Genomic DNA, 52387 nt, shown 5'->3' with positions numbered 1-52387 from the left:
AGGAGTCTGGACTTGACTTATTAACTAAAAACTTTTCTTATTGTAAATTTAGTTAACTTTAAGTTAATTTATGGTATTATAACTTAATAAATTGCATTAGGAGGTTATTATGGCACGTTCAAAACTTTATTTTTATTTATCATGCATTTTAATTATAATTAGCTTTTATTTTAATACTAGAAACCCTCTATTAAATATGCACTTTAATTCAATGATTAAACTCATTTTTGTTTGTAGTATTATCAATGCTATTATTTTAATACTTGCTATTATCTTTTCTGATAAATCTATTAAAAATTTACATGAAGATTCAGATTGGATTCGTCCAGTTAGCAAAGTTTTACCTTATATAATATTAATTGTGATAGCAATTCATATCTTAGCTTCTCTCTCAACATTTGGTATTATTTTCTAAATCCTACTACAAAAGTTATACTACTTTTGTAGTTTATTTTTTTGAAAGGAAGATATCATAGTGCAATATTTGTATATTTTTGTTGGCGGTGCCATTGGCGCATTCATTCGCTATTTATTATCTGTTTTTAATAGTACTGAAGGATTTCCAACTGGCACATTTTTCGCGAATATCATAGGTGCATTTTTAATGGGCTTATTAGGGTCTTTAGCGATACAGTATTTTAGAAACAATCCACTACTCAAAAAAGGTATAACTACTGGATTACTTGGTGCACTGACTACTTTTTCAACGTTTCAATTCGAACTTGTTGGATTATTACAACAACAAGCATATGTCATGTTAGTAACCTATGCTTTACTCAGCTATATCATAGGTATATTGGTTTGTTATATTGGAGTTAGAATGGGGGCGCGTTTATCATGACTCAGTTTTTTTTAGTTATGTTAGGTGGCGGAATAGGCGCAGTTATTCGTGCATTTGTTACTAATTTCTTTAACAATAGAATTAATAGTACTTACCCGATTGCAACACTTGTCGTAAATATTTTAGGTAGTTTTTTGATTGGTCTATGCATGGGACTGACTTTAAACGTTACTTGGATTAACACATTTTTAATTGTTGGAATTCTTGGTGGACTAACTACTTTTTCAACTTTATCATCTGAATTAGTTCAAATGTTAACACCAAACAAACAGATATTTCATTTTATTATTTATTCAATTTTACAATATGTAGTAGCGTTCATTTCATGTTTATTAGGATATTTTATGATTTAACTTACATAAAAAGAAAAGACCGTAAATATAGTTTTAATCTACTATATTTACGGTCTTATTCAAAATATAATTACTCTATTAGTGTCCACTATACTCTGATGGATTAGGACCAATTCTTTTATCTTCGTTTAAACTGTCTAACCGTTCAATGTGTTCTTTAGTTAATTCAAAATCAAATACATTAAAATTTTCTTCAATTCTAGATGGTGTGACAGATTTAGGTATCACTACAACTCCATGTTCAATATTCCATCTGATTATAACTTGTGCTGGTGTTTTATTTATTTCTGATGCTACTGACTTAACTGTAGCATCTTCCAAAATTTGTGCATTCATTAATGGTGACCAGGATTCTACGTGTATATTTTGAACTTCAAGATATCTTCTCAATTCTGACTGTGTGAGATAAGGATGAAATTCAACTTGGTTAATTACAGGTTTAATTGAAACTTGAGCAAGTAATGCTTCTAAATGTTCTGCATTAAAGTTACTAACCCCAATATTCTTAACTTTATCATTTTTATACAAATCTTCCATACCTTGCCAAGTATCTATCATCAATGCTTCATCTAAGCCTGGCCAATGCATTAAATATAAATCTAAATAGTCTAATCCTAGCTTACTTAAACTAGTCTCATAAGCTTCCGCTACATTGCTGCGACCATAATCATCAAGCCATAATTTGGATGTAACAAAAAGATCACTTCTATCTAATCCTGTGGATGATAATCCTTCTGCAATGCCTTGTCCAACCATTTCCTCATTATCATATATCATTGCAGTATCAATATGTCTATACCCATTTTCAATTGCATGTTTTACTGCATCCTTACATTGATCGTTATTTTCAACTCGGAAAGTACCTAAGCCTATGATTGGCATTTCATTACCATTATAAAATGTTACAAATTCCAAATTTAAACTCCCCTTTACTATTAAACTATCTATAATAATAATCAAATTTATCAAACAATTAAATTAAAATGCCTAAATTTTAAATAATTTGTCTAAATAAATTACTTATATACTTAGATATAGACTTTTAACAAATAGCTATAGTCATAACCTTCTAAAAAAATTCGATTCTTTTCCTAAACCAAAAACACATTTGTTAAGTTATTTTAATCCTATTGTTTAATGACCTATACATATATTGGTATTATATAGAATTAGAATAACATTAATAAATAGCAATTTAGATACATATATTTTGATAGGCAAATCAAACCAGATAATTTATATTAAAGTTTGCTCGTAGAAAGTAAGTTCACACTTATAAAATACAAGTAAAAAAGCCCATAAATAAATTTTCGAAAAAATTCATTTATGAGCTATTATAACAAGATTTATATTCTTGATACATAATTAGTTAAATGTTTCAATTTCATCCATCACACGTTGTAAATCTTCAACATTGTACTGGATACGACCATGAAAAACAAACTTATTAAAGTATTCATCAAGTTGTTCTGGTCCAACTAGCACTTTAGAATTAGTACTTTGTGCATAATTTGAAATTGTCACAGCACCTTCATCTTTAGGATTAAAATAAAGAATTGATGTAGGTGTGAATTTCAAGTTTAATTCTGTTTGTAATTCACCAGCTAGTTTTTCAATTTCATTTAAATAATTCGTATAATTTACAAATGATAAAGAATCTTTGTCATCATTTTGGTCCATAACTAAGGTTTGTGCCGTTTGTTTGTCAAGGTTTAACGTTTCAAACACTTGCTCCATCATCGGTTGTTCTTTGAATTGGTTAGCATTAATGCCATTAAATACATGACCTTTTAACAACTGTGAATCTATGAGATAGAGTCCAGTACGTGTGAGTACTAAATGACTTATACGGCGTATATCACTAAAGTTATTTTTCGGTAAGAAAATATTTGCCATGATATGCATATCTTCTGGACGAATACGTTTTTCATTAACTAAGCGTTCACGAATACCAATTAATCTCATATCCGTTACATACTCACTTTTATTTTTAGAGAAAAGTTTTAGTGCATCTATTTCTTGCTCTTTTGCATTTACTGTAGCTTCATAGTCCTCTTTTTGTTTAGTAACTTGTTTTTTATTTTCAATTCTTTCTTTTTCTAACTCTTCATCATGTTCATCGCTAAGTTTTTGTTCTCTTGTTTTGTATTGCTCCTCAATAGTCTGCTGTGCTTTTTTCTTACTTTTCAAAGCAACTAAAAATAAGATCAAACAAATAACTGCTACGACAATTGCCACGATTAGTCCAATTTCCATCGGGCCAAATGAATTCATAACAACAACGCTCCTTTATGTGTTCAGTAACTTAATTATAATAGATATGAGTTCATCATTCGATAGTAAAGTTTAAAAAATTAATTACGTCACGCTTATATTTCTACGCTATCTTTTAATAAATTTACTTTATCTAATTTTTCCCAAGGTAACAGTATATCTGTTCTTCCAAAGTGACCATACGCTGCCGTTTGTTTATATATTGGATGTTTTAAATCTAACATTTTAATAATGCCTGCTGGTCTTAAATCAAAGTGAGTTCTAACTGCTTCTACTAGTTCTGTTTCACTTACTTTTCCTGTTCCAAAAGTATCTATTGCAATCGATACTGGTTCAGCCACTCCAATGGCATATGCGAGTTGAACTTCACATTTATCCGCTAAATCAGCTGCTACAATATTTTTGGCTACATAACGCGCAGCATAAGTAGCTGAACGATCTACTTTTGTAGGATCTTTACCGCTAAAGCAACCTCCTCCATGACGTGCATAACCACCGTATGTATCTACGATAATTTTACGACCCGTTAAACCAACATCACCCTGAGGCCCGCCAATTACAAATCGTCCAGTTGGATTAATATAAAATCTTGTATTATCGTCAATTAATCCTTCCGGTACTGTTGGGTATATGACATGTTCTTTGATGTCAGCTTGAATTTGTTCTAAAGTAATGTCTTCCGCATGTTGAGCTGAAACGACAATTGTATCTATACGATGTGGTTTATCTTGTTCATCATATTCCACCGTTACTTGAACTTTTCCATCTGGTCGCAAGTATTTTAAAATACTATCTTTTCGCACATCTGATAATCGTTTAGCTAATTGATGAGATAAAAATATTGGTAACGGCATATAAGTATCCGTTTCGTTTGTCGCATAACCAAACATTAAACCTTGGTCACCTGCACCAGTTGCTTCAATTTCTTCTTCTGATAAATTATCACGATATTCTAATGCATTATCGACGCCTTGTGCAATATCAGGCGATTGCTCGTCAATAGCTGTTAATATTGCCATCGTTTGACTATCGTAACCATATTTAGCACGTGTATAGCCGATGTTTTTAATTGTTTCTCTTACAACTTTAGGGATATCTACATATGTAGCTGTAGAAATTTCTCCTGAAATTAATGCCATACCCGTAGTCACGGTAGTTTCACAAGCAACCCGCGCATGAGGATCATCTTTCAATATTTCGTCTAAAATTGCATCAGACACTTGGTCAGCGATTTTATCTGGGTGCCCTTCTGTAACCGATTCTGAAGTAAATAATCTTCTATTATAAGTCATAAATTAACTTGCTCCTTTGTCTTTGATTACGAAAATTCTCTTTTATTGAGCTCATTAAAAAAAGCCTTCTTCACTATATGAATAGAGAGAAGGCCCTTATACGTCCATTCGCTCTTATCGTTCAGACGCTATTTGTCCGCAAACGGTTTGGCACCTTTCTTCGTTGTAAGAAGAGGTTGCTGGGCTTCATTGGGTCCATGTCCCTCCGCCACTCAGGATAAGAGAATCCGTTAATCACTATAGTACCGAAACTAAGTACTAATGTCAATTTGATATTTATTTAAATTACTTTAAAAATGGTGTGGACTAATCAATCATATGTGTTATACTCTGTAATTGTAAAGGCTTACATTAATTTAATAGCGTTGGAGGGATATAGTATGGCGGTAGATACATACACTTACACAAAAAAAGTTCAAAACATTTTGGACAAGAAGTCTTCATTATTTCAACAATCTACAACACAGTTGTATAAGAAAATTCTTAATAATAATGAAGGAGAACTAACCGAACTAGGTGCAATTAACGCTAAAACGGGTAAATACACTGGTCGTTCACCGAAAGATAAGTTTATTGTTAATGAACCATCATACAGAGATGATATTGATTGGGGAAATATCAATCAACCTATTGAAGAAGACACATTTTTAAAATTATATGATAAAGTATTAAATTATTTAAATGAAAAAGATGAATTATATGTATTTAAAGGCTATGCAGGTAGCGATAAAGATTCACAACTCAAACTAACGGTTGTCAACGAATTGGCTTGGCATAATCTCTTCGCACAAAATATGTTTATTCGTCCTGAAACAAAAGAAGAAGCAGAAGAAATTAAATCTGACTTTACGATTGTATCAGCACCCTATTTTAAAGCTGATCCAAATATAGATGGTACAAATTCAGAAACATTTATTATTACTTCATTTAAACATAAGGTCATTTTAATCGGCGGTACTGAATACGCTGGTGAGATGAAAAAAGGTATTTTCTCCGTAATGAACTACTTACTGCCTAAAGATAATATAATGAGTATGCACTGCTCCGCAAACGTTGGTGAAAAAGGTGATGTAGCTCTATTCTTTGGACTTTCTGGTACAGGAAAAACAACACTTTCAGCAGATTCAACTCGAAAATTAATCGGTGATGATGAACACGGTTGGAATGAAAATGGTATCTTTAATATCGAAGGTGGATGTTACGCAAAAGCAATCAACCTTTCTTACAAAAAGGAACCTCAAATATATGAAGCAATTAAATACGGTACAATTTTAGAAAATGTTGTTGTAGATGAAGAAGGCGATGTCGACTTTGATGACAACTATTACACTGAAAATACAAGAGCCGCTTATCCAATCAACCATATAGAAAATATCGTTACACCTTCCAAAGCAGCACATCCAAATACGATTATTTTCCTTACTGCTGATGCTTTTGGCGTTTTACCTCCTATCTCAAAACTTAGCAAAGATCAAGCGATGTATCACTTTTTAAGTGGATTCACAGCTAAACTTGCAGGAACAGAAAGAGGTATCACTGAACCAGAACCATCTTTCTCAACATGTTTCGGCTCACCTTTCTTACCTTTACATGCTAAAGTTTATGCAGATTTACTAGGCGACTTAATTGATAAACATGATGTGGATGTTTATTTAGTGAATACCGGTTGGACTGGTGGTAAATATGGTACAGGACGCCGTATTAGTTTAAGTTATACGAGACAAATGGTTAATCAAGCAATCACTGGACAACTAAGAGATACAGAATATATTCAAGATGATATGTTTGGACTAAATATACCAGTGGAAGTTGAAGACGTACCTCAAACACTACTAAATCCAATAAATGCTTGGAGTAAGCCAGAGGCATATAGAGAACAAGCTCAAGATTTAATCGACAGATTTAAACATAATTTCGAAAAATTTGGTGATGAAGTTTCAGATTTAGCACAAAATGGTGGCTTTAAATAAATACTTAATAAAGCACATGGACTACATTATAATTGTGGCCCATGTGCTTTATTAGTAATTTTTTTCTACTTTATCCATCCATTGTTTAACTGTATATAACGCTGTTTTCATTGCAAATGGCCTTGGTACATGATCTTCATCCATTTGATAAAATGTTTGATAAGTCGAGCCAATATGTTTCAATTGTGTTTCCAAATAATAGGCTTGGTGAATCCCAACTTGTTTATCTTTACCACCATGTACAATAAGTATAGGTGGACTGTCGGCGTGTATATTAGCAATCGCATCCCTTTGCTTATATGCTGTTGCTTGTTTCTTTGGATGTCCGATCATCCTTCTCAACATACCTCTTAAATCTATTCTTTCTTCATACATGAGGTGAATATCAGACACACCACCCCAAATAATAAAACTTGTAACTGGTAAATCTTGAAATGTAAGCAGCCCTTGTAATCCACCTCTGGAAAATCCTATCATATGAATATATGCATCAGGGTACATTGCATTTAATATTCGAACAGCCACGGTTACATCATTTAAATCCCTACCATAAAATTCATCTTTACCTTCACTACCATTGTTACCTCTATAATAAGGTCCAAATACAAGTGTTTGAGCATCTGAAAATTGCATTAAACGTCCTGCTCTTACTTTACCAACTTGTCCTTTACCACCTCTCAAATATATAACTATTCTTTTTACACTTTTATGTGGTTGCATTAATAAACCTCTAACATTAATCTCATCCACTTCATAAGTGACTTCATCAAAAATATGGTCAGGTACTTCTATCGGCATTCTTTTTCTGTGAATAAAATCCAAGCTCGATCACTCTCTCTAAACATTTTAAAATTGCAGCATCTTTCAATAAATAACTTTTATATGCTTCTGAAATATCTGAGATACTATTGAAAATTAATGGCCCATCAGTTTCTAAATAATCATTTTTCGTTTGTAATCGATCTACTTTAACCATGAAAACATCTTTTGTAAAAGGTGTGCCATTTTGACGATTAACACAATATTGAGCAATATAATGTCTATCTTTAAAATTAATAAGCGCTCCTGTTTCTTCAAACAATTCCCTATCACACGCTTGTACACTTGATTCCCCTGCTTCTCTTTTGCCACCAGGAAATTCTATACCTCTTATTTTATGTTTGGTAAAAAGCAATTGTCCTTGATATATTGGAATAACTAAGACATGGTCTGCATCTGGTATATCATTTTCATCTTTAAACGATAAAAAAACATCATCATTTTCTTTATCTTTAAACTTCACTAACATCAATCTCCCTTTATATATGTTAAACTATCAATGCGATGTAAATTGTTGGAGGCAAAATTTTATGAAAAAAATCTTTCTAGGACTTATCTATATATATCAACATTTCATTTCTCCTATGACACCAGCCACATGTCGCTTTTACCCAACTTGTTCTGAATATACTAGAGAAGCAATAGAAGTTTTTGGCCCCTTTAAAGGTACTTGGTTAGGTGTTAAACGTATTTCAAAATGTCATCCACTCCACAAAGGTGGATTTGATCCAGTACCTTTAAAAAAAGATAAAAAGCATAAACATTAATCAATCTGCATTAAATTATCTTTGTTTACTAAAGGAGGTTCAAAATAAATTGAACCTCTTTTTAATATGCCTGAATGTGCTACAATATCATTTTCAAAATAATAACCTTGTGGTGTAATATCACTTGGATAAGTTGTATATCTTGCTAATAAAGCTGTAAAATAACGACTTAATCCATATTCATACATACCGCCAATGACAAATTTCACATGTTTTTGTTCCAATATTTCAATGATTTCCATCACTTTATCAATACCACCGAGCCTGAATGGTTTTAATACCACAACATCGATTTTATAATTTTCAATATAATATAAAATTGTTTTCAAAGATACTGCTTTCTCATCAATAGCTATAGGTGGTAATTCCGTATCTTTAAATTGATTTACTTTTTCTATATCTTTAAAAGGCTCTTCTAAATAAAGAATTTCACTGCTTGAAAGTAACATGATTTTCTCAACTTCGTTATCTCTAACAGATTCATTGGCATCAATGACAATTTGAGGTTTAAATAGCAATCTCTGCAATCGCTTAACATCTTCTAAAATCGTTTCCGACCATTTTATTTTTATGCGTTGTGGTTGTGTGACTTTTAAGTCATTAATTTGTTTATCCGTTAGGCCGCTAACCGTGGCACCATATGGCACATTAAATGTCTCTAATTGGAAAAAAATTTGATAACAGGCCATCACAATCATACTTCGTGTAGCTGGATATTTTTCCAAACATTGAAGCGCGTTTTGAACTTCCGAAAAGCATTCAAACTCAATGTTTTTAAAAGATTCAAACCACTTTATTGTTTGGTCATAAACTACTTCTATCGTTTCATCATCATACCAGTCTGTTTCAAAAGCGTTACACTCTCCAAAATAATGTATCTGCTTATCCGTAATAAATTCAATAATAAGTGCTTTACGCTTGTCCAATTTTACCTTAGGAGTAATAATTGAATGTTTAAAATCATTATTACAAATATAAAGTTTCATTTCGCTCAATTTCATAAATTTTCACGCCTAATTTTTTAAATGTTTTCTTTGTAGTTTACCAGTTGATGTATAAGGTAATTCTGTTACTTGTTTAAAATATTTTGGGATTTTATATTTCGCTATATGTGATTTAAAATGTTCGATTAATGTTTCATTGGATAATTTTGTTTTTGAAACATAATATAAATAAGGTACTTCCCCCCACGTGCTGTCATGCTCTCCGATACACATTGCATCAGTAATTGATTCGTGTAGTTTTGCTACAGATTCTAATTGATATGGATATATATTTTCGCCACCGCTAATGATCAAATCTTTACGTCTGTCATAAATCATTACATATCCATCGTCATCTATTTCAGCAATATCTCCCGTTTTAAAATAACCATTTTCAAACGTATCTATTAAATCTTCAGGATATAGGTATCCATTCATAACATTGTCACCTTTGATAAGTAGTTCTCCATGTCCTTGGTTATTCGGTTCTTTTATTTTCACAAAAACATTTTCACTTGGTTTTCCGACGGTATCATAACGCTCAGCTAACATACTTGGCGATGCTGTTAAAAATTGGGAACATGTTTCAGTCATTCCGAATGAATTGTAAATCGGCAATCCTAATTTCAAAGCATTTTCAATCAATGTACTAGAAAGCTTAGCCCCGCCTAACAATATCTTTTGAATATTATACGGTTGAGTCAACCCTTCATCCATTAACCATTTTAAAGTTTGAGGAACCAATGATACATGCGTTGGTAATTCTTTTTCTATTATTTCAAGCATCCTATGTGAATTAAACTTCGCTGCAATACGTACTGTAAAACCTTGAATCAGCGCTCTTATTATGACACTTAATCCAGAAATATGATAAATAGGCAATACAGATAACCATTTTGTGTCTTGATTAAACCCTAGACTTTGTTTACAACCCAGTGCACTTGCATAATGGTTGCCAAATGTTTGAGGAACAGCTTTTTGTGGTCCTGTTGTTCCAGAAGTAAACATAATAGAAGCAATTTGATCCATATTGAATATAGCTTCATAAGTATTATTAGAAACTTCACGTTTCAATACATCAAAATCAATTATGACTATATCTTGTAACGTTAAATTGGTAGTAGTAATTACTGTATCAGTTTCAATAGAATGTAACTGGTTTTGTATTTCTTCTTTGGTTAAACGCGTGTTTAACATCACGATTTCAACACCTGCTAGCCACAACGCATTAATCAAAGTAATAGATTCAATATGATTTTCTATATATATTCCTATACGCTTTTTCTTCAACTGTTTTATTTGATAAGCTAAACGGCTTGCTTCGTAATACATTGAAGCAAACGTGATTTTATTAAGACCATCATCAATAAATACTTTATTTCCATTTTGTTTTGCTTGCGTTTTCAACCAAAATTCCAATCTGTCATTCCTCCATCTCAAAGACTATTATAACGTTTTTACTTTGATTTAACAGTGTTGGTGCATTTTATTAGTTACTATTACCATAAATTCATATTTATACTATTTGTTTACATTTCTTTTGTAAAATAGTCAAAATCTAAGTTGTATGCGATGAATTTTGGTGATATGATAATAAAAATGACTTCGTTTCAACTAATTATAAACACATAAAAAAACATGATCTGTAGAAGGACTCTTCATTATCATAATAGATTATTAAGGCATCAGAGGTTCGAATCCCTCACTCTCCGTTTACTTACACCATATTAGATAAGAAGAAAGATAAACGTTTATATATATATATATGATGAAGGAGATCACAATAAAATGAAATTTATTAAATACGAAATTGAGCAAGGCTTGTACTACGACCTCATAACGATATATGCAAAAACTAACAAAAATACTCCGTTCCATTTCACTTTTTCAGAAAGCCATACTCTAAAAGAAATAAGAGATAAATTAGAAGATATTGCAATTAAAATTGACAAACAATAATATTTGTTTGACGCAATCATCAAATAACGAAAAATCGTTACACTTATAATAAATAGAACGATGTCCTAAGATGGCTCATAATCCCTTAATCACAAAATCAAATATTAGAAATTAAGAGCAGTTTGTTCCCTACAATGGATGTTTATTCTCACCTTTTATAAGAAACAGCTCAAGTAGAAAAAGAAAAAGCAGTTAAAGCGCTTGAAAGCATGACGCAGTAAGCCGGGAACGTAATTCTTATTTTCGGGGACGTTATGCTTTAATATTAAGTACTTCGGGGACGTTTAGAGGACGTAAAAACTTAATCACGATATATATCGAAGAATAACGATATATAACAAAACCCCGTTATATCAGCATTTTGGTAAACGAGATATAACGAGGAATATCGAATTAACGGAGAGTGAGGGATTCGAACCCTCGAGACGCTTGTGGCGCCTACACACTTTCCAGGCGTGCTCCTTCGGCCAACTCGGACAACTCTCCAATATAGAATTAAAAAAACAGAAGCGATATTTCACTTCTGTTTGTATGACCCCGACGGGACTCGAACCCGTGTTACCGCCGTGAAAGGGCGGTGTCTTAACCGCTTGACCACGGGGCCATGGCTCCACAGGTAGGACTCGAACCTACGACCGATCGGTTAACAGCCGATAGCTCTACCACTGAGCTACTGTGGATTAATTTGAATGGAGCGGGTGATGGGAATCGAACCCACAACATCAGCTTGGAAGGCTGAGGTTTTGCCATTAAACTACACCCGCTTGATAACGATTATGGGGCGGTTGATGGGAATCGAACCCACGAATGTCGGAACCACAATCCGATGCGTTAACCACTTCGCCACAACCGCCAAAAATAAAATGGTTCAGGACAGAGTCGAACTGCCGACACATGGAGCTTCAATCCATTGCTCTACCAACTGAGCTACTGAACCTTAATGGTAAATCAATAATGGCGGTCTCGACGGGAATCGAACCCGCGATCTCCTGCGTGACAGGCAGGCGTGTTAACCGCTACACTACGAGACCAAACTATGTAATTGCGGGAGGCGGATTCGAACCACCGACCTTCGGGTTATGAGCCCGACGAGCTACCGAACTGCTCCATCCCGCGTTAATATTATTAATGACGCCTACCTATTAAATATACCATAATGTCATTACAAAATCAACATTATTTTAAAATTAATTTACAAATAATTAATTTATAATTAAAAATTAAATGTCATAATGAGTGGTTAAGCTCCCCTCATTTCTGAATACTTATTTAGTATATTAACTTTTGTAGCTTTCGTCAATGCTTTCATTAAAGTATTTTGTGTAAAAAAGGAATATAACTATAATATTATAATTTTAGTTAAGAAATGACACATATTTGTTTATTTTTATAGCTTGCTTATATTTATTTACTTAAAATATAAGCAAGCTATAAAGACTATTCATTTTATAATTGAAATATAAAACTTATTTCCCCGTATTGTGCTGTATAATTATAGACCGTCGTAGGTTTATTCAATCTATTTACTCATGATACCCATCATTTTACTTTGTAAATTTGTAAATGTCGTGAAACCATCATCTTCCATGAAGTGTCCTCCAAAATCAGTAATTTTACATTTGCCATTCAATTCATCCATTAAACGCTTTGTTTCTTTGTAAGAAACATGTTTATCGTCTTTTGCACACAAACCATAAAATTTATTCACTTTTTCTTTAACTTTATCATAGTTAATGATTTTATCATCTAATTTCAACGACTCATCAATCTCTTGTGCATCCTCTTTGAAACCTGAGATACTGAATAAACCTTCAATATTGTTTATGTTTTTATTTTGAATAAATTCAAGTGAAGCAATTGTACCAAAACCATGAGTTACAAAATAGGTATCCTGTTTACGTATATGGATCTGTTCATTCATAACATTGAGCCATTTACGTATATCACTATTTTGTTCTTTCGGAATGTTAAAAAGTGTAACTACGTAACCTTCTAATGTAAGATTATTTGCTAACCATTCATACCAATGATTCGTTGAATCACCTAATTTTGAATGTACTATTACTATATCTGTCATAAATCAATCCCCCATTTACAAATATTACTTTTAAAGTATCTCATATATATCACCAGTATTGTAAGTTTCAACTTAGTAAAAAAAGCCAATTCTACAATAATTAAAAATTAACAAAGTAGAAAATGACTTTTTTATTATTTATTTAGATTTCATCTAAAATCTCTTCAACCGCTTCTTTTCCTTGCTTTATGCAATCAGGTAACCCAACAGCCTCAAATGACGCACCAGTAATACGTAGTCTAGGATAATTATGTCTTATATGCGATTGTATCAATTTAATTTGTTCAATATGTCCTACTTGATATTGAGGCATACTTTTAGGTAAACGATTTACAATACTAAAATCAGGCGAACCTTTAAAGGTCATCATTTTACTCAAATCATTTTTCACGATTTTCACGAGTTCTTCATCTGTATGATCGTCAACTACCGTATCACCTGGTTTACCAACATAAGCTCTAATTAACACTTTACCTTTAGGTGTTGTAAATGGCCATTTCTTACTTGTCCAAGTACAAGCCGTGATATTCGTATCGCTTGTACGAGCAATAACGAATCCTGTGCCATCATAATTGTTGATGATATTTGCCTCGTCAAATGCAAGTACGACTGTTGCTACTGTTGTAGAATCCATGTTTTTAAAATAATCAAAAGCAGGATCATTACCAAACCATTGTAAGAAATTTTGATGTGGCGTTGTAACTAAGACACTATCATAGATGCGCTTCTCATTGACTGTTTTAATTTCATATTTTTTCTGTGACGCTGTAATATCTTTAACAGCTGTTTGATATTTAATATTAACACCTTTTGCTACCAAATCGTCTCTTAAACATTCTATAAACGAACTCAATCCATGTCTAAACTGTTTAAATTGTCCCTTAGGTGCACCTGGATAAAGTTCACGTTGTTTTATTCTTTGCGCCTTCTCATATCGCATTCCTTTAATAAGGCTACCAAATTGTTCTTCTCTTTCTTTAAACTCAGGGAAAGTACTCATTAAACTAAGCTCGTCAATATTTGTGCCATAAATACCACCCATTAATGGTTCTATTAGATTTTCTAGCACTTCGTCACCTAACCGCGTTCTAAAAAATTCACCAACCGACATATCGTTATCCATATCTATAGTTTTTTTAAACAAATCCATTCCAGCTCTTAACTTACCCAATGGAGAAATTAATTTTGTTTTGAGAAATGGTTTGATGTCGGTCGGTATTCCTAAAATAGAACCGCCTGGAATCGGATAGAGTTTATTTTTAGCATATATATACGATTGCCCAGTTTTATTAGTAATGAGTTGATCTTCAAGTCCTATATCTTTGGCTATATCTGTCATAATTTGTTTTCGTCCTAAATAAGATTCTGGACCTAATTCAATGGTATAGCCCTCATTACGATATGTTTGTATTTTCCCGCCTACTCTATTAGAAGATTCATAAATTGTGACATCGATGTCAGGTCTTTTTGATTTGATAAAATATGCACTGGATAAGCCTGTGATGCCTGCCCCAATAATTGCGATACTCTTAGTCAATGTGATTCACGCTTCCTTTAATAAACATTTTTAATTTCATCTACGATTGCACCAATAAATAGTGAATCTGTATTAGGCATTGCTGGACGGAAGTAATTAACGCCTAACTCATCACAAATTATTTTGCATTCATAATCATTATCATATAATACTTCCAAATGTTCACATACAAAGCCTACAGGCGTATAAATAAAGTTTTTATAATTATATTTTTCGAATAAGTTTCTAGTTAAATCTTGAACGTCAGGGCCTAACCAAGGTGTCCCAGTATTACCTTCTGATTGCCACCCTTCAGCAACGTGAGTAATGTTTGATTTAGCTTTTAATAATTCAGCAGTATCATGCAATTCATTCGGATATGGGTCATTATTTTTTTCTATAAGTCCTTTAGGTAAACTGTGTGCTGATACTACTAAGACTGTTTCATCATGTTCTTCTTTTGGTATTTGCTCTAAAGTTTCATTTACCTTTTCAGTCCAGTATTGGATGAATTTTGGTTGTTGGTAATAATGTTCAACATGGTTTAACGTAATACCATATTTATCCGCTTCTTCTTGTGCACGCTTATTATAGGAACCCACTGAAAAGCTTGAATAATGTGGTGCTAGTACCACAGTAACAGCTTCATCTATACCTTCTTTATTCATTGCCTTTACAGCATCTTCAATAAACGGATGGATGTGTTTCAAACCAATGTACAACTTGAACTCAACATCAGTATATTGATTATTCAACTCTGAACATAATGCCTCAGCTTGTCGATTCGTAGTTCCCGCAAGTGGTGATAAACCGCCAATAAATTTATATCTATCTTTTAAGTCTTGCAATTCTGCTTCTGTAGGTTTTTTCCCATGTCTAATATCTGTGTAATAAGCTTCTATGTCACTTTCTTTATAAGGTGTACCATAAGCCATTACTAGTAAGCCTACTGTTTTTGCCATTTTAAAATCATCCTTTTATTTAAATTTTTAAGATGTAGATGACATAATTAAATGTAAATCTTGTTCACCTTTTGTATGTCTAACTATCTTTGAGTATATTCGTGAACAAACGTAGTAATTCTTTTTAAAGTTTCGGGTTTAACTTGTGGAAAAACACCATGTCCTAAATTAAATATATGTTTACCATGTGCTAAGCCCTCATCTAAAATCGGTTTTAATCGCGCTTCTATAACTTCCCAAGGTGCTAATAGTAAAGATGGATCTAAATTCCCTTGTAATGTTTTAGTAATATTTAAATCATTAGCTTCTTTAATAGACAGTCTCCAATCTAGACCTAATACATCTATTGGTAAATCATTCCATTCATGTACTAAATGACTTGCACCCACACCAAATAAAATCACGGGTACATCGTATTTCGCCTTAATTCCATTAATTAACTTTTTCATTGCTGGTTTTATATAATATCTGTAATCTTGAACGTTTAATGCACCAACCCAAGAATCAAATACTTGTATGATTTCTGCACCAGCTTCTATTTGAGCTGTCGTATAAGTAATAGACATATCGACTAAATGATCCATAAGCGCAAACCAAGTTGCTTCGTCACTATACATCATTGCCTTTGTAAAATTATAATTCTTAGAAGGCCCACCTTCAATCATATAGCTTGCTAAGGTAAAAGGAGCGCCAGTAAAACCAATCAATGGCACCTTCAATTTTTCTTCAGTTAATAATTTAATCGTGTCTAATACATATGGAACATCTCGTTTCGGATCAATATTCCCTAATTTTTCAACATCTTGTATATTTTTAATCGTATTATGAATTACTGGTCCTATCCCGGACTTAATTTCTACGTCCACCCCTATCGGTTGCAATGGGGTCATGATATCTTTATATAAAACCGCAGCGTCCGTATTATAATTATCTACTGGTAAATGTGTTACGTATGCACATAATTCTGGCTGGTGTGTTATTTCAAATAAAGAGTATTGCTCTTTCAGTTTTCTATATTCAGGCTGTGATCTACCAGCTTGACGCATAAACCACACAGGTGTGTGCTTAACTTCTTTGCCCTTAATCATATCTAGGATTGTATTATTTTTATTATGCACCTTGTAATCCTCCTACATTATAATCATTCTTATTAATATTACCATATCCACTAATTTCCCGTATTCAATCAATAGAAATGTCATAAAAAAGACAAAGTGTGTCACTTTGTTATTCTTAATTATTTGACTATTGTTTTCTAACAGAAATCAATTATAATACTGTTAAAGTCTATTTTACATTTATTTGAAATATTAGAAGTATATATAGTAAATTATAATAGTTATGCAATGTTTCTTAAACAATTCAAGGGGGAAAACTTATGAAAATTTACGCATCTTACGGTACATTTGGTTATTTAAATCAAATTAGACTGAATAATCCAACACATCATCTACTACAATTTTCAGCTTCCGATTCTTCAGTTATTATAGAAGAAACAGAAGGTGAAACGGTTTTAAAACACCCGCTGGCTTATGACATCATTAAGTCTGAAGGGAATTTAGATGAAAATTACTTCTATTCTGTTATTTTTATACCAACATCAGAGGATCATGCATATCAATTAGAAAAGAAATTAGAAAATGTCACAACTGATTTCAAACAATTTGCAGGTTATAGAAGTTATCGCTTTTTAAAACCAAATCAAGGGTTAACATATAAAATTTATTTTGGCTTTAATAGTCGTACAGATTACGAAGATTTCAAAGCGTCTGCCGTTTTCCAAGAAAACTTTGATAAACTAGCACTAAGTCAATTCTTTGGTTCTAGTGGTCAACATTCAAGTTACTTCGAAAGATATTTATTCCCAATTGACGATTACTAATTAAAAATCGCTACTCAAATTTAGCTCTAAGCTAAAACCTGAGTAGCGATTTTTTAATCTGTTAGCAAACTTTCTTGATATTTCAATTTTTTAGTTATATTTCTAATCGTCAACCATCCTACAAGAAAGTAAATGAGACCAAACAAACTATATTGTGGAAAAACAATAGCAAAAGTAACGATAAAAATCACGCCTATAATACACATTAATCTATTTAAAAATTGTTCATATCCTTTAATGACCTTACTATCAGATACAGGCCAAACTTGAGGCCATAGACCATATGCTTGTTGTGTATAAAATTGAGCCATTTGTAACAATATAATATACATAAATAGACTACCAATTAATAAAACTACGATGACTTGATGTAACCATATCATCATAACTAAAGCTATAATAATCAAGCGTAATATAATATTAAATGCGTCTTTACCTCTAGCAAAACTTCTAATAAATAAATAAAGATACATATAGTTTTCATTAAATTTTTTAGGTTTCGGTTTCCACAATAACGGATCTAAATAACTTCTCCTTACTGCTTTCTCTTCTAATTGTTTTACATCCGTAAACATATTTACAAATTTATAATAATTCATATGATGTTGTTGTTCTGTATTAATCATATGCTCCCATGGGAACAAATAGTCTTTGTTTAAATATTTTATCAACAGAGTCAGAGCAACAAGTATAATAACTGAAAAAATACTTGAGATATTTTTAGGATCTAAGGCTACATAATAACCAGATGTAAATATCACAAACAAAATGCTAAATAAAGACCAACGTTCAAGACGAAATTTATACCACTGCCATTTTAATAATAAACCTAAGAGCGGAAATATAATTGCTAGTCCAGCAAAGATAATATAAAATCCAAAAGTTTTGTTATTAATCACATAAAATAATGGAAAAAATATAATAATCAATAATATTTGTATAGGTAACCTTGTTACATAACTATAAATCAAACTTTTTTTCATATATTCAAACATATGATTTTCAAATGGCAATAGAAATAATTTATCTGCATCTTTTAATAAAGTCCTAATTGGAAACATGGATGTGATGGCTGTGATCATACTAGCAATTAAGGCATAATTAAAATGTTTAGGTATTGTTTTCAACCAATCACCATAACCTAAAATAAATGCCCCTAATAAAATTACAAGAAACACAGAAAAGTGACCATTAAATATAAATTTATTATAATAACTTTTCTCTTTTTTGATTGCTTGTTTCCTTAGGTTAAATAATTGTTTAGCTTCTTGTTTCATGAATTTTGGCCACCTTGAGTAACGTGTATATATATTTCATCTAAGGTTTTACCACTTAAACCTGTTTGTTCCCTCAATTCATCTATATTGCCAAATGCTACAATTCGCCCTTTGTCCATTATTAAAAATCTGTCACAGTATTTTTCGGCCGTTGCCAAAATATGTGTACTCATCAATACAGTTCTGTTCTCTTCTTTTTTCTCGACCATTAAATCAAGCATAGATTGTATACCTAAAGGATCTAATCCTAAAAATGGCTCGTCAATGATATATAGTTCTGGATCCACAATAAATGCACAAATAATCATTACTTTTTGTTTCATACCTTTAGAAAAATGACTCGGAAATATATCTAACTCATTTTCTAACCTAAATGTTTTTAATAATGGATTTGCCCTTTTCATCGCTTCCATTTTATCTATATTATACGCCATTGCTGTCATATTAATATGTTCTTGCAACGTTAATTCATCATATATGACTGGTGCTTCCGGAATATATGACAACTTACGTCTATAAGCTTCTACATCTTGTTTGATATCAATATCTGAAATTGTTAACTGCCCTTCCATCGGCGTTAATAAGCCTAACATATGTTTAATAGTGGTACTCTTCCCAGCACCATTCAAACCTATCAGTCCAACAATTTCTCCTTTTTTTAATTCAAAATTTATATCTTTTATCACAGGTCTTTTGCCATAACCGCCTGTTAAATGCTCTACTTTTACTGTCATAAGGCACCTCCACAAATAGTATTGTATCAAAAATCAAACATTGTTCATAAAGTTACTTCAAAAAATGACGGAATTTAATCAGTAATGCTATAATAGTTACTAAACATCTGACAAGGAGTGAAAATTTATGTCTGAAACAATCTTTAGTAAAATAATTAATGGTGAAATTCCTAGTTATAAGGTATATGAAGATGAATATGTTTATGCATTTTTAGACATCTCTCAAGTGACCAAAGGTCATACTTTATTAGTTCCTAAAAAAGTTTCTGCAAATATCTTTGAAACGGATAGTGAAACAATGAAACATATAGGCGTTGCTTTACCTAAAGTAGCAAACGCAATCAAAAAAGCATTTAACCCTGATGGTCTAAATATTATACAAAATAATGGTGAATTTGCCGATCAATCTGTCTTCCATTTACATTTTCATCTGTTACCAAGATATGAAAATGAAGTAGATGGTTTTGGTTATAAATGGGAAACACATGAAGAAAGCATAGGCGATGAACAAAAGAAAAAAATTGCACAAGAAATTGCAGCACAATTTAATTAATTATGCTTACCTGATATGATATAGGGTATATTAAAAATATTAATGACTCAGAAATTTTAGAAATGAGGAGAATTTTTATGAAAACAGCTCAATTATTACTAGGTCTTGGTGCTGGTGTTGCAACTGGAATTGGTGTTGCATTAATGAATCGTGATAAGAAAAATTCAAACCAATTTGAGACAGAAGCGCGCAGACCTACGGGTGCTGAATCTGAATTTGATAAAGAAATCAACACTATAAAGCAAAACGTCAATGATATTGTAAATTACATTTCACAAATCAAATCAGAAAGTACTGAAATTGGCAGTACTATTGGTGATGAAGTGAAAACGATGATTGGTGATTTTAAATCTGATATCGATCCTAATATTGAAAATTTGCAATCCCATATTGAAAATTTACAAAATCGTGGCGAAGAAATTTCAAAAGCATTTGAAAAAGACAAATAATTAACTCAATTAACTAAGAGTTATAACTCACTTGAAAACCTGAGTTATAACTCTTTTCTTTATTACAATAAAAACATCTATGTCTTTAAAATGATGCTGAATTAAAAAATATATAGTACACTCATCTTTCTTTGATTAAAAACTATAATATCCTTACATTATAGTGTTTTGAGAACTTTTCAAACTCTAAAATTAACTTAAAGTTAAACTTGACGACTGTAAGAATACGTTAGATAATACGAAAGTATATTCAATAAATTTTAAAAAGGAGTATGATTGCGTAATGTATTTATGTACACGTCAAATAGATATTAACGCTCGTTTTGGCATACCTAGAATTGCTTTCCTTAGTTTTGTTACTACAATTATCACATTTTTAATTGCATACGAACTTTTATACTTCTTTTCAAATACCAAATTAACAGACGACCACTTTTTAATATTTTTAATTTTAGTAGTGCTTTTGTACCCTTTACATAAATTAATCCACTTATTGTTTTTCTATCCCTATCGTAAGTCATTTAAAAAATATAAATTAGTAAAACATAAGTCTGTGCCTTTTTATAATGTGTATGTAAATACACCTGTTAATAAATATTATTTTTGTTTTGATTTAATCACACCAGCTTTATTTATAACGATTGTTTGCACATTTATAAGTACTATCATTCCTCAATATGGTCATTATTTAATGTTTTTAATTGCTTTGAATTTAGGTTATTCGGTTATGGATTTTCTTTATTTAAAGATCATATTATTTTCAAATGAAGGTACTTATGTTGAAGAACATCAAACTGGTATTAATATTTTAAACAAAGTATCACCTTATACGAATCATGAACTTGATTAAGCAAACAGCAATGTTTGCTTTTTTTATTCGCTCTTTTTTATATAAAATGGTTACAACTATAGTCGTATATATTAGGTTTCTAATTGGTGAAAACGACTTTATATGTTATATTTACGTTGTTATTCTTACAAAAGGAGTTCCCAATCATGAAAACATTTAAAAAAGTTATAATTCCTGTTACTGCTAGTGCATTATTATTAGGTGCTTGTGGTAATAGCGCTACAGATTCTAAAGAAGATACAATTATTTCATCAAAAGCTGGCGATGTTAAAGTTGAAGATGTAATGGATAAAATGGGTGATGAGCAAGTTGCAAACACATCTTTTTCTATATTATTAAATAAATTGTTAGCAGATAAGTATAAAGATAAAATAGACACGAAAGATATTGATAAAGAAGTTGAAAAAGAACAAAAACAATACGGTGGCAAAGATCAATTTGAAAGTATGTTAAAACAACAAAAAATGTCACTTAGTGACTATAAAGAGCAAAAAAAATTACAATCATATCAAAAGGCACTACTGAACGATAAAGTGAATATTTCTGATAAAGAAATTAAAGAATCTACTAAAAAAGGTTCGCATATTTTAATTAAAGTTAAAGAGAATAAAGATGACAAAGAAGGTTTATCAGATAAAGATGCAAAAGCAAAAGCAGAAAAAATCCAAAAACAAGTATCAGAAAATCCTGACAAATTTGGAGAAATTGCCAAAAAAGAATCAATGGATAAATCTTCGGCTAAAAAAGATGGTAGCTTAGGATATGTTATCAAAGGACAAATGGAAAAAGATTTTGAAAAGGCGCTCTTCAAACTTAAAGAAGGCGACGTTTCAAAAGTAGTTAAAACAGATTATGGTTACCATATTATTAAAGCAGATAAAGAAAATGACTTTGATAAAGAAAAAGGTAAGCTAAAATCGCAATTAATCCAACAAAAAGTACAAAAAAGTCCTAAATTACTAACAGACGCTTATAAAGAACTGTTAGATGAATACAAAGTAGATTATAAAGATAGAGATATTAAAAAAGCTATTGAAGATTCCATTCTAGACCCAGATAAAATTAAACAGCAACAACAACAGCAACAACAGCAAGCGATGCAACAAGGTGGAGCTGGTATGACCTCTGGACAATAGAATCATAATTCACAAGTAAACAAGGCAAATGCTAATTTCTAGGGCATTTGCCTTGTTTTTTTATTAATGAAACTAACTTATATTTACTTATTAATTATGCTTGTACACATATTTTTCGAGACGATTGTATTTTATCTCTTGCGCTGATATATAACACAGGATAAACACATATTCAATCTACTTATATCAAATCATACGATGCTCATGAATAGAAAACGATTATCTCACCCCCTACTTCTTACCTTCTAATACGACATATTAATTGTAAATAATCACGGTCAGAAACGAATGATTTTACATATAAAAAAGACTAATCCACGCTAATGAACTGCTCCCTTCAAAGTAGACACTTAAAAATGTAAACTTTGAAGGGAGCATATCAAAATTTGGATTAGTCCTTTACTTTCAAAATGTTTCAATTTTATTTTTTTAAGCGTATATTTTCCGTATCGCTTAATCTAAAGATGTTGGATTGTAAAATTGTCTACCCTCAAGCCCAAAAATACGTTCAGTAAATTGACCTTTTGGCGTTTTCTTATATGCTTTTTCAAACATATTCATTTTTGCATCAATGTTATCGATGAAAAACAAAATTTCTGCCTCTTTCATATGTGGTAGTTTCGGAGAGCCAAATTCCATTTTTCCATGATGTGCTAAAATCATGTGACGCAGTAATAATACCTCTTCACCTTCTATATTTAATTCTCGTGCAGCATCTGCTACTTCATCACTGGCAATAGAGATGTGGCCCAGCAAATTACCTTCAACCGTATATGTTGTTGCAACAGGACCACTTAATTCTTTAACTTTACCTAGGTCATGTAAAATAATAGAACTATATAATAAACTGCGGTTTAAAAGTGGATATATATCACAAATAGATTTTGCGACACGTAACATTGTTAATACATGATAACTTAACCCACTTGAAAAATTATGATGATGTGTACTTGCTGCAGGAAATGTAAAAAATTCTGTTTGATATTTACGCAATAAATGTCTTGTAATGCGTTGTAAATTTGCATTTTCAATCTCTAACATATAATGAGAGACTTCTTCTTTGATTTCTTCTGGTGTGAGTGGCGCGCCGTCTACGAAATCATGTATGTTTAAATCTGCTTCATCTGAAGCTAATTTAATTTTATTAATTTTCATCTGTTTACGACCACGATAATTAATAACATCACCAATAACGTGTACGATTTTTTCTGGTTCTAAAACACGCATATCTTCCTTTGTAGCAGTCCATAATTTGGCTTCGATGTCCCCACTTTTATCTTGAAGATATATCGTCATATAGTCTTTTCCTTGAGCAGTTACGCCTTGTGTCGCTTTATGAATCAAGAAATAGTGATCAACTGAATCTCCAGGATTTAATTTTTCTACATTTCTCATTATTTACCGCCTTCCTCAGGTTTATTCAAAGTAATAATTTGTTTTGAAGGCACACTTGTATCTTTGACACATGTAAAGTATAAAATTTGATAATCATTGGGCATTTGTCTTAGATAATTCATCATCGTTTCTTTTCTATGTTTATCAAAATGTACAAATGCATCATCAATAATTACAGGGAATGGATAGTAAGGTTTTAATGTTTTAATTAAACTTAAACGCAATGCGATATATAGTATTTCTTTAGTAGACTGGCTTAATTCAATTGGTTCGTACATTTGACCATTCACTTGTTTTACCATTAAATCTTCATTCGCATAAGTTACTTGTACATAATTTCCATTTGTTAAATGTGCAAAGATTTCTGTTGCTTCATTTATCACTTGTGGTAAACGCTTATCTTTAATTTGTTTAATATGTCCTTCCACTAAAGATTGTAAGTAACTAAGACTTGCCCAATCTTTTGCTTCATCATTCACTCTATTTTTCAAAATATGGAACTTATGACGTAAATCCGCTAACGTTTTGTCTGTTTCCATATCCGTGATTTTAGCTTTTAAATCACTGACTTCTGACTGCATTTCTAAATATTGATCATTATAATGATCAACTTGTCTTTCTAACACTTCATCTTCTTCAGATAGTTGAGCATATGTTTTTTGACTCAGCATAGAACTAGCTTCGTAATTATAATTTTGGTTTTCTAGATATTTCGTTAAATCATTAAAGCGGTTTAATTGTTGATGATAAGCCTGATATTGAGCATGCTGATGATAATACGATTCTTCATCATTTGCACTTACAAAGTTAAATAACTGTGATATCACATTATTATTCTCATGTAAGCGATGTTTAAGCTGTGATAATTCACTTTCTATTAATGTGATTTGTTCTTGATTCCTATTCCATTTATCTAAATTAGTTGTTTCTTCTTTTAACCATTGATTTACGTCATGAAATAAAGATAATGTGTTGAAAGAAGTAAATTGATTTTGGGTTACTGCTTTTGCATGTTCATAAAATGTATCTAATGCCTGTTGTAACTCAATTTTTTGCTCGTTCAATTCAACAGTATGATTGTCATAATCCTTAATTTTATTCATCGTCGCAATACTATCAATAATGAGTTCGTCTGAAATTTTATCAGATAAATGTAATTCATCTTTAATTTGGTTGATCTCATTCTCTGACTTTGAGTATTGTTGTTGTGCAGATTCTAAATTGGAAGATAAATAATTGGCTTTTTTATCTAATGCCTCTTTCGTTTTAATAGCATTATGGAATTGCTCGCGAATTCTATTTTGATCATCTAAATCAAAGTCCAAATTATAATTGGCTTCTAAATCATTAATTTGGTGTTGCAAATCTTCAATTTCATTAGAAAATGTTTCACTATGTCCTATCTCTTTCGATTTAACTAAGAAGATACCCACGATAAATACAAGAGATAGTAATGCAAATACAATACCGAAGACCAAATTAGCTGAAATAAATGAAAAGATAGTTAATCCAACACCAACAACTGCTAATATAACGAATGCAAATCGAAAAATATTTTGTTTACGTTCATTTTCTTGTTGTTCTTTATCAAAAGCTTCTTTCATTTTTTGATATAAATTATTTTTCTCTTGTAGTTCGAATACACGATTGTTATATTGTTTTTTCTTTTCATAGTTTTCATCAGACACAATATCTTTTTCTAATGCATCCATCTCAGTTTGATTTGTTTCTTTATCAATTTTATTTTCTTCAATATTGCGTTCTAATTGTTGAATAAAAGCAGTCTGTTCTTGCTTATTTTTAATTTGATCGCTTACATGACTCTTCATTGCCTCTGAACTGTCGACTTCATGGTATACATCTTGCCATCCGATATTAGACTTCAAGCCTGATTTTTCACGTTCTTTATCTTGAATTTCTTTTTTAACTGATTTTAATTCGTATTCTTTTTGTTTAATTTCATTTTCTTGTTGTTGTATATGGTTAAAAGCATCAATATCAGATTGCTTAGGTACATTGATTTTTTCATTTTCACTTTTTAAATGCGTTAATCGTTCTTCTCTTAAGCCAATATCTCTTTTTAAATTTTGTGTTTGAATTTTTGCAGATTCATAGCGATCGATGCCTTGTTCAGGAAATGTGACAGGTTCTATATTTAATTGGGTTTCCAATGTTTTCCATTCTTGCGTTTGCTCATGTAAAGCTAATTCCTTTTGTTTACGATCATGCATTTTAGACAATTGGTTTAAATTCTGTTTCAAATTTTCTAAGCGTCGATCTGCTTTATCTTTATCGTCTACTAAACGTTTGTAAGATGACAATTTTTCTTCTTCTTCTCGAATTTGTCGCTCTAATGACTTCAACTCTTCAAGCTGTTGGTTAATAATTGGATTTCTGCCATTTTTCTTATATAGCGCTTCTTTTTTATCATTCAAAATCTCACGCATGCTAGTAAATTCTGTTGATCCTAATGCACCAGCCTGGAGTAAATAGTTTTGTAATTGTTTTTCATCCATATTTTTATGAATATTTTGTAGGCCTAAGACATCAAATGAAAATATACCTTGATATGTACGTTTTGAGATAAAATTAAGTTCTTTCTTTAACCAGCTTTCATCTTTAATGGCACCATTCGGTAGATAAACTTTAACGTCTCCAGTTGCTGCACCTTTGATACGTTCAATTTCTATCAAAGAACCATCATCTTGAATCAATGTAAGTTTTCCGCCGTATTGATTGCCTAAACGTGGCTCTAGTCGTGGTTCATTTTCTTTCTTAGTTGGAAACCCAAAAAGAATGGAATGTATAAATGCCTGTATCGTAGACTTACCTGACTCATTTTCCCCATAAATTTCTGTAAAATTTTCATCAAACTGAATGGATCTTTGAATGAATCTACCATAACCATATATATCTAATGATTTAATCTTCATTTTACTCCCCCCTCATATCTGACTTTAATAATAATTCAGCGCGTTTAATTAATTCTCGACGATCAAAATCATCATAATTTTCTAGGTATTTGGAAGCTTTTGGATTAAGATATAAATCATTCATAGCTAACTCATAAACTGAATTATCTTCTATCAAATCTGCTGAAAATTCTTTGACAAGGGTCGTTTTTTCATCATCTTTATTCTTTATATTCAGATCTTCTATAAACACAAAATTATGCTCATTTTCTTCATATTCACTAATCATTTCATGCACTTGCATTAAATCTTGATCAGAAATAATTTCATCTGAATTGACATTTACTACTAATTGATAAATTGCTTTACCTTCAGCTCTAACTTGTGATTTAAAATCTTGTATTGCGTCAAACAAACCTTGTTTTGAAGTCATGTTTGTATCTATTTCAGCCTTTTCAAAACGAATAAACTGTGTTGGCACAAATTTAGCATTTAGATGTAAATCATCGCCCTCTATTAATAGGCAACCTTTTTCTCCAGTTTCTTTGAAATGACGACCTTGAATATTACCTGGATAATGAATTTGAGGCATATCGCTTAGTTGTTGTCGCTCGTGTATATGACCAAGTGCCCAATAATGATAAAGTTTATTGTTTAAATCTTCTAATCTAAATTCAGTATATCGGTCTTTTGTGTTAGTTTTGCTATATGTACCATGCAAAATACCTATGTGAATACCTTTTTGACCTTGACTTGACGGATAGGCATCAAGTTTATTTTCATAGCTCGCTTCATTTTGATAACTGAAACCATGTAAATATATTTCTTCACCGTTTTTAGTAATTGTTTGATATGTTTCTACATTTTCAGAAAAAACCGAAACGTTATCTGGCCACTCAGTTCCTATAGATGAAGATAATGGATCATGATTACCATGACAAAGATAAACAAATATTTGTTCTTTTGCCAGTCTTTCAAATTGCTCTTTTAAGAACACTTCAGCACGGAGGGTTCTGTTATGACTATCAAATAAATCCCCTGCTATAATCATAAAATCTACTTCTTCATTTAACGCTAAATCCACGATTTTTTTGAAACTTTCATATGCGCTTTTTTGCATATCTTCAAATATCGATTGACTTAAGTAGCTTCTAGACTTAAATGGACTATCTAAATGTAAATCTGCACAATGAATAAATTTAACCATATATTTATAGTTCTCCTTTATTTAAAGGTTTTTATAAAAAGCATGAAAAACAGGCATTGATATTGAGACTTAAAAAATGGACTAACACCTATGTACACGCTAATACCTCGTATCTCTTTATTTTACCACACCGACTATTGTACAGTCGATAAAACAAAAAAGCTGAAACATAAATAAATGTCTCAGCTTTAAATTCAATATTAACCATGATTCATTGAATAAAACATGAACGATTATCCAGCAATTAAAGAATTCATTTATTGGCATCAATTCTTTTGTATTTCATTTCTCAATATATTGAGTTTATCATACTTATGCTTGAATAAAAGTACATATATTCCTTCAAACTATGGTTGTTGCCATATATTAATTTTAAAATCATTATATGGCAACACATTAAATATTTTTAAATTTTTATAAGAACTTTAGATTACTTTTAAAATAATCATTCTGATTAATTAATTAGTCAGCATAAATTTCATCTAAAGGTTTAACAATGATTTGATTAATTTCTTGGAATACTTGGCTCATGTTTTGCTCAGCAGCCATTAATTCTGAAATGTTAGAATCATTTTCGATTTTTTGTGCTTGTTCTTGAGCTTTTTGTAATTCCTCTTCACCAATTTCTTCACCTTGCATTTGTTTTTGTTGGAAGTTTAATTGTGTTTCGCGGAATTCATCAAAAAGTGCTTTTGATTCATCATTTTCTTTTACTTTAGCATAAGCTTTTTGTATTGCTTGATATTCATCACTTTCTCTTAAAGCTTGTTCTAATTGATTTGCATGATCGTATAAATTTACTGCCACTGTGCTTCACTCCTTTATTTGTATATGTGTTATAACCACATCGATATTACAATAACATAATTTAATATGTTATACAAAAATTGCAATTATGCCTTGTAATAAACCTATGATGCCACCTAATAGAAAGCCTAAAAGCATAATTAATTTCAATTCTTTATTTGCGATATCTATGATTAAACGTTCAATATATGCTAAATCAAATGAATTTATTTGTTCTTCAACCATTTGTCTTAGGTTAACTTTTTTCATGATTGGAGAAATATGCTTAGATCCTTTATCAATAATTAATTCCGTAAGTTGTTTTGAAATTTTTGTTTCTAAGAATGTTATAAATTCTGGCATTAATTCTTTCAATGGTCGATTCGATATACTATCTATGTTTGCATAGTTTATTAGTAATTCGGTAACCGTTACCTTAAGCGAGTCGAATTGATTTTCATTGATGACATCTACTAACGCTTTTGATTTAAATGTAGCGTATTCATTTTCAATAATCTGTTTTGCAATTGCTTTAGCTTTGGGGTGATTTGTTAATCTAATCAATTCATGTTGTATTCGATCTGCAATACTTTCTCTTGTCATAAACATCTGTAGCAAACCTACGATTTTACCTTTCTCATTAAAGAAAGTATCTAACATAGATGCTATATCAGCAGCACCTTTTTCCGATTTAAGATAAACACGTGCGCGTTCAAATAATAACTCAGGCACCCCATCTACCTTTGCATCAATATTTTCTTCAATATCTGAAGGAATCAGTTGATTTATAGGGGTTTCTTTATGTTCAGCATAATATTGTTCTAATTTATTATTGATAACTGAATACATTTTATCATTAGTAACCTGTACAACATCAACATCGAAACTTTTCGTCAACGATTGAATCGTCACATGCTCTGTTTTTAATTTTTGGATCTGTTTTAAGATTAGTGATTCGATTGCTTCTCTTGATTTAGGTGCATTTAATTTTGACTTAATTAACGTTTCAGTTAATAAGTGTTCTTCAATAACTTGTCCAATTTTATCTGCAATTTCTGTTCTTCTTTTTGGTATTAACCCGGGCGTAAAAGGAATTCGTCTATTAAAAATATAATAAGTTTTAAACGGATGAAATAACATTCTTACAGCAATTACATTTGTGACGCCACCTATTATTGCTCCAATAATCATCATCGCTATAATTATTAAAAAAGCGTGCATAGTTAATTCTCCTTCAAATAAAATTTGTTATAAACTGAAGGTACAATCATATCAGTCATTTTTACATTGTATAACATATAACATAAAAATGTGCATACTATTTGTTATTTTTCAAAATAAAATTGCTGGTAGCAATCATTATGAGTACATTCAATTTGTATTAGTAAAAATACAGAATTAAAAAAAGAGCGATTTAGAAATCAATCAACATTTGATTTCCCGTGTTCGCTCTTAAAATGATGTATTCTTTTTATCATGGGTCAAAAACTATATCAACTTACTTATTAAGTTCAGTTCATTAGTTCATGACCGATTTCAATTAACTATAGTGACTAAACCATTCAATATATACGCCATAACTTTTTTAGTTAATGTTATAAATAATGATTCTTCTATCACACAGTACATTTATTTATACGTGCATTAATTCTTCTTTAGAAACTCTACCAAAATATGTTTCAGCTTCTCTTAATTTAGAAGTACCAAAAATAGGTTGTGTTTCCTGATTTAGTACACGGTAGATATCACTTACTTTGTTGCTTTGTAAAATATAGCCGTTACGCGTATCAACTGTGTTCCAATATATATCACTTGTTGTAGAATGATTTGGATACGCACAATGGTTACGTGAAATTGTTTGTACCATTTCTAATGGGTCGCATCCGAAAGCACTATTTAGAACATCAGAATCTCTAAATAATGCACAAATTGACACACATGTTGTCCAGTTTGGCAATACTCTCTCTTTTTCAATTTGTACTAGTGTCTTTTTTGAAAGACCAATTGTTTGTGCCATCGTATCTTGCGTATAACCCGCTTCGATGCGCACCATTTTAAATTTTGTTTGAATTAAATCTGTAAAACTCTGTCTATCCATTACTTTAATCTACCTTTCATAAAAGAATATTTTATCCGGACACAAGAAATTGCAATAATACACGTTTCTTGAAACACAAATTACATCTTAATACAATTTGCGATAAAATAAAAGAGCGAAATGATATTTTCGTTGTTTTTTGTTATTTGCGAAATTATCTAAATAATCAATCTTATATCTTATAATTAACTTAAACATTTTTAGTACTTTTATTGTAAGCGTATAACAAGTATGAAATGTGATTATATTTTTCACTTATTACTCTTTTGATATAAAAACACCATTTATTATTATATCTTAAATTTTACTTTTTGGCATACCATTTGCCTTAAATAATAGAAATTAATCATTTATTTACATTTTTCAGAATTTTCATTATAATCAGGGTTACTTTAATAATTGAGGTGTAAAAAAATGACAGAGAAATATATATTACTTGCAACTTGTACAGATAAAGTCGGTATTACTTCATTAATTACTAAAAAAATCGCTCAATATCAATCTAATATTCTTCACTTAGACCATTTTACAGAATATGACCATTCATCAAATGATACAGGTCAATTATATTTACGATTGGAATTTGAAAATGTGCCTTCATTGAAAGAGGATTTGGAAGCGACGTTACAAACACATCAAATAGATTTTAAATTATTTGACGATCAGCAACATACAAAATTAGCACTTTTTGTATCCAAGGAAGACCATGCTTTCAATGAAATTTTATTACGTGTTAATAGAAATGAATTGCCTGCTGAAATTGTGTGTATCGTTAGCAATCACGAAAACAATAGACAATTCGCAGAAACGCTTCATATCCCTTTTTATTACATACCGAGCAACGAAGATAAAGCGATTGTGGAAAGAAAAATACTAGATGTTTGTTCTGAGCATCAAGTTGAACTCATTGTTTTAGCAAAATACATGCAAATACTATCCGACCATTTTGTCAGTCACTATCCAAACCAAATCATCAATATTCATCACTCATTCCTACCATCATTTATAGGTGCTAACCCTTATAAACAAGCATGGGAACGCGGTGTTAAATTGGTCGGAGCAACAAGTCATTATGTTACTTCTGATTTAGATGAGGGCCCTATCATAGATCAAGACGTTATAAGAATTAATCATCGGTACAATGTACAAGATTTACGTAAAATTGGTCGGCATGTTGAATCAAGTGTGTTAGCTCAAGCTGTCGAATATCATGTGCTGCATAAGGTAATTGTCACTGCGAGTAGTAAGACTATTGTTTTTAATTAAAAACTTTAAAAGACCTGAGACTGATATCTGCCTCAGGTCTTTTTATTCGAAGCGCAACGCAATCTCAACAACTTTAAAAAGAAACTTTGACATTTTTAAGCATCTTACTTACTTTCTTTAATTTTAACTTTTACAATATCCCTTCTTAAAAAATTAATAGTATATCAACGCGTCTTCGTTAAGCTGTGCAATTAAATAATTATAATTCCTCAACCAATCAACACTACTTAACTTTAATTTATGGTTGTTTTCACTTTTTACTAAACACCTTTGCCAATCTACTTTATATATTGTTTTGTGTATGACATATCATTATATACACATTAAAAACTGTTCTATAACAGAACTACAATTGATATTAAGTGTATTACTTTTTAATACAGATTCCAAAAGCTTTCACATTTTAGATTAAAATTATTCAAAAACTTTGTGATTTTTTTAACAAAACAAATGATATAATTATTGTGAAAAAAATAACATACTTTTGGAGGTAATGATATGTTAAAAGAAAATAATATGCAATCCACAGCATGGAATGATTTTAAAAAAGGTCGCTGGCAACATCATGTAGATGTAAGAGAATTTATTCAACTCAATTACACATTGTACGAAGGTGATGATCAATTTTTAGCAAGTCCTACAGAGGCAACAACTCAGCTTTGGGATCAAGTCATGCAATTGTCTAAAGAAGAGCGTGATCGCGGTGGAATGTGGGACATGGACACAAAAGTTCCTTCTACCATCACTTCTCACGAGGCAGGTTATCTAAATAAAGAATTAGAAAGCATTGTTGGGGTCCAAACCGATAAACCATTCAAACGTTCGATGCAACCTTTTGGTGGCATTCGTATGGCAAAAGCAGCTTGCGAAGCGTATGGTTATGACCTAGATAGTGAAACTGAAAAAATATTTACTGATTATCGTAAAACACATAATCAAGGTGTATTCGATGCATACTCAAAAGAAATGCTAAATTGTAGAAAAGCTGGAATTATTACAGGACTTCCAGATGCCTACGGTCGTGGCCGTATTATTGGCGACTACCGTAGAGTGGCTTTATATGGTGTGGACTTCTTATTGCAGAAAAAAATGGAAGATTTCAATAATATGTCTAAAGAAATGTCAGAAGATGTTATTCGATTACGCGAAGAGTTATCTGAACAATACCGTGCATTAACTGAATTAAAAACATTAGGCAATATTTATGGATTTGATTTAAGTCGCCCAGCCTATAACTTTAAAGAAGCAGTACAATGGTTATACTTAGCATATTTAGCTGCCATTAAAGAACAAAACGGTGCAGCTATGAGCTTAGGCCGTACTTCAACATTTTTAGATATCTATGCTGAAAGAGATTTAAACAATGGATTGATTACAGAACGTGAAGTACAAGAAATCATTGACCATTTTATTATGAAATTACGTATCGTTAAATTTGCTCGAACACCTGATTATAACGAATTATTTTCTGGTGACCCTACTTGGGTAACAGAATCAATTGGAGGTGTAGGTATTGATGGACGTGCATTAGTAACTAAAAACTCGTTCCGTTTCTTACATTCACTAGATAATTTAGGTCCAGCACCTGAACCAAACCTCACAGTATTATGGTCAGTTCGCCTACCTGACAATTTTAAAACATATTGTGCAAAAATGAGTATAAAAACAAGCGCAATTCAATATGAAAATGATGACTTAATGAGAGAATCTTATGGTGATGATTATGGTATTGCATGCTGTGTATCTGCTATGACGATTGGAAAACAAATGCAATTTTTTGGTGCTCGTGCTAATTTAGCAAAAACTTTATTATATGCGATTAATGGTGGCATAGATGAAAAATCAGGTCAACAAGTCGGACCATCATATGAAAGTATAAAATCAGAAGTACTCAACTTCGATGAGGTATTTGAAAAATTTGATAAAATGATGGATTGGTTAGCTGGAGTATATATTAATTCACTTAATGTCATCCATTATATGCATGATAAATATAGTTATGAACGTATTGAGATGGCACTGCATGATACAAATATCATTAGAACAATGGCTACAGGTATAGCTGGTCTTTCTGTTGCTGCAGATTCATTATCTGCAATCAAATATGCAAAAGTAAAACCTATTCGAAATGAAAATGGCGTTGTAACAGATTTTGAAATCGAAGGTGATTTCCCAAAATATGGTAATAATGACGCACGTGTTGATGATTTAGCAATCGACCTTGTAGAACGCTTTATGACAAAATTACGTAGTCATAAAACTTATCGTAATTCAGAACATACGATGAGTGTGTTAACGATAACATCAAATGTAGTATATGGTAAAAAGACAGGAAATACACCAGATGGACGTAAAGCCGGAGAACCCTTTGCACCAGGTGCAAACCCAATGCATGGACGTGACCAAAAAGGTGCACTTTCTTCACTAAGTACCGTAGCAAAAATACCTTATGATTGTTGTAAAGATGGTATTTCTAACACATTTAGCATCGTTCCAAAATCACTTGGTAAGGAAAGTAATGATCAATGTAAAAATCTCACAAGTATGTTGGATGGCTATGCAATGCAACACGGACATCACTTAAACATTAATGTATTTAATAGGGAAACACTATTAGATGCAATGGAACACCCTGAAGCATATCCACAATTAACGATTCGTGTTTCTGGTTATGCCGTTAACTTTATTAAATTAACACGCGAACAACAATTAGATGTTATTTCACGCACTTTCCATGAAAAAATGTAATTTGAATTTAAGGCGGCTTATATATGTTAAAAGGACATTTACATTCTGTTGAAAGTTTGGGTACCGTTGATGGTCCAGGACTACGATATATATTATTTACTCAAGGGTGTTTATTAAGATGTTTATACTGTCATAATCCCGATACTTGGAAAATAAATGATTATACACGCGCAGTCACAGTTGAGGAAATGGTAAATGAAATAACTCCTTTCAAACCATATTTCGATGCATCAGGTGGGGGCGTGACAGTCAGTGGCGGTGAACCATTATTACAAATCAAATTTTTAACCGCCTTATTTCAATCATTAAAAGCACATGATATTCACACCTGCATTGACACTTCAGCTGGTACAGCGAAAAATACACATACTTTTGAAAAACAATTAGATGCTTTGCTAAAGTTTACAGACTTAATATTATTAGACATTAAACATATTGATAATATGAAACATAACAAATTAACTGGCCAACCTAATACACATATATTAAACTTTGCTAAAACACTTTCTCTTAAAAATCAACCCGTTTGGATAAGACATGTACTAGTGCCAGGTCTCACAGATGATAAAAAAGATTTGATACGGTTAGGCGAATTTATAAATTCACTCGACAACGTTGAGCGCTTTGAAATACTGCCATATCACCAATTAGGTGTGCATAAATGGCAATCACTAGGTTTAACTTATGCTTTAGATCAAATAACAGCACCTACCGAGGCTGAAGTAAAACAGGCCTATCAATATGTAAATTTTAAAGGTTACACCCCTATTTAACTTTATTACGACACGTTAAAATAATCGCGCTTATTAAAATGTAGTTCATCAAATAAGTAGTGAATTGATATCAGTTGAAATATAGCTATCATTCACTACTTTTCTTTTTTGTTAATGAACACGAATTTGAATAACACTATGCAAAATGATATATTAACTAAAACAAATTTTAAGGGGATGTTTCTTTGAATAATCATTCTTCAACAAAACTAATTTCTATCAGTGCTTCTATGAAATTTATTAATGCGCAAATGATTCCAGGCATATTGACGTTATATAATGATAAAATTACGTTTAAAGCAAAAGGAATAATTGAAAATCATGAAATCAAAAGTTTATTCCCTTTTAATGAACTTCAAAGTGTTAAATTTGGTCTATCTTTAACTCCTTTTAGAATAACGATTATGGAGTCTGATGGAGAGCCTTGGCTATTTGATCAGGTTCCTAGAAAAGATGGTAAAAAATTTGTAGAATTGTACAATGTACTTCATTCTTAATAAGTCATCTATCAGGTTAATCTAATACTAAACTATCATAATGATGGTTTATTTTTTAAGAAAAAAATTTTTATAAATCAACAACTCATTTGCAACACTTCTCACGTATCACAAAAAAGAGTGGCCAGCATATTTCAATGTTAGGGCCACTCTCAAATTTTAAATATCTTTAATTTATATCTCTTATTTAATTAACTTTCATTTTTAGCAGCTAATTTTTTATCTTCAGCTTTTGAAATGATTAGTGCACATGCAGCATCACCTGTAATATTGACAGATGTTCTCGTCATATCCAACAATCTATCAATACCTAAGATAATACCAATTGCTGCTGGATTCAATCCAACGGCATTTAAAACCATCGCTAACATTATCAGTCCAACCCCAGGGACACCTGCAGTACCAATGGATGCTATTACAGCGATGACTACAACAGTTATAATTTGCATAAATGAAAGCTCTACCCCAGATATTTGTGCAATAAATATCGTTGCAACACCTTGCATGATTGCCGTACCATCCATGTTGATTGTAGCGCCAAGAGGTTGTACAAAAGATGCTACTTCTGGTCTAACACCCATATTCTTAGTACATTTAAGCGACACTGGTAAAGTGGCAGTAGAACTCGAAGCACTGAAACCAAGTGTAATTGCCGGAAGAAAATCTTTAAAGAATTTCAGTGGACTTGATTTAGCTATAAATTTCACTGCTGAACCATATATAACAAAGAAATGGATAAATAGCGCAAGCAACACTATAAAGAAATACATACCAAGTTGTTGGATAGCTCCAAACCCTGCTCCTGTAAACGCATGTGCAACAAGACCAAAAGTACCAATAGGTGCAAACACGCTCATGATCATCGTTACAATATACATTAAAACTTCATTGGTTTGCTCAAATAGCCGGTAAACCCCTTCAGCTTTCGAACCAACCATAATCAAACCTATTCCAATGAAAATAGCAAATGTAATAATTTGCAACATATTTTCTTCACTCATAGCTTGTAACGGATTTTTAGGAAATAGATTAATCAATGTTTGATCAAATGATTGATTGGCTGCAGAACTTTGTGAATTATCCTCTTTATCTAATGTTTTTTGATAACTTGATACATCCTCACTTTTTAATAAATCTGATTTCCCCTCACCCGGCTGTAAAACTAAAGCTAAAGTAATCCCAATTATAATTGCTATTGCAGTAGTAGTTAAAAAGAAACTAATCGTTTTTAACCCAATACCACCTAATAATTTAGGATCACCCACCCCTACTACACCTAATACAATTGAAACAAACACAACAGGCACTACTAACATGAAAATTAAATTCAGAAAAATTTGCCCAATCACGTTAAAGACATATTTATCAACGTTGATCACAAAACTTGATTGAGCAAACATGTTAAATATAGACCCTATTGCTATACCGAGTATTAACGCTATAACAATTTTCAATGAAAGATTTTTAGTCTTCATAACAACATCCCCCTTTATGTTTATTAGCTACATTATATAGTAATATTATACATTTTGAAACAAAAGTATATACACGACAAAAAAATGCTATGTAAAATAATATTTACATAACATCTAATAATTTATATAAGATTATTCTGCATAGCATAAATCGCCGCTTGTGTGCGATCAGATACTTGCAATTTAGCGAATATGTGACTGACATGGGTTTTAACAGTTTTTTCTGAGACAAATAAAGTTTCCGCAATTTCTTTATTTGTTTTACCCTTTGCCATTTCTGTCAAGACTTCAGATTCACGTTTAGATAGTTTATTTGTATAGTGCGGTTTACTACTTACTGACTCCATAACGCTTTGAGCTTGTGGATGGATAACTTTTTCACCTGACAACACGTTTTTAATTGTTTTAATCAACTTCTCAGGTTCAACATCTTTCATTTCATAACCATCGGCGCCTTTATCAATTGCCGAAATCACATGTTCATCGTCTACATAACTGGTTAGCACTAATATTTTAACTTCTGGATATTTTTGCTTCATAATTTCAGTGATTTCTATTCCATTCATATTGGGCATCACTAAATCTAATAATACGATATCAGGTAATTCATGCGCTTCTAAATATTTTAAAAATGATTTGCCATCTGAAAAACCTTTAACAACCTCTATATCATCAACTGTTGATAATAGAAATTCTAAACCTTGCCTAACGATATGGTGATCATCTACCAAAATGATTTGATTCATCTTGACCTTCCTTTCGACACTTTATAACGGTATTGAGATATGAATTTTTGTACCTTTGTTTGGTTCACCTTCAATTGTCAAATTACCACTTATCTGTTTAGTCCGTTGTTTCATATTATTTAAACCATGTGAGTGATAAAGGTTTGATTTATGTTTATCAAAACCTTTGCCAAAATCAGCAATCGTAACTAATAAATAATTATCATCTTGAACTAAATCTAATCGAACTTGAGTGGTTTCACTATGCTTTTTTGTGTTATTCATCGCTTCTTGAACAATTCTATAAACATTTTCCTCGATTTGACTTGGTAGTTTAATCAAACCATCTACTTTAACGACTAACTCTAACTGTAGTAACTTACTATACTGTTTTAACGCATTAACCAATCCTTGCTCTAATCCAACGGGTTTTAATTGCCATATCAAAGCTCTCATTTCATTAACTGCTTGTTGACTCGTATCTTCAATCACTTGAAACGCTTTACGAGAAACATTTTCTTGTGTCATCCCTAATGCTGCATGTGCTGTCAACTTAACAGAAAAAAGCATTTGGTTTACAGAATCATGTAAATCTCTTGCTAATCTATTGCGTTCACTAATACGCGCAGCTTCTTTTTCTTGATCTGTTAACAAAATCCTTTTAATCGCTGATCCAATTTGTAATGCAACAGATTCTAACAACTCTAAGTTTTCTGCGCTATATCTCCTCGTATAAGGCGTTGCAACATTGAGTAATCCAAATTGCTCTTCACCAGATCTTAATGGAACTGTAGCATGGTGTGTAATACCATCAGTTTCTTCATGATAAGCTCGATTCGCTAAATTAATTCTCGAACAATTTATAATATTTGAAGCCTTCGTTAATTTCTTATTTTGATATGCTTGAACACACCAACACGTTCCTTTTCGCATATACTGACAATGGTTATTTTCCAATGCGCCTGGCAAACCATTATATGATACGAGTTCATGCTGCCCCACATCATCAATGAAAAAAATCCATCCCGTTGTAAATTCACTTCCATCAATTAATGATTTCAATGCGCCTTGTAGCATACTATATGTTTCTGTTTCTTCATTTAAAAATTCAGCAATTTCTTTTAATAATGCTAATCTAGTCGGTTTTTCCATTTAACCAGTCCATTCTTTAACAACACTATTTACATACATTATACAAGTTTGTTAAGCATTTAAAAATAGATAAATAATTACTTTTTAATTGGACTTAAATAATATGAAAAATTATTAAATCAATCGCAAGGTCTAATATTTTTAACAGCGTGTTTATGGTATGATAATAATTGGTCAAAGAGGAGGATATTATGAAATTTCAAATCCCAGAAAATTATAATGCATTAACACTAAGAGAAATTTTCCAGCAATTACAATTGCCAAAAAAAGATTTACACAATTTAAATATGTCAAAAGAGATTAAAGTCAATGATAAAAATGCAAAACTTACGTCACAAGTACATACCGGCGACCATGTTTATATTCCTACACCAGATGAAAAGAGTAATTATTTACCAAGCTATCGATTTGCACAAATTTATTATGAAGACAATGATCTAGCCATCGTTATGAAGCCTAAAGGGGTTAAAACGCATCCCAATGATTTAAAAGAAAGTAATACATTAATGAATCATGTGATATATACCATTAAAAGTGATTATGTAGAACCAATACATCGCTTAGATCAAGAGACAGTTGGTCTTTTAATAGTTGCCAAAAATCCTTTAATGAAAAAAATCCTCGACCGTATGTTAGAGGAAAATAAAATTGATCGTATCTATAAGGCAAACGTACATAGTTTATTACCAATAAAACCACAAACCATCGATGCACCTATAGGTAAAGATAAATTTCACTCGAATAAGCGCCGAGTGTCTACTACAGGTCAATCTGCCATTACACATATTTTAACTTCTCGCATGGTTAAAGAAAATGTATGTGAAGTCGATTTGAAATTAGATACGGGTAGAACACACCAAATACGTGTACATTTAGCAGAAATTGGACATCCAGTTATCGGTGACCCATTATATGGTGATTCGACGTTAAGACAACTACAATTAAATAGTTACAAAATAGAATTTATTCATCCTTTAACACAAGAAAAAATTTCAGTTAGTTTAGATGATGAAATCTAAAAATGTAACGTTACATTTTTAATTCTTTTTATAGATTTTATCGTACACACAACATTGTTGTTAATAGGAGTCACAATAAATGTAGACACTTACGCATTCTTTCAATAAGAAGACCGATATCATATTAGCTGAAGACTTAAACAGAATTGGTAAACTTTAAACTATTAATCAGTTTTTGATTATATTTAGGAAATGATAACTTAAACCCTAATATTATTAACTCTAACTTAGAAGTAAACAAAAAATGTAATTCTATAATGGTGCTAATAAATATAAAAAATAGTTTAGCGTAATTGAAAACTTTTATAAATGAAGAAACGTCAATTTCAATAGAAATTGACGTTTCTTCGTTAATCAAAGATATTGATATTCCTTTATTTTTTAAAATTACTTAGGTTCAACCATATCTTCAGGTTTAATCCACTCATTAAACTGTTCCTCAGTTAAATATCCAGATTGAACAGCCGACTCTTTTAATGTTAAACCTTCACGGTGGGCTTTTTTAGCTATGCTAGCAGCTTTTTCATAACCAATATGAGGATTTAAAGCTGTTACTAACATTAGTGATTGATTTAAATAATTATCAATGTTTTCTTCAATTGGTTCTATGCCTACTGCACAATTATCATTAAATGTTTGCATGCCATCTGCTAATAAGTATATAGACTGCAATGTATTATGCAAAATAACAGGTTTATAGACATTTAATTCAAAATTCCCTTGTGAACTACCTATGCCAACCACTGTGTCATTTCCCATAACTTGAACTGCAACCATCGTCAACATTTCACATTGTGTTGGGTTGACTTTACCAGGCATGATAGATGAACCAGGTTCGTTTTCTGGTATAGAAATTTCAGCAAGTCCAGCACGTGGTCCAGACGCTAACCATCTCACATCATTTGCAATTTTCATTAAGTCAGTAGCTAATGCTTTGAGTGAACCATGTAATTGAACGACTTCATCATGTGCAGTTAATGCGTGAAATTTATTTTCAGATGATACAAATGGATACCCTGTATTTTTTGAAATAAATTTAGCAACTTTATCACCAAATTCTGGGTGCGCATTGATACCGGTACCTACTGCAGTACCACCGATTGCTAAATTTAAAATATGGGCTTTTGATTCACTAAGTAATGTTTCACATTTATCTAACATATAACGCCATCCACTTATTTCTTGGCCTAAACGAATAGGTGTAGCATCCTGTAAATGAGTACGCCCTATTTTAATAATTTCATTAAACTTTTCTTCTTTTTCTTTAAAAGTATCACGTAATGATTTTAATGCCGGTTCAAGTTTTACCTCAATTTCATTATATAGTGCAACATGCATCGCAGTTGGGAAAGTATCATTTGAACTTTGAGATTTATTCACATCATCATTTGGATGTATTGATTCATCGCTACCTTGCTCTTTGAGATACATGTTCGCAACATAACTCACTACTTCGTTGACGTTCATATTACTTTGTGTACCGCTTCCAGTTTGCCAAACGACTAATGGGAAGTGTTCATCTAATTCTTTGTTTAAGATACGATCACATGCATGCACAATAGCATCTTTTTTTGCGTCACTTAGTTTTCCTAATTCATGATTGGCTAATGCTGCCCCTCTTTTTAATTGAGCAAATCCATAAACAACTTCAATTGGCATTTGTTCTTTGCCAACAGGAAAGTTTCGTTTACTTCTTTCTGTTTGTGCACCCCAGTATTTATCTGCAGGTACTTCAATTTCACCAAATGTATCATGTTCAATTCTAACTGACATTTAAAAATCTCCCCTTCAATATGTATTTAACTTTAGTATAGCATTAATTAATTTAACTGGGCAATCTCTTTAATATAGCGTTTTCATTCCATTGAAAAATGTCTGATTATTAACTTTGATTTGTACATTCAAACAATTAATTACTAACTATTAATAAAACCAGAAACTAATTTTAGTCTCTGGTTTTTAAACATCATTCATTATTATTTTGTAATTGTTACATCATTAAATTTCATCTTTGCTGCTTGTATTATACCTATTGCAGTTAAAATTAAAAGTATTGCACCAATAATCATTGTTACAGGACTAACTGTGATAAGAAGTCCTAAAAACCCAGTTAAACTATTATAAAAATCACCAAGCGGTTTAAATAATAATACTGTTATAACAATACAACACAATACACTAATAATGATTCCAGTTTGATTACTTTTTACAAATGTAGAAGCATTGACTTTATCTACGAGACCATGTGACAAGTTGATTTGTAATTGAATAATTTTAAATAAGATTGGTAAATATATTGCACCAATGGACATAGGAAATCCTTTTATAGAAATTAAATTTACAATTACCGCACATATCATGAGATATTTCCAATAGTTACTTAACATATTAATGATAACTCCTTAAATTCAAATAATGACTTAATAATAACATAATCAAATTTATGTTGGCATTGTTTTTTTAATATTCATATAACCACATACTAATAACGTGGCAAATTGATTACATTTATAAAAAAAATAGAAGCGAGTAAGACATCAAATATTAATATTTGATCAACACTTACACGCTTCCATGTATTTATAAACGAATTAATAATTTTTAATGTAAATCACACGTATTGACTAACAATTTAAACTTTATTTCAATTTTTTCACTTACTAAATAAACTCACTAACTTAATTATCTAAATCTGAACGTACGTTAGAATCATGTGATTTATCTAATTTATCTTCATCATTTTCTTCTGAAATTTGTTCCATTTCTTTGCCCAATTCTACAATATCTTCAAAATCATCAACCATTTCATTTTGTGGTTCTGCATCATGGTTGGTAGACTTTTTATTTACATTATCATTAGTCATTGGTTACACCTCACATTTTGAATTTTATGCGAAACGTGCAGTGAAATAGTGACGAACATCTTCAGGAAGACCCTCAGCAGCAGCCTCATCTAAAATAACATTCACCATGCGATGTGCTTTTAAATCAGATGGTTCAAAAGAAGTTTTACCATTTTCTTCATATAATTTATGCACAACATCTTTTTTCTCACTACCAGTAATCACTAAAATTACTTCTCTTGCAGAAAATAGACCATGATTAATACTTACATTAAGTCTACCATTTGTATCAATTGAAAGTATTTGTGTAATCAATTTACCTTTATTTTCTTTAGTTTTGATTTTATCACTTATAAATGACTCCGTATCTTGACCATATGAAACACCATATATTTGGCCTTCTGGTACGCCTAACGCTTCATAATATGATTTATTGCTATCATAATCTAATATATTAATTTGACTGAAATCTACTGCATGATCATCTACATTTTTCTTTAATTCATCTAATACTGGTGCATTATCATTAGATAAATGGATACCTGCTATCGTAGTTGGATTATTGTTAAACTGTTTTCTTAAAATATCTGCAGCATATTCTGCTACACTTTTTTCGTTTTCTAAAACTTTAAAGTTCATTGCCATAGTTATTACACTCCTCTTAATCTTTTAAGACGCGTTCTAGCATTATTTATAATAATACCCTTGAAGCTATCTTCATAAACTACTTAATTTTAATAATCAACTAAATTTTCAAATACTCACTTTTAGCTTTAACTATATTATACAAATGTCAAAGTCGTTTTTCATTGATTAATATAGATTTTAATGTAAATTTGGGAAATTTTGTTGTCTCAATGCTTCATAAATAAGTAAAGAAGCAGTATTGGATAAATTTAATGATCTTATATTATCATTCATGGGAATTCTTAAAGCTGTATCTTTATATTTGTCCTTTACCCAATCAGGTAAGCCTGTCGTTTCTCTACCAAAAATAAAATAATGATTTTCATCTTCATTAGTAAAATCAAAATCAGAATAAGTTTTTTCTCCAAACTTAGTTAATAAATAATATTTACCTTCCGTAGTTTCAAAAAACGATTCTATATTTTCATAATAATTGATATTTACTGCATCCCAATAATCTAATCCTGCTCTTTTCAGCATTTTGTCATCTGTACTAAATCCTAATGGTTTTATAAGATGTAAATGTGTGTAAGTGCCAGCACAAGTTCTAGCGATACTGCCAGTATTTCCAGGTATCTGTGGTTGAAATAATACAATGTGGTTGGTCATGCTTTTTATTCTCTCCTCATATTTAGTCCTTTTATCATCTCATGTTGGACTTCCTCTAATTCACTCTCGTAGTGTGATTCAATAAATGATCTTGCTTGCTCTCCTTGAATTTGTCCAATTGCCCAAAAAGCAGTAGCTCTAATCATCGGTCTTGGATCATTCAATGCGACTTCTTGTAATTCAGGTATCGCAGTTTCTTCTTTAAAATGTGCTAATGCTAGAATTGCGTTTCTTTGAATTGGTTTTTTACCTCTCCATGCGCCCGCTAAATGACCATAAGTATTTTTAAATTCCTTATTGCTCATTTGTAATAGTGGTACTAACCTTGGTTTTAATATTTCTGGCTCTAATACAATATCATCATGCTGTGTATTGATACCACGATTTCTTGGGCAGACTTGTTGACATGTATCACAGCCATAGAGACGATTACCTATTTTATATCGATATTCATCTTGTAGATAACCTTTTGTTTGTGTTAAAAAGCTAATACATTTTTGACTATTTAGTTGGCCATCTCCTACTAGGGCCCCTGTTGGACATCGATCAACACATATTGTACAATCTCCGCAACTATCAATGATTGGATCATCAGGAGGAAAAGGAACACTTACTAACATTTCACCTAGATAAGTCCATGTTCCGAGATCTGGATTTATAACAAATCCATTTCTACCTACATAACCTAATCCTGCACGTTCTGCTACAGCTCGGTCTGACAACACACCTGTATCAACCATTGATTTAATTTCTACATCTGGTACTCTAGTCTCTAAATACTCAGCTAATTTATCTAAACGTTTTCTCATGATTGAATGATAATCTTGACCCCAAGATGCCCTAGCAAACATACCTCTTCTGTCTCCACGCACACTTCTAGGTGCACCCTTCAATTTATTAGGATAACCAACAGCAATGGCAATGATAGATCTTGCAGTAGGTAATGTTAATTTGGGTTCAGTACGTAATCCAATGTCTGGTTCTTCAAATCCTGAAGCATAGCCCTTTTCATGATAATCAACTAATTTTTGTTTTAATTCATCAAATGGGTCAGCAGTAGTAAAACCAATACTATCAATACCAATTGAATGTGCATAGTCTATAACATCTTGTTTCAATTGATTTATATTCATTTTTTACACCCCACCTTAAAAACATACATTCTTTAGTTTAACACATTCATTATTAATAAGAGAATTCGAGAATTCAAATTTTTATATAAAAAAACCAAGATGCTATGAATGAATAACTATAATCCATTTTCATAACATCTTGGTCCATTTTGTAACTATAAAACACGTGCTAAAAAGTTTTTAGTTCTATCATGTTGCGGCTGTTCAAAAATATTTTGTGGTGTCCCTGATTCTACAATGACACCATCTGCCATAAACACAACCTTATCACTCACATCTTTAGCGAAATTCATTTCGTGTGTTACAACTACCATAGTCATACCCTCTTTAGCTAAAGCTTTCATTACTTCTAAAACATCTCCAACCACTTCAGGATCTAATGCTGAAGTAGGTTCATCAAATAGAAGTACTTCTGGATTCATTGCTAAAGCCCTAGCAATCGCAACTCTTTGTTTTTGTCCACCGGATAATTGAGATGGATATGCATTAGCTTTATCTTCCAATCCAACCTTTTTCAACAAATCCATTGCTTCTTTTTTCAATTCATTTTGACTTCCCTTTTTTAATAAACTCGGCGCCAATATAATATTATCTATAACTTTTTTATGTGGAAACAAATTAAAATTTTGGAAAACCATACCCATCTGTTGTCTTAATGCTTCTAATTTAGTTTTTTCATTTGTTAAACTTTGCTCTTTAAATACTACTTCCCCACTTGTAGGTGTTTCGAGCAGGTTCATACAGCGTAAAAGCGTACTTTTACCACTACCTGAAGGACCTATTATAGCAACAACATCACCTTTATCCACAGTTAGATTAATTCCCTTTAAAACTTCATTTTTTCCAAACGATTTATATAAATTTTTAATATTAATCACTAACTTTCAATCTCCCTTCGAAGAAATACATCACTCTCGATAAAGTAAATGTAAGTATAAAGTATAAAATTGCTGCTACAATAAGCGGTGTGAATGGATCAAATGATGCTCCCTGTACAACTTGTGCGTTAAACATTATTTCACTAACGCCTATGACAGATACAATTGACGATTCTTTTATCACAGTGACAAATTCATTACCTAAAGCCGGTAATATGTTTTTTACTGCTTGTGGCAAAATAACCGATTTCATTGTCTGACCATAAGTAAGACCTAAACTTCTTGCGGCTTCAGTTTGCCCTTTATCAACTGCATTTATACCAGCTCTTATTATTTCAGCAATATATGCTGAACAATTTATAACAAGTGCTATCATACCACATATTAAAGCTGAGATATCTAGACCTAATACTGCTGTAGTACCAAAATAAACTAAGAAAACCTGTACTAATAAAGGAGTGCCTCTTAAAAATTCGATATAAGCTGAAGAAATCCATCTCAATATTTTAATTTGACTTAGTTTTAATAATGCAATCAATGCACCAAATACAGCTCCTAAAACAACACCAACTATAGAAATTAAAATTGTGTTTTTAATTCCTTTTAGGAAAAAATTACCATATTTTGTAAAGAAATTACCGTCATCTTTTTGCATTGCATCAGCAGCTGACGCTTTATAATCTTCTAGCAAATTTTTATTTTTAACATCTTTGATTGAAGTATTTAATTTCTCCATGAGTATTGGAGAATTTTTAGGTAAGGCAATTGCCGTTTCCTTTCTACCTTCATTGAATTTAACATCATTAGCAAAAGTTAAATCTTTATTTTGTTTTAAATATGCTTCTGCAACAGGACCTTCAATCACCATTCCATTAACTTTTCCGCTTTTTAACGACATTATAACTTCAGGTACACGCGTTAAAGATTGAATTTGTGCATTATCTATTTCAGTTTGTGCTATTTTTTCTTGCTGTGTTTGTTTTTGTACACCGATTTTTTTATTCGCAAAATCTTCTATTGTTTTAAAACGATCAGTTTCTGACTTTTTAATAATCATTTTTTGGTCGACTGTCATATAAGGTTTTGAAAAATCTACTTCTTTTAAACGTTCAGGTGTCGGTGTCATTCCTGAGATAATGATATCAATCTTACCAGTTTGAATCGCTCCTAATAAACTATCAAATTGCATATTTACAATTTTCAGTTTTAAATGATTATCTTTCGCAATCTTTTTTGCGATATCAATATCAATACCTGCATACTTTGATTTACCATTAACATTATGTTCAAACTCATAAGGTGCATAATCAGCTGATAAACCAACACGCAATTCACCACGTTCTTTAATTTTTTGCCATTGGTCTTTTTCATTAGCATTTACTTCTGGATTTATGTAAATAATTAAAGTACTTATAAGGAATGAAAAAACGGTAATTACTTTCAATATTTGTTTCATCTATTTATCCCCTTTCCATAATATTCATTATTATACATAATAACGCAAAAATATTCAATATGAGATATGTGTCATTTTTCTTAATTTTAAAAATTCTAGTTAATGTGATTACATAAAATGGTATTTGGGATATGGTGAGATGACAGTAATATTCACTGCATATTAAAAAAACACCTCCATTTAAAATGAAGGTGCTTGAGTATTGTCTTGATTTCAACTATTTATATCAGTTTAAAGTTAAATACCTGTTGTAATCATACATAATGATACTAAAAAACAAATAAATCCAAAAACTTATGATCTATTAAATTTTGTTATTTCATTATTGTTTAGGGATCTCAAACTTATAAATATCATCTGTATATTTACGCATCATTTTTTTACAAATTTCATGCACAAAGAATGCAGAAACAAATGGTATTATAAAATATCCAAATACTAATAAAATAATATTCATGTTAGGATCTCCATCCATTCGATTAAATGCATTAATCGGCCCAACTAATCCTGTATAACCAAAACCAGCAGACATTGGTGTACCTTTAATGCCAATAAAGTAAGCGATTAAACCGCCAATCACTCCATTAATTATTAACGGTATTGCAATAATTAAATGCTTAAAATAAACAGGTATCATCATCTTAGCAGCACCAATTATCAATACTAAATTGACTCCGGCCCCATTAACTCTAATTGAACCAAATAAAAATGTCACACAAGCTGCTACAATACCCATATTAGCTGCACCACTACCTAAACCTGATAAACTGATTGCCGTTGCTATAGCAACTACAGATATTGGTGTAACCATTAACAACGCATATGTAACACAAATCAATATTGACATCATTAATGGATTTAATTCTGTAAAGGCATTTACTATATGACCGATTCCTTTAGTAACATTTGTCACATAACCTAATGTAAACAAGCCTATAACACCACTTAAAACTGGAATAATAACAGGTAATAGAATCATTTCCAGTGATCCTAATTTATTTTGTAATAACAAATACAAAGTACAAGCTATCACTACAACTAAAATAGTATTTATGATATCACCAGTACCATTAAGCAAAAATCCACCTTCAGTCATTTTAACAGCACCACTACCTATCATAGCGGAAACACCTATCATAGTGGCACCAGCCCCATTAAATTTAAACTGATGTGCTGCTAAAACACCAATAATAAATGCCATAAATGATTGGATTAAAACTACTAACTGATAAACAGTCTCTAATAATTGGTTACCTTCTTTAAAAAATTTTAATAATTCACCTAATAATGCATTAGGTATTAATGCAATGACTACACCTGCTCCAACAGCTTGTAAAATATTACCAAAAAATGATTTCCCTGTAATTTTAGCTGTGCCTGATTTTACCATTCTTGTATCCTCCAAATATAACATTAGACTAATAATATTATATTTTCGACTAAAGTACAATATTAAGTTTAAAGTTATAAACTAAGATATAATCATTAAATTTCTGCATATACACCTAGCTACCAGTATTCAAAATAAATCATATAAATTTAAAATCATAAAAAAAAGAAACCCCATAAATATGGGATTTCTAAGATATTTTCTCTCTAATTAGACAGTAATTATACCAGCGGTCGGGATCGAACCGACACTCCAAAAAGGAACGGGATTTTGAGTCCCGCGCGTCTGCCAATTCCGCCACGCTGGCTCAATATTATAAACAAAAAACTTCCAACCAGGAAGTGATAATGGAGCGGAAGATAGGACTTACACCTATATCTCATTCCGGGAAGGAATGTGTTCTAAGAGTTAAACTACTCCCGCATAATATAAATTAAATGGAGCGGAAGATAGGACTTACACCTATATCTCATTCCGGGAAGGAATGTGTTCTAAGAGTTAAACTACTCCCGCATAATATTAAATTAAATGGAGCGGAAGATAGGACTTGCACCTATATCTCATTCCGGGAAGGAATGTGTTCTAGAAATTGAACTACTCCCGCATAATTCATGGAGGCGGCAACCGGATTTGAACCGGTGATAAAGGTTTTGCAGACCTCTGCCTTACCACTTGGCTATGCCGCCAATAAAACTGGGCTAGCTGGATTCGAACCAGCGCGTGACGGAGTCAAAGTCCGTTGCCTTACCGCTTGGCTATAGCCCATTAATCAATAAGGGCGGTTGATGGGAATCGAACCCACGCGTGTCGGAACCACAATCCGATGCGTTAACCACTTCGCCACAACCGCCATGGCAGGGGCAGTAGGAATCGAACCCACATCGAAGGTTTTGGAGACCTTTATTCTACCGTTGAACTATGCCCCTATTAAATTGAATGGTGGAGGGGGGCAGATTCGAACTGCCGAACCCGAAGGAGCGGATTTACAGTCCGCCGCGTTTAGCCACTTCGCTACCCCTCCATGAAAATGGTGCCGGCCAGAGGACTTGAACCCCCAACCTACTGATTACAAGTCAGTTGCTCTACCAGTTGAGCTAGGCCGGCTTGTATAAAATGGTTCAAGACAGAGTCGAACTGCCGACACATGGAGCTTCAATCCATTGCTCTACCAACTGAGCTATTGAACCATAATGTTAAAAATAATGGCGGTCTCGACGGGAATCGAACCCGCGATCTCCTGCGTGACAGGCAGGCGTGTTAACCGCTACACTACGAGACCAAATTATGTAATTGCGGGAGGCGGATTCGAACCACCGACCTTCGGGTTATGAGCCCGACGAGCTACCGAACTGCTCCATCCCGCGATAATGATATTAATGGCGGAGGAAGAGGGATTCGAACCCCCGCGAGCCGTTAAGCTCCTGTCGGTTTTCAAGACCGATCCCTTCAGCCAGACTTGGGTATTCCTCCAAAAATATGCGATAATTATACTATTAAATTGTTTTAAAATGGCGGAGGAAGAGGGATTCGAACCCCCGCGGGCCGTTAAGCCCCTGTCGGTTTTCAAGACCGATCCCTTCAGCCGGACTTGGGTATTCCTCCAAAATTATATGGACCTTGCAGGATTCGAACCTGCGACCGAACGGTTATGAGCCGTTAGCTCTGACCAACTGAGCTAAAGGTCCAGAGTATAATTTACAACTAACAATAGTGGCGGTGGAGGGAATCGAACCCACGACCTCACGGGTATGAACCGTACGCTCTAGCCAGCTGAGCTACACCGCCGTTGTAATTTAGTTTGTATCAATAAATATGGTGGAGACTAGCGGGATCGAACCGCTGACCTCCTGCGTGCAAAGCAGGCGCTCTCCCAGCTGAGCTAAGCCCCCATTTAGTAAAATGAATTTTAGTAGATATCGGGAAGACAGGATTCGAACCTACGACCCCTTGGTCCCAAACCAAGTGCTCTACCAAGCTGAGCTACTTCCCGTTTTTCATAGGATGAAGCAATCTAAATTACGCGCCCGATAGGAGTCGAACCCATAACCTCTTGATCCGTAGTCAAGCACTCTATCCAGTTGAGCTACGGGCGCTTAATTCAAAGATGGTGCCGAGGACCGGAATCGAACCGGTACGATGATCTCTCATCGCAGGATTTTAAGTCCTGTGCGTCTGCCAGTTCCGCCACCCCGGCAAAATAATGGAGCAGAAGACGGGATTCGAACCCGCGACCCCGACCTTGGCAAGGTCGTATTCTACCGCTGAACTACTTCTGCAAATGCGGGTGAAGGGAGTCGAACCCCCACGCCGTAAGGCGCTAGATCCTAAGTCTAGTGCGTCTGCCAATTCCGCCACACCCGCGTTATTTGATTAATGGTGAGCCATAGAGGATTCGAACCTCTGACCCTCTGATTAAAAGTCAGATGCTCTACCAACTGAGCTAATGGCTCTAAAGATGGTGCCGGCCAGAGGACTTGAACCCCCAACCTACTGATTACAAGTCAGTTGCTCTACCAGTTGAGCTAGGCCGGCAAATTAAAATGGTGGAGGATGACGGGTTCGAACCGCCGACCCTCTGCTTGTAAGGCAGATGCTCTCCCAGCTGAGCTAATCCTCCGTTTATATTTGCCTGGCAACGTCCTAC

47 protein-coding genes, 34 tRNA genes and 1 riboswitch are annotated in these 52387 nt (G+C 32.1%); of the genes, 16 read left to right on the top strand and 65 right to left on the bottom strand.

Going from position 1 to position 52387, the window contains the following annotated elements; translation table 11 throughout:
* Nucleotides 1–109: 109 nt before the first annotated feature.
* Genes KA833_RS10070 through KA833_RS10060 form a run of 3 tightly spaced genes read left to right on the top strand, consistent with a single transcriptional unit; the run spans nt 110 to nt 1194 of the window.
* The gene (locus tag KA833_RS10070) at nt 110–415 is read left to right on the top strand and encodes a hypothetical protein (protein ID WP_046207601.1); all 306 of its coding nucleotides are present in this window, start codon (nt 110–112) and stop codon (nt 413–415) included.
* A gap of 60 nt (nt 416–475) precedes the next feature.
* The gene (crcB, locus tag KA833_RS10065) at nt 476–841 is read left to right on the top strand and encodes a fluoride efflux transporter CrcB (protein ID WP_046207602.1); all 366 of its coding nucleotides are present in this window, start codon (nt 476–478) and stop codon (nt 839–841) included.
* Nucleotides 838–1194, top strand: coding sequence for a fluoride efflux transporter FluC (locus tag KA833_RS10060; protein ID WP_046207603.1), 357 nt, complete (start codon nt 838–840; stop codon nt 1192–1194). Before crcB ends, KA833_RS10060 begins: the two co-directional genes overlap by 4 nt.
* 78 nt (nt 1195–1272) lie before the next feature.
* Here KA833_RS10060 and KA833_RS10055 read toward each other — a convergent pair whose 3' ends face one another.
* The 3 genes from KA833_RS10055 to metK form a co-directional block, all read right to left on the bottom strand.
* Nucleotides 1273–2109 carry an aldo/keto reductase gene (locus KA833_RS10055; RefSeq protein WP_070658749.1) on the bottom strand — a complete coding sequence of 279 codons (837 nt, stop codon included), beginning with the start codon at nt 2107–2109 and terminating at the stop codon, nt 1273–1275.
* 450 nt (nt 2110–2559) lie between these two features.
* Nucleotides 2560–3468 (bottom strand): nuclease-related domain-containing protein, encoded by a 909-nt coding sequence (locus KA833_RS10050; protein WP_046207605.1) that lies wholly within the window; start codon nt 3466–3468, stop codon nt 2560–2562.
* Between the two features lie 95 nt (nt 3469–3563).
* Nucleotides 3564–4760, bottom strand: a complete 1197-nt coding sequence (gene metK, locus KA833_RS10045; RefSeq protein ID WP_064208803.1) for a methionine adenosyltransferase — start codon at nt 4758–4760, stop codon at nt 3564–3566.
* Nucleotides 4761–4871: 111 nt separating this feature from the next.
* Nucleotides 4872–4984: riboswitch (SAM riboswitch) on the bottom strand.
* 156 nt (nt 4985–5140) lie between these two features.
* Here metK and pckA point away from each other — a divergent pair.
* Complete coding sequence (pckA, locus tag KA833_RS10040; protein WP_070658751.1) at nt 5141–6730, top strand: phosphoenolpyruvate carboxykinase (ATP); 1590 nt, start codon at nt 5141–5143, stop codon at nt 6728–6730.
* Nucleotides 6731–6781: 51 nt separating this feature from the next.
* Here pckA and KA833_RS10035 read toward each other — a convergent pair whose 3' ends face one another.
* Both KA833_RS10035 and ytkD read right to left on the bottom strand, forming a co-directional pair.
* Nucleotides 6782–7552: an alpha/beta hydrolase family protein gene (locus tag KA833_RS10035; RefSeq protein WP_210128393.1), complete on the bottom strand. Its 771-nt coding sequence runs from the start codon at nt 7550–7552 to the stop codon at nt 6782–6784.
* Nucleotides 7509–8018 (bottom strand): RNA deprotection pyrophosphohydrolase, encoded by a 510-nt coding sequence (gene ytkD, locus KA833_RS10030; protein ID WP_210128394.1) that lies wholly within the window; start codon nt 8016–8018, stop codon nt 7509–7511. The genes KA833_RS10035 and ytkD overlap by 44 nt, the downstream gene beginning before the upstream one ends.
* A gap of 61 nt (nt 8019–8079) precedes the next feature.
* Here ytkD and yidD point away from each other — a divergent pair, with 61 nt between their 5' ends.
* Nucleotides 8080–8316: a membrane protein insertion efficiency factor YidD gene (gene yidD, locus KA833_RS10025; RefSeq protein WP_064208800.1), complete on the top strand. Its 237-nt coding sequence runs from the start codon at nt 8080–8082 to the stop codon at nt 8314–8316.
* Here yidD and menC read toward each other — a convergent pair.
* Both menC and menE read right to left on the bottom strand, forming a co-directional pair.
* On the bottom strand, nt 8313–9317 hold the full coding sequence (gene menC, locus KA833_RS10020) for an o-succinylbenzoate synthase (protein WP_210128395.1): 1005 nt from the start codon (nt 9315–9317) through the stop codon (nt 8313–8315). The genes yidD and menC overlap by 4 nt on opposite strands.
* 12 nt (nt 9318–9329) lie before the next feature.
* Nucleotides 9330–10718 carry an o-succinylbenzoate--CoA ligase gene (gene menE / locus KA833_RS10015; RefSeq protein ID WP_210128396.1) on the bottom strand — a complete coding sequence of 463 codons (1389 nt, stop codon included), beginning with the start codon at nt 10716–10718 and terminating at the stop codon, nt 9330–9332.
* Between the two features lie 369 nt (nt 10719–11087).
* Between menE and KA833_RS10010 the strand changes: the two genes are divergently transcribed.
* Nucleotides 11088–11258 (top strand): hypothetical protein, encoded by a 171-nt coding sequence (locus tag KA833_RS10010; protein ID WP_164987238.1) that lies wholly within the window; start codon nt 11088–11090, stop codon nt 11256–11258.
* A 397-nt stretch (nt 11259–11655) separates the two neighbouring features.
* Here the strand turns inward: KA833_RS10010 and KA833_RS10005 are convergent.
* The 12 genes from KA833_RS10005 to hemE form a co-directional block, all read right to left on the bottom strand.
* Nucleotides 11656–11744, bottom strand: a tRNA-Ser gene (locus KA833_RS10005).
* Between the two features lie 46 nt (nt 11745–11790).
* Nucleotides 11791–11862: transfer RNA gene (locus KA833_RS10000), tRNA-Glu, on the bottom strand.
* 1 nt (nt 11863) lies between these two features.
* A tRNA-Asn gene (locus KA833_RS09995) sits at nt 11864–11938 on the bottom strand.
* Nucleotides 11939–11948: 10 nt separating this feature from the next.
* A tRNA-Gly gene (locus KA833_RS09990) sits at nt 11949–12022 on the bottom strand.
* A gap of 13 nt (nt 12023–12035) precedes the next feature.
* Nucleotides 12036–12111: transfer RNA gene (locus tag KA833_RS09985), tRNA-His, on the bottom strand.
* Nucleotides 12112–12122: 11 nt separating this feature from the next.
* Nucleotides 12123–12195, bottom strand: a tRNA-Phe gene (locus tag KA833_RS09980).
* An 18-nt stretch (nt 12196–12213) separates the two neighbouring features.
* Nucleotides 12214–12289 (bottom strand) — tRNA-Asp (locus KA833_RS09975).
* Between the two features lie 11 nt (nt 12290–12300).
* Nucleotides 12301–12374: transfer RNA gene (locus KA833_RS09970), tRNA-Met, on the bottom strand.
* 403 nt (nt 12375–12777) lie between these two features.
* Entirely contained in the window at nt 12778–13335 is a 558-nt protein-coding gene (locus tag KA833_RS09965) for an alpha/beta hydrolase (RefSeq protein WP_107365852.1), read from the bottom strand.
* 142 nt (nt 13336–13477) lie between these two features.
* Nucleotides 13478–14872 (bottom strand): protoporphyrinogen oxidase, encoded by a 1395-nt coding sequence (gene hemY / locus KA833_RS09960; RefSeq protein WP_070039591.1) that lies wholly within the window; start codon nt 14870–14872, stop codon nt 13478–13480.
* Nucleotides 14873–14889: 17 nt separating this feature from the next.
* On the bottom strand, nt 14890–15813 hold the full coding sequence (gene hemH / locus KA833_RS09955) for a ferrochelatase (protein WP_046207614.1): 924 nt from the start codon (nt 15811–15813) through the stop codon (nt 14890–14892).
* 83 nt (nt 15814–15896) lie between these two features.
* Nucleotides 15897–16931 carry a uroporphyrinogen decarboxylase gene (hemE, locus tag KA833_RS09950; RefSeq protein WP_046207615.1) on the bottom strand — a complete coding sequence of 345 codons (1035 nt, stop codon included), beginning with the start codon at nt 16929–16931 and terminating at the stop codon, nt 15897–15899.
* Between the two features lie 260 nt (nt 16932–17191).
* On the opposite strand from hemE, the gene KA833_RS09945 reads away from it, so the two are divergent.
* Complete coding sequence (locus tag KA833_RS09945) at nt 17192–17695, top strand: hypothetical protein (RefSeq protein WP_046207616.1); 504 nt, start codon at nt 17192–17194, stop codon at nt 17693–17695.
* Between the two features lie 53 nt (nt 17696–17748).
* Here the strand turns inward: KA833_RS09945 and ecsB are convergent, their stop codons facing one another.
* Together ecsB and ecsA are read right to left on the bottom strand one after the other, a co-directional pair.
* A complete protein-coding gene (ecsB, locus tag KA833_RS09940; protein ID WP_210128397.1) occupies nt 17749–18972 on the bottom strand; it encodes an ABC transporter permease EcsB in 1224 nt (407 codons plus the stop codon).
* Nucleotides 18969–19706, bottom strand: coding sequence for an ABC transporter ATP-binding protein EcsA (ecsA, locus tag KA833_RS09935; protein WP_107525961.1), 738 nt, complete (start codon nt 19704–19706; stop codon nt 18969–18971). The genes ecsB and ecsA overlap by 4 nt, the downstream gene beginning before the upstream one ends.
* Before the next feature lie 127 nt (nt 19707–19833).
* On the opposite strand from ecsA, the gene KA833_RS09930 reads away from it, so the two are divergent.
* The 4 genes from KA833_RS09930 (at nt 19834) to prsA (ending at nt 22694) form a co-directional block, all read left to right on the top strand.
* Nucleotides 19834–20259 carry an HIT family protein gene (locus tag KA833_RS09930; RefSeq protein ID WP_046207619.1) on the top strand — a complete coding sequence of 142 codons (426 nt, stop codon included), beginning with the start codon at nt 19834–19836 and terminating at the stop codon, nt 20257–20259.
* Between the two features lie 77 nt (nt 20260–20336).
* On the top strand, nt 20337–20708 hold the full coding sequence (locus KA833_RS09925; RefSeq protein ID WP_046207620.1) for a YtxH domain-containing protein: 372 nt from the start codon (nt 20337–20339) through the stop codon (nt 20706–20708).
* A 283-nt stretch (nt 20709–20991) separates the two neighbouring features.
* Complete coding sequence (locus KA833_RS09920; RefSeq protein ID WP_046207621.1) at nt 20992–21558, top strand: DUF3267 domain-containing protein; 567 nt, start codon at nt 20992–20994, stop codon at nt 21556–21558.
* 146 nt (nt 21559–21704) lie between these two features.
* Nucleotides 21705–22694, top strand: a complete 990-nt coding sequence (gene prsA, locus KA833_RS09915; protein ID WP_204171390.1) for a peptidylprolyl isomerase PrsA — start codon at nt 21705–21707, stop codon at nt 22692–22694.
* A 453-nt stretch (nt 22695–23147) separates the two neighbouring features.
* Here prsA and yhaM read toward each other — a convergent pair whose 3' ends face one another.
* The 6 genes from yhaM to xdrA form a co-directional block, all read right to left on the bottom strand.
* On the bottom strand, nt 23148–24089 hold the full coding sequence (gene yhaM, locus KA833_RS09910) for a 3'-5' exoribonuclease YhaM (protein ID WP_046207623.1): 942 nt from the start codon (nt 24087–24089) through the stop codon (nt 23148–23150).
* The gene (locus tag KA833_RS09905; RefSeq protein ID WP_046207624.1) at nt 24089–27022 is read right to left on the bottom strand and encodes an ATP-binding protein; all 2934 of its coding nucleotides are present in this window, start codon (nt 27020–27022) and stop codon (nt 24089–24091) included. The genes yhaM and KA833_RS09905 overlap by 1 nt, the downstream gene beginning before the upstream one ends.
* 1 nt (nt 27023) lies before the next feature.
* Nucleotides 27024–28208: a metallophosphoesterase family protein gene (locus KA833_RS09900; RefSeq protein WP_046207625.1), complete on the bottom strand. Its 1185-nt coding sequence runs from the start codon at nt 28206–28208 to the stop codon at nt 27024–27026.
* Nucleotides 28209–28670: 462 nt separating this feature from the next.
* Entirely contained in the window at nt 28671–29015 is a 345-nt protein-coding gene (locus KA833_RS09895; RefSeq protein WP_019468127.1) for a YlbF/YmcA family competence regulator, read from the bottom strand.
* A gap of 69 nt (nt 29016–29084) precedes the next feature.
* Complete coding sequence (locus KA833_RS09890) at nt 29085–30215, bottom strand: DUF445 domain-containing protein (protein ID WP_210128398.1); 1131 nt, start codon at nt 30213–30215, stop codon at nt 29085–29087.
* A gap of 412 nt (nt 30216–30627) precedes the next feature.
* Nucleotides 30628–31092, bottom strand: a complete 465-nt coding sequence (gene xdrA, locus KA833_RS09885; RefSeq protein ID WP_210128399.1) for an XRE family transcriptional regulator XdrA — start codon at nt 31090–31092, stop codon at nt 30628–30630.
* A gap of 414 nt (nt 31093–31506) precedes the next feature.
* Here xdrA and purU point away from each other — a divergent pair, with 414 nt between their 5' ends.
* The 4 genes from purU (at nt 31507) to KA833_RS09865 (ending at nt 36376) form a co-directional block, all read left to right on the top strand.
* Nucleotides 31507–32358 (top strand): formyltetrahydrofolate deformylase, encoded by an 852-nt coding sequence (gene purU, locus KA833_RS09880; protein ID WP_064208790.1) that lies wholly within the window; start codon nt 31507–31509, stop codon nt 32356–32358.
* Nucleotides 32359–32856: 498 nt separating this feature from the next.
* Complete coding sequence (gene pflB / locus KA833_RS09875; RefSeq protein WP_210128400.1) at nt 32857–35106, top strand: formate C-acetyltransferase; 2250 nt, start codon at nt 32857–32859, stop codon at nt 35104–35106.
* Nucleotides 35107–35129: 23 nt separating this feature from the next.
* Nucleotides 35130–35879: a pyruvate formate-lyase-activating protein gene (gene pflA / locus KA833_RS09870; protein ID WP_046207629.1), complete on the top strand. Its 750-nt coding sequence runs from the start codon at nt 35130–35132 to the stop codon at nt 35877–35879.
* Between the two features lie 185 nt (nt 35880–36064).
* Nucleotides 36065–36376: a hypothetical protein gene (locus tag KA833_RS09865; RefSeq protein WP_225309945.1), complete on the top strand. Its 312-nt coding sequence runs from the start codon at nt 36065–36067 to the stop codon at nt 36374–36376.
* A gap of 191 nt (nt 36377–36567) precedes the next feature.
* Here KA833_RS09865 and KA833_RS09860 read toward each other — a convergent pair whose 3' ends face one another.
* The 3 genes from KA833_RS09860 to KA833_RS09850 all read right to left on the bottom strand — a co-directional run bounded on the left by KA833_RS09860 (nt 36568) and on the right by KA833_RS09850 (nt 39728).
* Nucleotides 36568–37851, bottom strand: coding sequence for a dicarboxylate/amino acid:cation symporter (locus tag KA833_RS09860; protein WP_046207630.1), 1284 nt, complete (start codon nt 37849–37851; stop codon nt 36568–36570).
* Between the two features lie 122 nt (nt 37852–37973).
* Nucleotides 37974–38597: a response regulator gene (locus KA833_RS09855; RefSeq protein WP_046207631.1), complete on the bottom strand. Its 624-nt coding sequence runs from the start codon at nt 38595–38597 to the stop codon at nt 37974–37976.
* Between the two features lie 21 nt (nt 38598–38618).
* Nucleotides 38619–39728, bottom strand: a complete 1110-nt coding sequence (locus tag KA833_RS09850) for a GAF domain-containing sensor histidine kinase (RefSeq protein WP_046207632.1) — start codon at nt 39726–39728, stop codon at nt 38619–38621.
* A gap of 191 nt (nt 39729–39919) precedes the next feature.
* Here KA833_RS09850 and KA833_RS09845 point away from each other — a divergent pair, with 191 nt between their 5' ends.
* Nucleotides 39920–40747: an RluA family pseudouridine synthase gene (locus tag KA833_RS09845; protein ID WP_046207633.1), complete on the top strand. Its 828-nt coding sequence runs from the start codon at nt 39920–39922 to the stop codon at nt 40745–40747.
* A 387-nt stretch (nt 40748–41134) separates the two neighbouring features.
* Here the strand turns inward: KA833_RS09845 and fumC are convergent, their stop codons facing one another.
* The 35 genes from fumC to KA833_RS09670 all read right to left on the bottom strand — a co-directional run bounded on the left by fumC (nt 41135) and on the right by KA833_RS09670 (nt 52360).
* The gene (fumC, locus tag KA833_RS09840) at nt 41135–42520 is read right to left on the bottom strand and encodes a class II fumarate hydratase (protein WP_070658779.1); all 1386 of its coding nucleotides are present in this window, start codon (nt 42518–42520) and stop codon (nt 41135–41137) included.
* Nucleotides 42521–42723: 203 nt separating this feature from the next.
* Entirely contained in the window at nt 42724–43134 is a 411-nt protein-coding gene (locus tag KA833_RS09835) for a hypothetical protein (protein WP_210128401.1), read from the bottom strand.
* A gap of 291 nt (nt 43135–43425) precedes the next feature.
* Entirely contained in the window at nt 43426–43611 is a 186-nt protein-coding gene (locus KA833_RS09830; protein WP_046207636.1) for an SAS053 family DNA gyrase inhibitor, read from the bottom strand.
* A 24-nt stretch (nt 43612–43635) separates the two neighbouring features.
* On the bottom strand, nt 43636–44235 hold the full coding sequence (locus KA833_RS09825) for a sugar phosphate isomerase family (protein WP_046207637.1): 600 nt from the start codon (nt 44233–44235) through the stop codon (nt 43636–43638).
* Between the two features lie 180 nt (nt 44236–44415).
* The gene (trmL, locus tag KA833_RS09820) at nt 44416–44886 is read right to left on the bottom strand and encodes a tRNA (uridine(34)/cytosine(34)/5-carboxymethylaminomethyluridine(34)-2'-O)-methyltransferase TrmL (RefSeq protein ID WP_046207638.1); all 471 of its coding nucleotides are present in this window, start codon (nt 44884–44886) and stop codon (nt 44416–44418) included.
* Nucleotides 44887–44891: 5 nt separating this feature from the next.
* On the bottom strand, nt 44892–46019 hold the full coding sequence (gene queG / locus KA833_RS09815; RefSeq protein WP_046207639.1) for a tRNA epoxyqueuosine(34) reductase QueG: 1128 nt from the start codon (nt 46017–46019) through the stop codon (nt 44892–44894).
* Nucleotides 46020–46174: 155 nt separating this feature from the next.
* A complete protein-coding gene (locus tag KA833_RS09810; RefSeq protein ID WP_046207640.1) occupies nt 46175–46897 on the bottom strand; it encodes an amino acid ABC transporter ATP-binding protein in 723 nt (240 codons plus the stop codon).
* Nucleotides 46890–48353 (bottom strand): ABC transporter substrate-binding protein/permease, encoded by a 1464-nt coding sequence (locus tag KA833_RS09805; protein WP_046207641.1) that lies wholly within the window; start codon nt 48351–48353, stop codon nt 46890–46892. The genes KA833_RS09810 and KA833_RS09805 overlap by 8 nt, the downstream gene beginning before the upstream one ends.
* Nucleotides 48354–48675: 322 nt before the next feature.
* The gene (locus KA833_RS09800; RefSeq protein ID WP_046207642.1) at nt 48676–49743 is read right to left on the bottom strand and encodes a PTS sugar transporter subunit IIC; all 1068 of its coding nucleotides are present in this window, start codon (nt 49741–49743) and stop codon (nt 48676–48678) included.
* A gap of 224 nt (nt 49744–49967) precedes the next feature.
* Nucleotides 49968–50050, bottom strand: a tRNA-Leu gene (locus KA833_RS09795).
* Nucleotides 50051–50091: 41 nt separating this feature from the next.
* Nucleotides 50092–50166 (bottom strand) — tRNA-Gly (locus KA833_RS09790).
* 15 nt (nt 50167–50181) lie between these two features.
* A tRNA-Gly gene (locus tag KA833_RS09785) sits at nt 50182–50256 on the bottom strand.
* A gap of 16 nt (nt 50257–50272) precedes the next feature.
* Nucleotides 50273–50347, bottom strand: a tRNA-Gly gene (locus KA833_RS09780).
* A gap of 8 nt (nt 50348–50355) precedes the next feature.
* Nucleotides 50356–50429: transfer RNA gene (locus KA833_RS09775), tRNA-Cys, on the bottom strand.
* A 7-nt stretch (nt 50430–50436) separates the two neighbouring features.
* A tRNA-Gln gene (locus tag KA833_RS09770) sits at nt 50437–50508 on the bottom strand.
* A gap of 12 nt (nt 50509–50520) precedes the next feature.
* Nucleotides 50521–50593 (bottom strand) — tRNA-His (locus KA833_RS09765).
* Between the two features lie 2 nt (nt 50594–50595).
* Nucleotides 50596–50669: transfer RNA gene (locus tag KA833_RS09760), tRNA-Trp, on the bottom strand.
* Between the two features lie 11 nt (nt 50670–50680).
* Nucleotides 50681–50764, bottom strand: a tRNA-Tyr gene (locus KA833_RS09755).
* 7 nt (nt 50765–50771) lie between these two features.
* Nucleotides 50772–50847, bottom strand: a tRNA-Thr gene (locus tag KA833_RS09750).
* 10 nt (nt 50848–50857) lie between these two features.
* Nucleotides 50858–50930 (bottom strand) — tRNA-Phe (locus tag KA833_RS09745).
* A 16-nt stretch (nt 50931–50946) separates the two neighbouring features.
* A tRNA-Asp gene (locus tag KA833_RS09740) sits at nt 50947–51022 on the bottom strand.
* 11 nt (nt 51023–51033) lie between these two features.
* A tRNA-Met gene (locus tag KA833_RS09735) sits at nt 51034–51107 on the bottom strand.
* 13 nt (nt 51108–51120) lie between these two features.
* Nucleotides 51121–51213: transfer RNA gene (locus KA833_RS09730), tRNA-Ser, on the bottom strand.
* A gap of 39 nt (nt 51214–51252) precedes the next feature.
* Nucleotides 51253–51345 (bottom strand) — tRNA-Ser (locus tag KA833_RS09725).
* Between the two features lie 9 nt (nt 51346–51354).
* A tRNA-Ile gene (locus KA833_RS09720) sits at nt 51355–51428 on the bottom strand.
* A gap of 26 nt (nt 51429–51454) precedes the next feature.
* Nucleotides 51455–51528: transfer RNA gene (locus KA833_RS09715), tRNA-Met, on the bottom strand.
* A gap of 28 nt (nt 51529–51556) precedes the next feature.
* Nucleotides 51557–51632: transfer RNA gene (locus KA833_RS09710), tRNA-Ala, on the bottom strand.
* A 27-nt stretch (nt 51633–51659) separates the two neighbouring features.
* A tRNA-Pro gene (locus tag KA833_RS09705) sits at nt 51660–51733 on the bottom strand.
* Between the two features lie 29 nt (nt 51734–51762).
* Nucleotides 51763–51836 (bottom strand) — tRNA-Arg (locus KA833_RS09700).
* Nucleotides 51837–51848: 12 nt separating this feature from the next.
* Nucleotides 51849–51937: transfer RNA gene (locus KA833_RS09695), tRNA-Leu, on the bottom strand.
* A gap of 7 nt (nt 51938–51944) precedes the next feature.
* Nucleotides 51945–52019, bottom strand: a tRNA-Gly gene (locus KA833_RS09690).
* A gap of 3 nt (nt 52020–52022) precedes the next feature.
* Nucleotides 52023–52104, bottom strand: a tRNA-Leu gene (locus KA833_RS09685).
* A gap of 13 nt (nt 52105–52117) precedes the next feature.
* Nucleotides 52118–52193, bottom strand: a tRNA-Lys gene (locus tag KA833_RS09680).
* Between the two features lie 6 nt (nt 52194–52199).
* A tRNA-Thr gene (locus tag KA833_RS09675) sits at nt 52200–52275 on the bottom strand.
* A 9-nt stretch (nt 52276–52284) separates the two neighbouring features.
* Nucleotides 52285–52360, bottom strand: a tRNA-Val gene (locus tag KA833_RS09670).
* Between the last annotated feature and the right edge of the window lie 27 nt (nt 52361–52387).

This window comes from Staphylococcus sp. GDY8P67P (genome assembly GCF_017892545.1).
Classification (GTDB): Bacteria; Bacillota; Bacilli; order Staphylococcales; family Staphylococcaceae; genus Staphylococcus; species Staphylococcus ureilyticus.
The sequence above is the reverse complement of the archived record's forward strand: the minus strand, read 5'-3'. Positions and strand labels throughout refer to the sequence as shown.

Coding starts and splice junctions, on each gene's coding strand:
- pckA (WP_070658751.1), top strand. CDS start 5,141: ATGGCGGTAGATACATACACTTACACAAAAAAAGTTCAAAACATTTTG.
- KA833_RS09825 (WP_046207637.1), bottom strand. CDS start 44,235: ATGGCAATGAACTTTAAAGTTTTAGAAAACGAAAAAAGTGTAGCAGAA.
- KA833_RS10070 (WP_046207601.1), top strand. CDS start 110: ATGGCACGTTCAAAACTTTATTTTTATTTATCATGCATTTTAATTATA.
- ytkD (WP_210128394.1), bottom strand. CDS start 8,018: ATGTTAGTGAAGTTTAAAGATAAAGAAAATGATGATGTTTTTTTATCG.
- KA833_RS09845 (WP_046207633.1), top strand. CDS start 39,920: ATGAAATTTCAAATCCCAGAAAATTATAATGCATTAACACTAAGAGAA.
- KA833_RS10050 (WP_046207605.1), bottom strand. CDS start 3,468: ATGAATTCATTTGGCCCGATGGAAATTGGACTAATCGTGGCAATTGTC.
- KA833_RS09905 (WP_046207624.1), bottom strand. CDS start 27,022: ATGAAGATTAAATCATTAGATATATATGGTTATGGTAGATTCATTCAA.
- KA833_RS09850 (WP_046207632.1), bottom strand. CDS start 39,728: ATGGAAAAACCGACTAGATTAGCATTATTAAAAGAAATTGCTGAATTT.
- pflB (WP_210128400.1), top strand. CDS start 32,857: ATGTTAAAAGAAAATAATATGCAATCCACAGCATGGAATGATTTTAAA.
- purU (WP_064208790.1), top strand. CDS start 31,507: ATGACAGAGAAATATATATTACTTGCAACTTGTACAGATAAAGTCGGT.
- KA833_RS09835 (WP_210128401.1), bottom strand. CDS start 43,134: ATGTTAAGTAACTATTGGAAATATCTCATGATATGTGCGGTAATTGTA.
- KA833_RS09965 (WP_107365852.1), bottom strand. CDS start 13,335: ATGACAGATATAGTAATAGTACATTCAAAATTAGGTGATTCAACGAAT.
- KA833_RS09920 (WP_046207621.1), top strand. CDS start 20,992: ATGTATTTATGTACACGTCAAATAGATATTAACGCTCGTTTTGGCATA.
- xdrA (WP_210128399.1), bottom strand. CDS start 31,092: ATGGATAGACAGAGTTTTACAGATTTAATTCAAACAAAATTTAAAATG.
- KA833_RS09890 (WP_210128398.1), bottom strand. CDS start 30,215: ATGCACGCTTTTTTAATAATTATAGCGATGATGATTATTGGAGCAATA.
- queG (WP_046207639.1), bottom strand. CDS start 46,019: ATGAATATAAATCAATTGAAACAAGATGTTATAGACTATGCACATTCA.
- KA833_RS09855 (WP_046207631.1), bottom strand. CDS start 38,597: ATGAATCAAATCATTTTGGTAGATGATCACCATATCGTTAGGCAAGGT.
- trmL (WP_046207638.1), bottom strand. CDS start 44,886: ATGACCAACCACATTGTATTATTTCAACCACAGATACCTGGAAATACT.
- fumC (WP_070658779.1), bottom strand. CDS start 42,520: ATGTCAGTTAGAATTGAACATGATACATTTGGTGAAATTGAAGTACCT.
- hemH (WP_046207614.1), bottom strand. CDS start 15,813: ATGGCAAAAACAGTAGGCTTACTAGTAATGGCTTATGGTACACCTTAT.
- yhaM (WP_046207623.1), bottom strand. CDS start 24,089: ATGAGAAATGTAGAAAAATTAAATCCTGGAGATTCAGTTGATCACTAT.
- KA833_RS09925 (WP_046207620.1), top strand. CDS start 20,337: ATGAAAACAGCTCAATTATTACTAGGTCTTGGTGCTGGTGTTGCAACT.
- prsA (WP_204171390.1), top strand. CDS start 21,705: ATGAAAACATTTAAAAAAGTTATAATTCCTGTTACTGCTAGTGCATTA.
- KA833_RS09930 (WP_046207619.1), top strand. CDS start 19,834: ATGTCTGAAACAATCTTTAGTAAAATAATTAATGGTGAAATTCCTAGT.
- KA833_RS09860 (WP_046207630.1), bottom strand. CDS start 37,851: ATGAAGACTAAAAATCTTTCATTGAAAATTGTTATAGCGTTAATACTC.
- KA833_RS09830 (WP_046207636.1), bottom strand. CDS start 43,611: ATGACTAATGATAATGTAAATAAAAAGTCTACCAACCATGATGCAGAA.
- KA833_RS09900 (WP_046207625.1), bottom strand. CDS start 28,208: ATGGTTAAATTTATTCATTGTGCAGATTTACATTTAGATAGTCCATTT.
- metK (WP_064208803.1), bottom strand. CDS start 4,760: ATGACTTATAATAGAAGATTATTTACTTCAGAATCGGTTACAGAAGGG.
- pflA (WP_046207629.1), top strand. CDS start 35,130: ATGTTAAAAGGACATTTACATTCTGTTGAAAGTTTGGGTACCGTTGAT.
- KA833_RS10060 (WP_046207603.1), top strand. CDS start 838: ATGACTCAGTTTTTTTTAGTTATGTTAGGTGGCGGAATAGGCGCAGTT.
- ecsA (WP_107525961.1), bottom strand. CDS start 19,706: ATGACAGTAAAAGTAGAGCATTTAACAGGCGGTTATGGCAAAAGACCT.
- KA833_RS09800 (WP_046207642.1), bottom strand. CDS start 49,743: ATGGTAAAATCAGGCACAGCTAAAATTACAGGGAAATCATTTTTTGGT.
- KA833_RS09805 (WP_046207641.1), bottom strand. CDS start 48,353: ATGAAACAAATATTGAAAGTAATTACCGTTTTTTCATTCCTTATAAGT.
- ecsB (WP_210128397.1), bottom strand. CDS start 18,972: ATGAAACAAGAAGCTAAACAATTATTTAACCTAAGGAAACAAGCAATC.
- KA833_RS10010 (WP_164987238.1), top strand. CDS start 11,088: ATGAAATTTATTAAATACGAAATTGAGCAAGGCTTGTACTACGACCTC.
- menC (WP_210128395.1), bottom strand. CDS start 9,317: ATGAAATTGAGCGAAATGAAACTTTATATTTGTAATAATGATTTTAAA.
- yidD (WP_064208800.1), top strand. CDS start 8,080: ATGAAAAAAATCTTTCTAGGACTTATCTATATATATCAACATTTCATT.
- KA833_RS09945 (WP_046207616.1), top strand. CDS start 17,192: ATGAAAATTTACGCATCTTACGGTACATTTGGTTATTTAAATCAAATT.